Annotated in this window: 52 protein-coding genes and 1 tRNA gene (2 of these 53 only partly in view); 23 read left to right on the plus strand and 30 right to left on the minus strand. The window is 67.9% G+C overall.

What is annotated here, in order from left to right; all coding sequences use genetic code 11:
* The 4 genes from VYJ16_RS03055 to VYJ16_RS03070 form a co-directional block, all read left to right on the plus strand.
* Positions 1-78: the end of a hypothetical protein gene (locus VYJ16_RS03055; RefSeq protein ID WP_336348841.1), read on the plus strand. 222 nt of this gene lie to the left of the window's left edge; only the last 78 of its 300 coding nucleotides appear in the window; its start codon lies beyond the left edge, outside the window; it ends in the stop codon at positions 76-78.
* 87 nt (positions 79-165) lie between these two features.
* Positions 166-618 (plus strand): hypothetical protein, encoded by a 453-nt coding sequence (locus VYJ16_RS03060; protein ID WP_336348842.1) that lies wholly within the window; start codon positions 166-168, stop codon positions 616-618.
* Positions 619-705: 87 nt separating this feature from the next.
* A complete protein-coding gene (locus VYJ16_RS03065; protein ID WP_336348843.1) occupies positions 706-1,764 on the plus strand; it encodes an aldo/keto reductase in 1,059 nt (352 codons plus the stop codon).
* A 605-nt stretch (positions 1,765-2,369) separates the two neighbouring features.
* Positions 2,370-3,278 (plus strand): YceK/YidQ family lipoprotein, encoded by a 909-nt coding sequence (locus VYJ16_RS03070; protein WP_336348844.1) that lies wholly within the window; start codon positions 2,370-2,372, stop codon positions 3,276-3,278.
* A 125-nt stretch (positions 3,279-3,403) separates the two neighbouring features.
* Here the strand turns inward: VYJ16_RS03070 and VYJ16_RS03075 are convergent, their stop codons facing one another.
* The gene (locus VYJ16_RS03075) at positions 3,404-4,978 is read right to left on the minus strand and encodes a heme-binding protein (RefSeq protein WP_336348845.1); all 1,575 of its coding nucleotides are present in this window, start codon (positions 4,976-4,978) and stop codon (positions 3,404-3,406) included.
* 135 nt (positions 4,979-5,113) lie between these two features.
* Here VYJ16_RS03075 and VYJ16_RS03080 point away from each other — a divergent pair, with 135 nt between their 5' ends.
* Complete coding sequence (locus tag VYJ16_RS03080) at positions 5,114-5,638, plus strand: PadR family transcriptional regulator (protein WP_336348846.1); 525 nt, start codon at positions 5,114-5,116, stop codon at positions 5,636-5,638.
* Positions 5,639-5,728: 90 nt separating this feature from the next.
* The gene (locus VYJ16_RS03085) at positions 5,729-7,921 is read left to right on the plus strand and encodes a CARDB domain-containing protein (protein WP_336348847.1); all 2,193 of its coding nucleotides are present in this window, start codon (positions 5,729-5,731) and stop codon (positions 7,919-7,921) included.
* 42 nt (positions 7,922-7,963) lie between these two features.
* Here VYJ16_RS03085 and VYJ16_RS03090 read toward each other — a convergent pair whose 3' ends face one another.
* On the minus strand, positions 7,964-9,748 hold the full coding sequence (locus tag VYJ16_RS03090) for a site-2 protease family protein (RefSeq protein WP_336348848.1): 1,785 nt from the start codon (positions 9,746-9,748) through the stop codon (positions 7,964-7,966).
* Positions 9,749-9,933: 185 nt separating this feature from the next.
* On the opposite strand from VYJ16_RS03090, the gene VYJ16_RS03095 reads away from it, so the two are divergent.
* Complete coding sequence (locus VYJ16_RS03095; protein WP_227132140.1) at positions 9,934-10,083, plus strand: 50S ribosomal protein L40e; 150 nt, start codon at positions 9,934-9,936, stop codon at positions 10,081-10,083.
* A gap of 71 nt (positions 10,084-10,154) precedes the next feature.
* Here the strand turns inward: VYJ16_RS03095 and VYJ16_RS03100 are convergent, their stop codons facing one another.
* Positions 10,155-10,769, minus strand: a complete 615-nt coding sequence (locus VYJ16_RS03100; RefSeq protein ID WP_336348849.1) for an MBL fold metallo-hydrolase — start codon at positions 10,767-10,769, stop codon at positions 10,155-10,157.
* Positions 10,770-10,876: 107 nt separating this feature from the next.
* Between VYJ16_RS03100 and VYJ16_RS03105 the strand changes: the two genes are divergently transcribed.
* The 3 genes from VYJ16_RS03105 (at position 10,877) to VYJ16_RS03115 (ending at position 12,324) form a co-directional block, all read left to right on the plus strand.
* A complete protein-coding gene (locus VYJ16_RS03105; protein WP_227132143.1) occupies positions 10,877-11,053 on the plus strand; it encodes a DUF5786 family protein in 177 nt (58 codons plus the stop codon).
* Positions 11,050-11,634, plus strand: coding sequence for an endonuclease dU (locus VYJ16_RS03110; protein WP_336348850.1), 585 nt, complete (start codon positions 11,050-11,052; stop codon positions 11,632-11,634). Before VYJ16_RS03105 ends, VYJ16_RS03110 begins: the two co-directional genes overlap by 4 nt.
* A gap of 75 nt (positions 11,635-11,709) precedes the next feature.
* A complete protein-coding gene (locus VYJ16_RS03115) occupies positions 11,710-12,324 on the plus strand; it encodes a uracil-DNA glycosylase (RefSeq protein WP_336348851.1) in 615 nt (204 codons plus the stop codon).
* A 1-nt stretch (position 12,325) separates the two neighbouring features.
* On the opposite strand, the gene VYJ16_RS03120 is transcribed toward VYJ16_RS03115, so the two are convergent.
* The 4 genes from VYJ16_RS03120 to VYJ16_RS03135 form a co-directional block, all read right to left on the minus strand.
* Positions 12,326-13,360, minus strand: a complete 1,035-nt coding sequence (locus tag VYJ16_RS03120; protein WP_336348852.1) for a PhnE/PtxC family ABC transporter permease — start codon at positions 13,358-13,360, stop codon at positions 12,326-12,328.
* Entirely contained in the window at positions 13,357-14,112 is a 756-nt protein-coding gene (locus tag VYJ16_RS03125) for a phosphonate ABC transporter ATP-binding protein (protein ID WP_336348853.1), read from the minus strand. The genes VYJ16_RS03120 and VYJ16_RS03125 overlap by 4 nt, the downstream gene beginning before the upstream one ends.
* A gap of 60 nt (positions 14,113-14,172) precedes the next feature.
* Positions 14,173-15,147 carry a substrate-binding domain-containing protein gene (locus tag VYJ16_RS03130; RefSeq protein WP_336348854.1) on the minus strand — a complete coding sequence of 325 codons (975 nt, stop codon included), beginning with the start codon at positions 15,145-15,147 and terminating at the stop codon, positions 14,173-14,175.
* A gap of 246 nt (positions 15,148-15,393) precedes the next feature.
* Complete coding sequence (locus tag VYJ16_RS03135) at positions 15,394-17,676, minus strand: DUF4350 domain-containing protein (RefSeq protein ID WP_336348855.1); 2,283 nt, start codon at positions 17,674-17,676, stop codon at positions 15,394-15,396.
* A 246-nt stretch (positions 17,677-17,922) separates the two neighbouring features.
* Between VYJ16_RS03135 and hisH the strand changes: the two genes are divergently transcribed.
* On the plus strand, positions 17,923-18,594 hold the full coding sequence (gene hisH / locus VYJ16_RS03140; protein WP_336348856.1) for an imidazole glycerol phosphate synthase subunit HisH: 672 nt from the start codon (positions 17,923-17,925) through the stop codon (positions 18,592-18,594).
* Between the two features lie 25 nt (positions 18,595-18,619).
* On the opposite strand, the gene VYJ16_RS03145 is transcribed toward hisH, so the two are convergent.
* From VYJ16_RS03145 to VYJ16_RS03175, 7 genes are all read right to left on the minus strand, one after another.
* Positions 18,620-19,033, minus strand: coding sequence for a DUF5809 family protein (locus VYJ16_RS03145; protein ID WP_336348857.1), 414 nt, complete (start codon positions 19,031-19,033; stop codon positions 18,620-18,622).
* A gap of 24 nt (positions 19,034-19,057) precedes the next feature.
* On the minus strand, positions 19,058-19,561 hold the full coding sequence (locus VYJ16_RS03150; RefSeq protein WP_336348858.1) for a DUF5810 domain-containing protein: 504 nt from the start codon (positions 19,559-19,561) through the stop codon (positions 19,058-19,060).
* A gap of 108 nt (positions 19,562-19,669) precedes the next feature.
* The gene (rimI, locus tag VYJ16_RS03155) at positions 19,670-20,194 is read right to left on the minus strand and encodes a ribosomal protein S18-alanine N-acetyltransferase (RefSeq protein ID WP_336348859.1); all 525 of its coding nucleotides are present in this window, start codon (positions 20,192-20,194) and stop codon (positions 19,670-19,672) included.
* A 26-nt stretch (positions 20,195-20,220) separates the two neighbouring features.
* Positions 20,221-20,727, minus strand: coding sequence for an HPP family protein (locus VYJ16_RS03160; protein ID WP_336348860.1), 507 nt, complete (start codon positions 20,725-20,727; stop codon positions 20,221-20,223).
* Positions 20,728-20,918: 191 nt separating this feature from the next.
* On the minus strand, positions 20,919-21,950 hold the full coding sequence (locus VYJ16_RS03165) for a proline racemase family protein (RefSeq protein ID WP_336348861.1): 1,032 nt from the start codon (positions 21,948-21,950) through the stop codon (positions 20,919-20,921).
* A complete protein-coding gene (locus tag VYJ16_RS03170) occupies positions 21,947-22,558 on the minus strand; it encodes a TetR/AcrR family transcriptional regulator (RefSeq protein ID WP_336348862.1) in 612 nt (203 codons plus the stop codon). The genes VYJ16_RS03165 and VYJ16_RS03170 overlap by 4 nt, the downstream gene beginning before the upstream one ends.
* Before the next feature lie 126 nt (positions 22,559-22,684).
* Complete coding sequence (locus VYJ16_RS03175) at positions 22,685-24,661, minus strand: aconitate hydratase (RefSeq protein ID WP_336348863.1); 1,977 nt, start codon at positions 24,659-24,661, stop codon at positions 22,685-22,687.
* Between the two features lie 214 nt (positions 24,662-24,875).
* Here VYJ16_RS03175 and VYJ16_RS03180 point away from each other — a divergent pair, with 214 nt between their 5' ends.
* Positions 24,876-25,385 (plus strand): deoxyuridine 5'-triphosphate nucleotidohydrolase, encoded by a 510-nt coding sequence (locus VYJ16_RS03180; protein ID WP_336348864.1) that lies wholly within the window; start codon positions 24,876-24,878, stop codon positions 25,383-25,385.
* Positions 25,386-25,427: 42 nt separating this feature from the next.
* Here VYJ16_RS03180 and VYJ16_RS03185 read toward each other — a convergent pair whose 3' ends face one another.
* The 3 genes from VYJ16_RS03185 to VYJ16_RS03195 form a co-directional block, all read right to left on the minus strand.
* Positions 25,428-26,207: a hypothetical protein gene (locus VYJ16_RS03185; protein ID WP_336348865.1), complete on the minus strand. Its 780-nt coding sequence runs from the start codon at positions 26,205-26,207 to the stop codon at positions 25,428-25,430.
* A gap of 89 nt (positions 26,208-26,296) precedes the next feature.
* Positions 26,297-27,727 (minus strand): S8 family serine peptidase, encoded by a 1,431-nt coding sequence (locus VYJ16_RS03190; protein WP_336348866.1) that lies wholly within the window; start codon positions 27,725-27,727, stop codon positions 26,297-26,299.
* Positions 27,728-27,869: 142 nt separating this feature from the next.
* A complete protein-coding gene (locus tag VYJ16_RS03195) occupies positions 27,870-30,695 on the minus strand; it encodes a S8 family serine peptidase (protein ID WP_336348867.1) in 2,826 nt (941 codons plus the stop codon).
* A gap of 156 nt (positions 30,696-30,851) precedes the next feature.
* On the opposite strand from VYJ16_RS03195, the gene VYJ16_RS03200 reads away from it, so the two are divergent.
* On the plus strand, positions 30,852-32,810 hold the full coding sequence (locus tag VYJ16_RS03200; protein WP_336348868.1) for a metalloregulator ArsR/SmtB family transcription factor: 1,959 nt from the start codon (positions 30,852-30,854) through the stop codon (positions 32,808-32,810).
* Between the two features lie 47 nt (positions 32,811-32,857).
* Here VYJ16_RS03200 and VYJ16_RS03205 read toward each other — a convergent pair whose 3' ends face one another.
* The 3 genes from VYJ16_RS03205 to VYJ16_RS03215 form a co-directional block, all read right to left on the minus strand.
* Positions 32,858-33,166 (minus strand): CHY zinc finger protein, encoded by a 309-nt coding sequence (locus VYJ16_RS03205; protein ID WP_379761997.1) that lies wholly within the window; start codon positions 33,164-33,166, stop codon positions 32,858-32,860.
* A gap of 146 nt (positions 33,167-33,312) precedes the next feature.
* Positions 33,313-33,984: a helix-turn-helix domain-containing protein gene (locus VYJ16_RS03210; protein WP_336348870.1), complete on the minus strand. Its 672-nt coding sequence runs from the start codon at positions 33,982-33,984 to the stop codon at positions 33,313-33,315.
* Positions 33,985-34,431: 447 nt separating this feature from the next.
* Positions 34,432-35,460 (minus strand): hypothetical protein, encoded by a 1,029-nt coding sequence (locus tag VYJ16_RS03215; protein ID WP_336348871.1) that lies wholly within the window; start codon positions 35,458-35,460, stop codon positions 34,432-34,434.
* Between the two features lie 134 nt (positions 35,461-35,594).
* Between VYJ16_RS03215 and VYJ16_RS03220 the strand changes: the two genes are divergently transcribed.
* Positions 35,595-36,518 (plus strand): DMT family transporter, encoded by a 924-nt coding sequence (locus VYJ16_RS03220; protein ID WP_336348872.1) that lies wholly within the window; start codon positions 35,595-35,597, stop codon positions 36,516-36,518.
* A gap of 125 nt (positions 36,519-36,643) precedes the next feature.
* Here VYJ16_RS03220 and VYJ16_RS03225 read toward each other — a convergent pair whose 3' ends face one another.
* Together VYJ16_RS03225 and VYJ16_RS03230 are read right to left on the minus strand one after the other, a co-directional pair.
* Positions 36,644-37,378: an archaeal proteasome endopeptidase complex subunit alpha gene (locus tag VYJ16_RS03225; protein WP_336348873.1), complete on the minus strand. Its 735-nt coding sequence runs from the start codon at positions 37,376-37,378 to the stop codon at positions 36,644-36,646.
* A gap of 85 nt (positions 37,379-37,463) precedes the next feature.
* Entirely contained in the window at positions 37,464-37,931 is a 468-nt protein-coding gene (locus VYJ16_RS03230) for a thiol-disulfide oxidoreductase DCC family protein (protein WP_336348874.1), read from the minus strand.
* 99 nt (positions 37,932-38,030) lie between these two features.
* On the opposite strand from VYJ16_RS03230, the gene VYJ16_RS03235 reads away from it, so the two are divergent.
* Together VYJ16_RS03235 and VYJ16_RS03240 are read left to right on the plus strand one after the other, a co-directional pair.
* On the plus strand, positions 38,031-38,792 hold the full coding sequence (locus VYJ16_RS03235; RefSeq protein ID WP_379761999.1) for an ABC transporter ATP-binding protein: 762 nt from the start codon (positions 38,031-38,033) through the stop codon (positions 38,790-38,792).
* Positions 38,793-38,804: 12 nt separating this feature from the next.
* Entirely contained in the window at positions 38,805-40,427 is a 1,623-nt protein-coding gene (locus VYJ16_RS03240) for a hypothetical protein (RefSeq protein ID WP_336348876.1), read from the plus strand.
* A gap of 96 nt (positions 40,428-40,523) precedes the next feature.
* Here the strand turns inward: VYJ16_RS03240 and VYJ16_RS03245 are convergent, their stop codons facing one another.
* Positions 40,524-41,255 (minus strand): hypothetical protein, encoded by a 732-nt coding sequence (locus VYJ16_RS03245; protein ID WP_336348877.1) that lies wholly within the window; start codon positions 41,253-41,255, stop codon positions 40,524-40,526.
* 429 nt (positions 41,256-41,684) lie between these two features.
* On the opposite strand from VYJ16_RS03245, the gene VYJ16_RS03250 reads away from it, so the two are divergent.
* The 3 genes from VYJ16_RS03250 to VYJ16_RS03260 all read left to right on the plus strand — a co-directional run bounded on the left by VYJ16_RS03250 (position 41,685) and on the right by VYJ16_RS03260 (position 43,571).
* Positions 41,685-41,876, plus strand: a complete 192-nt coding sequence (locus tag VYJ16_RS03250) for a hypothetical protein (protein WP_336348878.1) — start codon at positions 41,685-41,687, stop codon at positions 41,874-41,876.
* A gap of 271 nt (positions 41,877-42,147) precedes the next feature.
* Positions 42,148-42,753, plus strand: a complete 606-nt coding sequence (locus VYJ16_RS03255; protein ID WP_336348879.1) for a hypothetical protein — start codon at positions 42,148-42,150, stop codon at positions 42,751-42,753.
* Complete coding sequence (locus VYJ16_RS03260) at positions 42,750-43,571, plus strand: hypothetical protein (RefSeq protein ID WP_336348880.1); 822 nt, start codon at positions 42,750-42,752, stop codon at positions 43,569-43,571. Before VYJ16_RS03255 ends, VYJ16_RS03260 begins: the two co-directional genes overlap by 4 nt.
* Before the next feature lie 143 nt (positions 43,572-43,714).
* Here the strand turns inward: VYJ16_RS03260 and VYJ16_RS03265 are convergent, their stop codons facing one another.
* From VYJ16_RS03265 to VYJ16_RS03275, 3 genes are all read right to left on the minus strand, one after another.
* A complete protein-coding gene (locus tag VYJ16_RS03265) occupies positions 43,715-44,425 on the minus strand; it encodes a hypothetical protein (protein ID WP_336348881.1) in 711 nt (236 codons plus the stop codon).
* 365 nt (positions 44,426-44,790) lie between these two features.
* A complete protein-coding gene (locus VYJ16_RS03270) occupies positions 44,791-48,423 on the minus strand; it encodes a S8 family serine peptidase (RefSeq protein ID WP_336348882.1) in 3,633 nt (1,210 codons plus the stop codon).
* 270 nt (positions 48,424-48,693) lie between these two features.
* Positions 48,694-49,395: an Ntn hydrolase family protein gene (locus VYJ16_RS03275; RefSeq protein WP_336348883.1), complete on the minus strand. Its 702-nt coding sequence runs from the start codon at positions 49,393-49,395 to the stop codon at positions 48,694-48,696.
* Between the two features lie 315 nt (positions 49,396-49,710).
* On the opposite strand from VYJ16_RS03275, the gene VYJ16_RS03280 reads away from it, so the two are divergent.
* Positions 49,711-50,508 (plus strand): ABC transporter ATP-binding protein, encoded by a 798-nt coding sequence (locus VYJ16_RS03280; RefSeq protein WP_336348884.1) that lies wholly within the window; start codon positions 49,711-49,713, stop codon positions 50,506-50,508.
* A 6-nt stretch (positions 50,509-50,514) separates the two neighbouring features.
* Positions 50,515-52,212, plus strand: a complete 1,698-nt coding sequence (locus tag VYJ16_RS03285) for a hypothetical protein (protein WP_336348885.1) — start codon at positions 50,515-50,517, stop codon at positions 52,210-52,212.
* 128 nt (positions 52,213-52,340) lie between these two features.
* Here the strand turns inward: VYJ16_RS03285 and VYJ16_RS03290 are convergent, their stop codons facing one another.
* The 3 genes from VYJ16_RS03290 to VYJ16_RS03300 all read right to left on the minus strand — a co-directional run bounded on the left by VYJ16_RS03290 (position 52,341) and on the right by VYJ16_RS03300 (position 55,273).
* Positions 52,341-52,859, minus strand: a complete 519-nt coding sequence (locus VYJ16_RS03290) for a hypothetical protein (RefSeq protein ID WP_336348886.1) — start codon at positions 52,857-52,859, stop codon at positions 52,341-52,343.
* A 552-nt stretch (positions 52,860-53,411) separates the two neighbouring features.
* Positions 53,412-53,484: transfer RNA gene (locus VYJ16_RS03295), tRNA-Arg, on the minus strand.
* Positions 53,485-53,827: 343 nt separating this feature from the next.
* The gene (locus VYJ16_RS03300) at positions 53,828-55,273 is read right to left on the minus strand and encodes an MATE family efflux transporter (protein ID WP_379762001.1); all 1,446 of its coding nucleotides are present in this window, start codon (positions 55,271-55,273) and stop codon (positions 53,828-53,830) included.
* A gap of 160 nt (positions 55,274-55,433) precedes the next feature.
* Here VYJ16_RS03300 and VYJ16_RS03305 point away from each other — a divergent pair, with 160 nt between their 5' ends.
* The gene (locus VYJ16_RS03305; RefSeq protein WP_336348888.1) at positions 55,434-55,697 is read left to right on the plus strand and encodes a hypothetical protein; all 264 of its coding nucleotides are present in this window, start codon (positions 55,434-55,436) and stop codon (positions 55,695-55,697) included.
* An 83-nt stretch (positions 55,698-55,780) separates the two neighbouring features.
* Here VYJ16_RS03305 and VYJ16_RS03310 read toward each other — a convergent pair whose 3' ends face one another.
* A complete protein-coding gene (locus tag VYJ16_RS03310) occupies positions 55,781-56,362 on the minus strand; it encodes a 2Fe-2S iron-sulfur cluster-binding protein (protein WP_336348889.1) in 582 nt (193 codons plus the stop codon).
* A 185-nt stretch (positions 56,363-56,547) separates the two neighbouring features.
* On the opposite strand from VYJ16_RS03310, the gene VYJ16_RS03315 reads away from it, so the two are divergent.
* A protein-coding gene (locus VYJ16_RS03315) for an ABC transporter ATP-binding protein (RefSeq protein ID WP_336348890.1) crosses the window boundary here: on the plus strand, positions 56,548-56,783 show its 5' end (the start). The gene runs 541 nt beyond the window's last position; only the first 236 of its 777 coding nucleotides appear in the window; it begins with the start codon at positions 56,548-56,550; the stop codon falls past the right edge of the window.

The following is a 56,783-nucleotide window of genomic DNA, read 5'->3' on the forward strand; positions in this document are numbered from 1 at the left end:
CTCTCGACGGACGACGCCGAACTCGCGTCCGGAACCGTCACCGGGGTCGACGACGCCATCACCCTCACCTTGGAGTGACAGCGAGCCGCCGTTGGAGTGACGGATGGCGGTCGACCGTGGCGAGGTGCCAAGGTTTAAGCAGTCGCCGCAAAACTTGCGTGCCGTATGGGGACAGGCGGCACGGGGCGAGGAGCGAGCGAGATGGATGCGACCCGTAGACGCATCGTCGCCGCGGGCGCGACGGTGGTCGCGACGGCCGGCACCGGGTGCACGTCAGTCATGGGCGTCTTCGGCGACGACGCGTACGACTCGGTGCGCGTGACCGTCGATGCCGACAGCGTCGTCTGGTCCGGAACCGTCTCCTTCCGGAGCACCGACGGGGTGCGCGTGAGCATCTCGGTCGACCGCGCCCTCGGCAGCCGTTCGTACGTCCTTCCCGACGACATCGACGCCGAAGGCTACGACGCGGTCGGCGAACCGATACGCGTCGTCGTCGTCCCGGAACGAGGCGTCTCCGAGCGCACGCCCCTGTCCGTGGTGGTCGATTGCGACGGCGACCGCTGCGGGCGGGCGCAGACGACCGACGGCGACGAACCGCTCCGCGTCGACGTCGGGTGACGACGTCCGACCCACTCGTCGGCTCGCGTTCTCGCTCGATGGCGACGAAGCACACCCGCTAAGTGCGGGGCGTCCCTAGGTCGTCGTATGCATTACCGCGAACTCGGCGCAGCGGGCGTCGACGTGTCCGAGATCGGGTTCGGCGCGTGGACGGTCGGCACCGACTGGTGGGGCGACCGCACCGACGAGGAGGCCAAGGAGATGCTCCGGTACGCGTTCGACCAGGGCATCACGTACTTCGACACGGGCGACGTGTACGGGCACGGGCACAGCGAGGAACTCGTCGGCGAGGCGCTCGCGGACGTCCGCGACGAGGTCTCGGTCGCGACGAAGATAGGGTACGACTTCTACAACAACCCGCAGGCGGGTCACGGCGAGCTCCCGAAGGAGATGCACCCCGAGTATCTCGACGACGCGCTCGAGCAGAGCCTCGACCGGCTCGGGTTCGACAAGGTGGAACTCCTCCAGTTGCACAACGCGAACGTCGAGGAGATCGACGCGGACGTCCTGGAGTGGCTCGACGAGGTCAGGGAGAGCGGTCGCGCGGACGCGGTCGGTATCGCGCTCGGGCCGAGCATCGGCTGGCTCGCGGAGGGCGAGAAGGCGATCCGCGAGGAGTTCGACTCCGTCCAGCTCGTCTGGAACGCGCTCGAACCCGAGATCGGCGACCGATTCCTGGAGGTCATCGAGGAGACCGGGAGCGAGACGAGTCTCGTGCCGCGCGTCCCGCACTCCTCTGGGTTGCTGAACGAGCAGATAACGCCCGAGAACCCGCCGGGCGAGGGCGACCATCGCGCGTACCGGCCGGACGCGTGGTTCGAGACGGGGTTCGAGAAGGTCGAGAAGCTTCGGTTCTTGGAGGGTGACGGCGAGCGGACGATGGCGCAGGGGTCGCTCCAGTACCTCCTCTATCACGACGCGGTGGCGACGGTGACGCCGACGTTCCGCACGCGCGAGGACATCGACGCGTGGGCGGCGGCGAGCGACGTCCCGCCGCTGTCGGCCGAGGAGTACGAGCGCGTTCGCGAACTCCAGGCGAACGGGTTCGAGCTGGACCGCGACGACGGCATGGACAGTCTCCGGTCGTCCGTCGGCGGTGAGGACATCGAACGCGCCGGGCTCGACAAGCACGTCGCGGGCGACTGAGGCGACACTCTCGCGAACCCAGGACGTTGGACGGACGTCGAAAAAAGAACGGGTTCGAGGGCACCGAAGCGGTCGTTCGACGCCCGTAAGCACTCCTTACGGGGCGTTTAGGCAGTCTATACTGATATGGGATACCACCGTAGCACTGAGTGCCCGTTGGCGCTCGTCCCCACATCGAGCCGCCAGGGCCTGTCCGCACACGCACACCATACGAGGGGGGAGGCCGACGCGAGTCGGTTCCGTCGTACCGGGTGCACTCGTGCAGACGTCGACAACCGCACCACCGAATCCACCGGCCGACACCCACCCACCCACCCCACCCACGTCAGGCCGGTTCCACCCACCCACCCATCTACGGTCCGAGGCCGGCCGCTTTCGCGGCCGGCTTCTATCGGATTCTTTCGGTGCGACCGACCCAATTCTCTCGATAGCGACCGCGCCGTCGAACGACCGACGACGATAGCGAGTGAGACGGTTCTGGGGCGTTCTGGAGCGTTCTGGCCCGCTATACGGTAGTTCTCTCGTGACCTTGCGGTTCCCGTCGACGGCGTCGGCAATACAACTTTGGCGCAGGACCTATGTAACCAAGGCCACTCGGTTCGGGCATGACACGAACACGGCGTTCACTGTTGAAAGTCACGGCGGCGTCCGGCGCGGTCGCGCTCGCGGGTTGTTCGAGCATCCTCGGTGGGTCCGAAGGCGCGAGCGAGACGCAATGGCTCTACCAGCCGGGGACGGTCGGCGACGTCGACCACTACCTGTCGCTGCGGTACAAGCCCTCGGCGATCGCGGAGCGCGCGGCGAACTTCGACGACGACGTCTACGACGCGATGCGGTCGTTCGGGAGTTCCGCGCGCGACCTCGTCGGGTTCGAGTTCGGGACGACCGACGCCCAGCTCGCGTTCGGGAAGAACGCCGTCCTCGCTGCGGACTTCGAGACGGACGACGTCGCGTCGACGCTCGAAGCCGAGGAGTTCAGCGGCGAGGACACGTACAAGAACTACGACGTGTACGTCGGCCCGGACGAGGACGCCGCGGTCGGCATCGGGAGCAGCGAGGTCGTCGTCGCGCGCTCGACGGGCATCTTCGGAAGCGCGGACAACGCCGAAGCGGTCCTCGAAGGCATCCTCGACGTGAACGCCGGTGACGCGGAAAGCTACACCGCCGACAGCGAGGACTTCAAGGCACTCACGGACGCGTTCGGTGACAGCGCCATCCAGTCGATGCGGACGTACGACGAGACCGAGTCCACGGACACCGACGACGGCGACTTCGCGGGCGAGGTCGCGCGCGGAATCGACTCCGTGCTCGTCGACGACGGCATCGAGACGACGTTCGTCCGCGTGTTCAACGAAGCGTCCGACATCGACGAAGGCGACATCGAGGACTGGGTGGACGCCGACGACACGTTCGACGAGTTCCAGGACGTCGAGATATCGACGAACGGCCGCGTCGTCCAGGTCACGGGCACGGAAGCAACCGGCGCGTACGACTTCTACGTCGGAAGCGCCTGAACCCGCTCGAACAGTCCCCACCCCGAAACGGCGACCTTGCGGCCGCCGTATGCTACCGCAGTCAGTCAGTTCACACCCCGAAACGGCGGCCTGGAGGCCGCCGTATGCTCCTGCGACCAGTCAGTTCACGCCAGAAAGACGTGCCGCGGGCGGTCCGCGAGGACGTCCCGGCCCCAGTCGACGGTGTCGCTGAAAGCGTCCGAGCGGAAGAACGCCATCGCGTCGCCGCGGGACTGCCAGCGCGACGCGATGAACATGTCGTTCTCGTCCTCGACGTTCGCGAGGAGGTCCGTCTTCACGTGCCCGTCCATGTCCGCGAGGACGCCGCCGACGGTCTCGAACTTGTCGACGAAGTCCTCGCGTTTCTCGGGCTTGGTCGTGTAGAACATCCCCATCGTCCCCCACGTGTCGGCGTCGGCGTCGTCGCCGGCCTGCCGGACGATACCGGGGAGGTCGGTGAGGAACCCGCTCGCGGTGTCGGCGGCCTCCTGGGCCTCCCACACGCTCGCGACGGCGTGCGGCCCGTCGGGGTTCTCGTAGACCGCGGTCTTCACGTGGCGGTCGTAGTGCTCGAAGTTCCCGCGCAGGCCATCCATCTCCTCGTAGAGTTCGTCGACGTCCGCGTCCGAGTAGAGGACGACCGCGTACACGTCCTCGCCGTGGGGCTGCCCGCCGTAGACGCCCTCCGCTTCGAGTTCGTCGCGGACGTCCGCGGGCGGCCCGCCAGCGTCGTCGCCGTGCGCGCGCTCCGCGTCGTCGCCGTGGTGGTGGCCGTCGTCGTCGCCGTGGTGGTGGTCACCCTCGCCGTGGTGATGCCCACCGTCGTCGCCGTGATGGTGGCCGTCGTCGTCACCGTGACCGTGGTCGTGGTGGCCGCCTTCGGCGTCCGCGGCGTCGCGCTCCCCCTCGGGGACGGGGATGTCCTCGCCGGCGAAGAACGCGGGGAGGTCCGCGGGCGGGAACTTCCGGCCGACGAGGAAGTCACCGAAGTCAGCGAACTGCGACGTCGACGGGTCGAACCGCATCTCGTTCAGGAGGTCCTTCACGTTCGAGAGGTCGTCCGCCCAGAGCGTGATCCCCCACTCGTGAGCGTCCATGCCGACGGACGAGCAGATCATCTGGTCGACCTTCCCCGCGTAGTCCCGGCCGATGTCCGCGTGACGCATGATGTGCTCGGCGCGCTCGTCGTACGGCGTGTCGTACCAGTTCTGCTCGGGCTGACGGCGCTTGCTCATCGGGTAGAACGACACGAACTCGCTATCGGGTATCTCCGGGTGGAGTCGGTCGTCGATGTAGTCGCCGATGGCGGCGTCCTCGTCGGTCTCGCCGGCGAGGTACTCGCGGGTCTGCTCGCCGTACCCCGACGCCTCCGTGACGGAGACGTAGCTCGTCGCGCGTTCGGTGAACGCGGCGAGCGCGGTGTCCTCGAACGACCGCTCGATGCGGTCGAGGTCCGCCATCGTCGGCCGCAAGTGCAGGAAGAGGAGGTCCGCCTTGTGACCCATCACCGAGTAGCACGCGGACTCGCCACCCTCGCTTCGAGCGGCGTGCTCGCGGTGCACGAGGAAGTCCTCGCCCGCCTCGAGCGCGCGCTCGCGCTCGTGCTCGGGCGCCTCCCGCCAGGCGTCCCAGTCCACCGTCCGGAAGTCGTGCAGTACGTACGACCCTTCCGCCGTGAGCGGCGGTTCGCGTTGCTCCATGCTCGCGCGTTCGGCGGGCGGCCAGAAGGCCGTGTCGGTCTCGGGTCGGGGACGACGGCGAGCGAACGACCGACAGCGGCAACGGACTCCGAGTATCGAAACCCTTTCACGACCGCCACGGAAGATAAGGACAAGATGCGTAAGAGCGGCCCGCCGAAGGGGCTCATCGCGTACATCGTCCTGGAACTCCTCGCGGAGAAACCACGGTACGGGTACGAGATACTCAAGGAGATAACGGACATCAGCGGCGGCCACTGGGAGCCCTCGTACGGGTCGGTGTACCCGATACTGTACAAGTTCGAGGACGAGGGATGGGCGCAGCGAATCGAGCGCGAGGACGAGCCCGACCGGAAGTACTTCGAGCTCACGGACGACGGCGTGCTCGAACTCGACCGCCGACGCGAGGAGTCCGCGAGGAAGGCCAAGGAGTTCGCGGACGTCATCCTCGGGTTCTATCACGTCTACGTCGCGTTCTCGTGCGACGACCGGTTCGAGGTGCCGGCGCTCGACGGCGAGTGGCACTTCGACGAGGACTTCTCGGCGTGGATCGTCGAGCAGATGATCCGTCACCACGACCACTACTTCGGTGACTTCGAGCGCGTGGACGCGACGCCCGACGAGTTCTACGACGCCCACGGCGTCGACCGCGACGACGAGTAGCGACCGACGAGGGTGGCGCCCCGACGGGGGAGCACGGTCCTGTCATAGTATGGCAATATTTTTTATCAGTAGGTTAGTACGTCAGGATCGATGCCCTCCAATCGACTGCAGACGCTACTTGTCATCGCGGTCGTCGGCCTGGCGGTGCTCGCACCGCTTGGCGCGGCGACCTCGATGGGCGTGGCGACGGACGGTTCGACAGCGAACGACGCGACGACGGTCGGTCCGGACGAGACGCTCGAAGACGGCGGCGAGTACCGCGTCGGCCAGACGCTCGTCTCCGATTCCTGGGACGTGGACGCCGTGGAGCTCCAGTATCGCGAGGACGACTCGTGGGCGTTCGTCGCGCAGTTGTCCGTGACCGACGGCCGCGTTCGCGTGAAGACGGACGGCCTCGACCCGGGCCGATACCGGCTCGCGGCCGACGACACCGATCGAACCGTCTCGTTCCGGCTCCGCGCGGGAACGACCGAGACGACGGTCGACGAGTCGACGACGACGGCCGAACCCACGACGAGCACGTCCGGGACGACGCTCGTCGCGGGCGGCGAGTACCAGCCTGGCCAGGTCCTCGTATCGGACTCGTGGAGCGTGAGCACGGTCGAACTCCAGTACCGGACGGACGACGCCTGGGCGTTCGTCGCGCAGTTGTCCGTGACCGACGGCACCGTCACCGTCTCTACTGACGGCGCCGACCCCGGCCGGTACCGGCTCGTCGCCGACGGCACCGCGCGAACCGTCTCGTTCCGGCTTCGCGCGCCGACGACGGCGGCGACGACGGTCGACGATTCGACGACGACCGAGACCTCGACGAACGATCCGGACGAAGCCCTCGAGGACGGCGGCACGTACTGGATGGGTCAGACGCTCGTCGACGAGCGGTGGAACGTGGACACCGCGGAACTCCAGCAGGAGCGGGACGGTTCGTGGGTGTTCGTCTCCGAGATCCCCGTCGACGACGACACCGTCCGCGTGCACACCGCCAACGCCGACCCCGGCCGGTACCGGCTCGTCGCCGATGGCACCGCGCGAACCGTCTCGTTCCGGCTTCGCGCGCAGACCCTCGACGCCTCGCTGAACGCGTCCGTCCTCCGGGACCACGGTTCGGCGGCGGCGACGACGACGAACGTCTCCATCCGGTCGAACCGAGCCGGGTACGGCCTCGCCGTCACGAGCCCGGACCTGAACGGGTCCACGCTCCGTCGCGTCCTCGAGGCGGGGAAGACGGTCGATACGGACGACGACGGCACCGCCGACGCGGTCCTCATCTACGACGTCTCCTCGAACGCGGAACTGACCGCGGACTTCCGCTGCACTGGCGCCGGGAACCACACGCTCGCGTTCACGCCGGTGGACGCGTCCGCGACGGCGAACGCGACCGTGACCGTCGAGGCGCCGGCTATCGCCGACGTCTACTTCACGGAGAAAGCGCTCCGGTCGTCGAACGATGGCGTGGTCCGCATCCCGGTCGGCATCGACCGGTGCGCTGACCGCGCGACCGTCGTGCTCGGGAGCGGGAACGAGCCGGTGTCGTTCGTCGCGACGCTCGCCGACCCCGACGACGACGGCCGCGCCGTCCTCCGCTGGAACACGAGCGCGACCCAGACCGTCGACAGCGCGCTCGCCGCCGGCAACGGGACGACGCTCGTCGACGCGACCCGACGACGACCCGACGGCGACACCGACGGTGCCGCCGTGAACGGCACGTACGCGCTGTCGCTGTACGCCGGGAACGACACCGACGACGTCGAGGTGGACGTCGCGGCCGCGATGACGGACGCGAACGCGGACGAGTCGCCCGCGGTCGACATCGCTGCCGTGGACGCACCGACCGCACTAGCCACCGGCGACGACTTCGGGGTCGCGGTCACCGTCGAGAACGCCGGCGAGAGCGCGGCGTCGACGACCGTTCGCCTGGTCCGCGACGGCGAGAACGTCTCGACGAAAGCAGTCGACGTCGCGGCCGACGCGACCGAGGTGGTGACGTTCTCCCTGCGCGCCCGCAACGACACGGGGACCGCTCGCTACCGCGTCGTCGCCGGCGACGCGAACGCCACGTTCGAGATGGACGTCCGATACCGCGATACCACAGACGCCACCACGACGCCGACCGAGACGGAGACGGTCGACCCGACTACCGCGGCGACGACCGCCGGAAACGAGACCGCTAGCGCTACCGGAACCGGGTCGTCGACGGACGCGACCGGGATGCCCGGGTTCGGGCTCGTGGCCGCACTCGTCGCGGTCATCGGCGTCACGCTCCTCGCGCGAACGCGGCGCTGACCGGCCGGAGTGCGGTCGTCGAAGAAAGGGGACGCCGGGCGGTCAGAGGAGGCTGGGGACGACGACCATCGCGAGCAGGCAGACGAGCATCGTGACGCCGACGCTCGTCGTGACGTACCGGACGTGCCGGCGTTTCGGGTCGATGGGGAGCCGCGAGATGATGGCTTCCGTGCTCGTGCGGAGGATGTGGCCGCCGTCGAGCGGGAACGCGGGGATGCAGTTGAAGAACCCGAGCTGGACGTTGATCCACCCGGTCCAGAACGCGAGGTTCGCGAGCACGAACACCGCGTCGGCGCCGAGGAAGGAGAGCGGGCCGCCGCTCGCGACGTAGAAGTTCGTGATCGAGCCCTGGAAGCCAGCGAAGTTCAACGGGAGGTTGAACGCGCCGAACGCGCTCGCGAACGGGAGGATGAGCGTCCCGATCATCGTCCCGAAGAACCACTGGACGAGCCCGGCGTCGCCGGGGCCGCCGCCGCCGAGCGCGCCGAGGTAGTTCTCCGCGGGGTACAGTTGCACGCCGAAGTCCGTGACGACGAGCCCGGTCGTCCCGAACACGGGCTGGACGCCGAGGAAGCCGCCGCCGTCCTGCGCGCCGAGTTCGACCTCGTACGTCTCGCGAGCGCCGTCGTGGTACGCGGTGATGGAGACGGTCGTCCCGGGGTCCTGGTTCTCGACGTACCGGACGAGTTCGCGCGTGTCGACGACGCGCTCGCCGTCGACCGCGGTGACGACGAGCATCTCGCCGGCGGGCGCACCACCGGCCGCGAACGGGTCGCCGTCGAGCACGCGGACGTACGCACCCGCGACGAACTCGGTGGTCGCCACCGTTCCGTTCGCGCGTTCGACGGTCGCGTTCACCGGGCCTGGTGACGCCTCGACGGCGTCGTAGAACCCGGCGGTGGTACTGACCGGCGTCCCGTTGATCGCGGTTATCGTATCCTCCGGCGCGACCGCGGCTGGACCACCACGCACTGTCTGCGTGACGAGAACGGTGCGTTCCACGCGCTCGGTGCGCTCGCCGTCGATCTCGACCTCGACGGTCTCCGCGGTGGTGTTCGCGAGCATCGCGGAGACGTCCGCGTTCGACTCGACGACGGCGCCGTCGAACGCGGTGATGCGGTCGCCTTCGCCGATGTCCGCTTGCGCAGCGGGCGACCCCGGGAACGCGCCGGCGACCGCCGCGCCCGGTGCGACCGACAGCGACGCGATGATGGGGCCGAACAGGAGCGCGTACGCGACGACGGTGACCGCGAAGTTGTTCGTGACGCCCGCGGCGAACATCCGCGTCTGCGCGCCGCGCGTCCGGTCGCGGCGCTGTTTCTCGTTCGGTTCGACGAACGCGCCCACGGGGAGGATGGCGAGGAGCGCGAGCCCCATGGACTCGATCTCGATGTCCTCGACGCGAGAGAGGAGGCCGTGTCCGCCCTCGTGGACGATGAGGCCGACCGCGAGCCCGAACACGATACCGGGCGCGGCCGACAGCGGCAGGAAGTCGTTGACGCCCGGGATGACGAGGAAGTTCTTCGGGTTACTGACCGTCTGCGTGGCGGGGTCCTGGACGACGTTGAATGCGGCGAACACGAGCGCGACGAAAGACCCGACCATGACGACGAGCGCGATGCCGACGCCGACGTTCGCCCACGCACGCCAGAACCGCTTCGGGCCGGCGAGCCAGTTCAAGAACGCCCGCCCGCGCTTCGTGTGGAGGGTGAGTATCGGACCGCTCGTCCCGACGAACGACGGGAGGAGCCCGTTCCGGTTAGCGTAGATGACCGCGAGCCAGTAGACTGCGAGCCCGAACAGCACCCACTGCAGCGTGGAGACCATCACTCGTCTCTCGGGGACGCGCGGGCAAATGGCTTTGGTTACCCTGTACTCAGGCGGTCGAACCGACCGCACGCCGGGGGTTCCGCGTTCGAGTGCACTGGAACGGTCACCGCCAGTCGTCGCGTTCAGCGTGGCTCGCGGCGGAACTCGGAAAGGTTTAACCGCGACCGGGAAGGAGGGACGGTATGGCCAGTTTCAAGGAAGCAGAAGCGCGGAACCTCGAGAAGATGATCTGCATGCGATGTAACGCCCGGAACTCCAAGGAAGCGAAGCGCTGCCGGAAGTGCGGGTACAAGAACCTGCGTCCGAAGGCGAAGGAAGCGCGCGCAGCCTGATTCGCGGCGTTCGTCCTCCAAACCGCTTCTTTCACGCGTTCGACGCTCCGTCAGCGAGTGGCGACGCTCGCTCAGGCTTCGTCGGGGTACTTCGGTTCGCGCTTCTCCGCGCGAGCGAGCGCGGTCTCGACGACGTCCCGGACGTCGCCGTGGAACTCGCTCCCGTGCCCGGCGTACATGTGCTCGACGGTCTCGGGGAACCGGTCGAGGAGGTGCCGGATGCTCTCGATGAGGCGCTCGCGGCTCTGGCCCGCGTAGTCGGTGCGCCCGAAGCTCCCGTAGTCGAACGCGCCGTCGTCGTGCACGACGACGTCACCCGAGTACAGCGTCGTCTCGGAGACGAAGGAGACGTGGTCGCTCGCGTGCCCGGGCGTGTAGACGACGTCGAAGTCCTCGTCGCCGATGGCGACGGTGTCGCCGTCCTCGAGCGCGTGCGTTCGGTGCTCGTGTTCGGCGTACGCGTACACGTCCGGGTCGAACGCGTCGACGACGGCGTCCAACTGCGCGACGTGATCGCCGTGCTGGTGCGTGAGGTAGACGACGTCGACGTCGTCGACGTGCTCGCGGACCGCGTCGACGACGCCGTCGTACGCGCCGGCGTCCACGAGCGCCGTCACGTCGCCCGTCACGAGGTAGGCGTTGCACGTGAACGTCTCCGCGTCCGCCGTCACCGTATGTACTGTCACATGAGTACGGACGGACGGTCGATTACTAAAGCCTGACGCGCCACGCCTTCGGAAACTGACGAATCGCCCGTGACGCTTTTGAGCCTGCACGATAGTGTTTCACACGTATGGGTTTTGGGAGTTACGACGAGTCCGAGCAGGGCTCGCAGGAAATCGACACAGACCTGGACGAGGACACCGTCGACGGCCGTGATACCGACCACGACGGTGAGGTCGACTTCGAGAACGGGGCATCGAACGATGAACTCCTCGATCGCTTGCAGGACATCAAAGACGAGACGTGAAGCCAGGGGCGCGCGCGGTGGGGGTCGCCGAGTCCTACACCGGCGACGCGAGCACCCTCGCGGGCGTGGTCGCGCGACGCGACAGAGCCGTCGAATCCGTTTCTTTCGGGCAGTGTACGGTCGGTGGGAGCGACGCCACCGTCGGCGTCGGTGACGTCGTCGAGTCCCTCGAGCGACCGGACGCGCGCTACGTCCTGGTCGCTGGTGTGGCGCTCGCGTGGTACAACCTCCTCGACCTCGACGCGCTCCACGAGCGACTGGACCGGCCGGTGCTCGCGGTGACGTTCGAGGCGAGCGAGAGCCTCGAACCGGCGCTCAGGGACGCGTTCGACGGGGACGCGCTCGACGCGCGACTCGACGCGTACCACGCGCTGCCGGCACGCCGCGCCGTCCGCGTCGCCCGCGACGACGCCAGTGTCGAGGGGCGCAGCGACGTCGTGTACGTTCGCGCGGTCGGTATCGGCGACGAGCACGCCGCCGAGGTCGTCCGCGCGTTCACGCACGAGAGCGGCCGGCCGGAACCGGTCCGCGTCGCCCGCGAGGTTGCGCGCGCCGGCGACGCCCTCCGTCGCGGCGACTAACCGCGTCCGCCGGCCGCGGTCGCGTCGACGACCAGGGGCGAAACCGTTAGGAGCGTGCCCCACCGCGGAGTGCACATGAGCGACGACGACGCGGTCGCGTTCGAGGGCGCGACCGTCACCGCCTGCACGCGCTGCCCGGAACTCTGTGACTCGCGGTCACGCATCGTGAACGGCGTCGGCCCCGACGACGCCGCGCTGTGTTTCGTCGGCGAAGCCCCGGGCGCGAACGAGGACGAACGCGGCGAGCCGTTCGTCGGCCGGTCGGGGGACGTCCTCGACGACGCACTCGGCGACGTCGGGCTCCTCCGCGAGGACGTCCGCATCACGAACTGCGTGCGCTGCCGGCCGCCGGACAACCGCGACCCCAGGACCGACGAACTCGCGAACTGCCGCGACCATCTCGAACGCGAACTCGACGCCGTCGACCCCGACGTCGTCGTGACCCTCGGGAAGGTCCCGAGCCAGCACCTCTTAGAGCGCGACGTCGCCATCACGAGCGAAGCCGGCGACGTCCACGACGTCCGCGTCGGCGACCGCCAGTTCCGCGTCGTCCTGAGCGTCCACCCCGCGGCGACGCTCTACGACCGCAGTCAACGCGATACGTTCACCGACGCCATCGCCGAAGCCGCGGCGCTCGCGGGCGTCGAGAGAGAAGGAAGCGGCGGGCAGTCCCGCCTCGGCGAGTTCTGAGTTACGACCGACCGAGCCAGCGATCGCCGTCGAACAACCGCTTCAGTGCAGCGAAGAACCCGTCACCGGTGTCCTCCTCCGGGCGGAGTCGCGACCGGAGCCGCGAGGAGAACAGCTCGACGCTGATGACGATGACGATGACCATGAAGATGCCAGCCGCAGCGCGACTGAACGCGAGCTGCGCGAGCTGACCCTTGATGTACTGGCCGAGGCCACCCGCGCCGACGACACCCAGCGAGATGGCGATACGGACGTTGATCTCCGTGATGTAGAGTGCCCACGCGATGAACGACGAGAACACCTGCGAGAGCATCCCGAAGCTGATGACCTGCGAGCGGTTCGCGCCCGTCGAGGAGATCGCCTCGATGGGGCCCTCCTCGACCTCCTCGAGTTCGTCCGTGAACAACCGACCCATGTTCCCGATGGTGTCGGTCGCGATGGCGAACATCGCGGACAGCGGCGTCGGCCCGAACACGGGGATGTAGAACAGCACCCAGACGATCGCGGGGATCGCGCGGATGGTGCTCATCGTCCCGCGGAACAGGAAGTTGAACGGGAACGGCGTCACGCGCTCACTCCCGAGCACGCCGAAGAACAGCGCGAGCGGGAACCCGACGACCGTCCCGGTGAGGCCGACGATGATCGTGACGACGCTCGCGCCGACGATGCTCGTCCCCTCGTTGCGTCCCATGACGGCGTCGACGAGCGACCCCGGGTTCGCGAGGCTTCCGAACAGCCCGCTCCACCCGTCGAGTTGGTTCTCGGAGGAGTACAGCGTGAAGAACCGGAAGTCCGGCGTCGCGAAGTTGAACATGTTTTCGAGGAACACCGGGAACTGCCGGACGACCGCCGCCAGCGTGAACCCGAGGTACGCCAGGCCCGCGCCGGTCGCGGCGAGCACGCCGACGACCAGGCCGAGCATGAGGAACCGGCGGATGCGCTGTGCGCGCTCGATCTCCATGAGCCGGTCCTTGATGCGCTGGGACGTGTCCGCTTGCGTCCCGCCCATCTCCACGGACGCGCTCTCTTCGCTCATTGTATCGCCTCCTGGGTGGCCGCCGAGGCCTCCTCGTCGTCCTCGTAGTAGATCTCGTCGACGACGTCCATCGTCAGGTCGTCCTTCCCGCCGTCGAAGACGACGCGGCCGTCGCGCAGCCCGATGTAGCGTTCACCGAACTCGCGCGCAAGTCCGACCTGGTGGAGGCTCGCGATGGTCGTGAGGGTGCGTTCTTTCGCCGCGTCACGCATGTACCCCATCACTTCCTCCGCGGCCTTCGGGTCGAGGCTCGCGACGGGTTCGTCCGCGAGCATGAGGTCGGGTTGCTGGACGAGTGCGCGCGCGATGCCGACGCGCTGTTTCTGCCCGCCGGACATCGAGCCCGCGCGCTGCTGGGCTTCGTCGAGCAAGCCGACGGTGTCGAGCGCTTCGAGCGCGTTCACCTTGTCGGGCGTGTCGTACCACGTGAGGAGACTCCGGACGAGGTCCTCGCGGCTGAGTGCGCCCGTCAGGGCGTTCTTGTACGCGCTCATCGACTCGACGAGGTAGTGCATCTGGAACACCATGCCGATGTCGCTGCGTCGCCCACTGAGCTTCCGGTCGCCCATGTACACGCCGCCTTCCGTCGGCTCGGTGAGGCCGTTCAGGATGCGTAGCAGGGTCGACTTCCCTGCACCCGAGGGCCCGAGGAGCACCACGAACTCGCCCTCCGGGATGGTGAACGAGGCGTCCTCGAGCGCCACGGTATCCCCGTAGCGTTTTGTCAGGTTCTCTACGTTAATCGCTGGCATTGACTAAATATTCGTGAAGAACGGTTAGTTGCTTTCGAACTCGACTCGATGAATCGCCGTTCAGGCGGAGTCCAGCAGGTCGGTGCTGAGGCCGAGCGAGTTCGCGACGTCGATGACCGGCTGGTAGGTCTCGAGGCTCGCGGGACGGACGCCCGAGAACCAGAGGTCGTCCTCGGTCTTGTCCTCGGGAGTCTCCGAGTTCGGCATGCCGTTCGCGCCGAGGTACATCGAGTCGGGCGCGTCCTTGAGCGCGTTCACGAGCGCGTTCTTGTTCTCCTCGGAGAGCTCGGGGCTCGTCACCATCGGCGCGCGCGGGATGCCGTTCTCGTTGTAGTCCTTCATGTAGTCCGCGATCGGGCGGACACCGTCGACGTAGCCGTCGTCACCCTGCGTGATGAACTTCCCGACGGCGGCGGCGTCGGCCTGGCCGTCCTGGAGCGTCTTGAACGCTTCCGCGTGCCCGGACCACGTGCCCGTGAAGTCCGCGCCGTTGTCGCTCGAGGGCGCTTCGCCGACCTTGAGGCCTTCCTCCTTCAGCATCCAGAGGGGGTAGAGCGAGCCGGACGCCGACGTCATGTCCGCGAACGCGATCGTCTTGCCCTTGAGGTCGCTGACGGACTCGATGTCGGAGTCCTCGCGGACGACGATGACGCTCGTGTACTTCCAGGAGCCGTACGCCTTCCGCTGGAGCGCGATGTTGGCCTTGTCGGCCTTGACGCCGAGGGCGGCCGCGAACGGACCGGTCTCGGCGATGTCGGCGGACCCGGAGCCGAGGCCCTGGAGGACCGCGGAGTAGTTCGACGCGTACTGGAGTTCGACGTCCGCTTTGTCGCCGAGCTCGCTGTTGAGGTGCTCTTTGACCGGGCCGTACTGCTTCATCATGTAGTTCTGGGGCTCGGTCGGGCTCATCATGAACTGGACCGTGCCGTCGTTGTACGGCTGGCTGCCGAAGCTACCGATGCAGCCCGCCATGCTCGTGAGGCCGAGGGCCCCCGCCGTGCCTGTCGCCTTGAGGAAATCGCGTCGACTTGCCATTGCGAATCAATTCATAGTTCTTGATTATGACCTTAAGTTTTCCTAATCGTTCTATGTAGAACTATGTAGAACAAAAATAAGACGGCGGCCAGTTCTCATGTTAAACCGTCCTGCGGTATCTGCGGGACGGATGGTAACCAGTTGCGGGATTCGACGGAGGATTCGAAAGTCGCCTCCGTTCCGTCGGGGAGTTCGCCCCGCCGCGGAGAGCGAGTCCGCGAGCGAACAACTCCGGCTATTGAGTCCTCAACTGTAGGACCCGAACAGGTCGAACGTGGTGTCGAAGTTCGACGTGACGGGGATGGCGTCGTCGCCGTTCAGGTTGTTCGAGTAGTCCGTGACCGCGGCGCCGAGGCGGAGGTCGGTGCCGAGCGCGCTCGCGAGGTCGTTGAGTGCGGTCGCGTCGCCGTTGGCGGCACCCATGAGGACGACGGCGCCGCCGTTCGCCGCGAACGACTGGACGGCGTCGACCTCGGCGGTCGTGAACCCGCTCGCGGGCGTGGTGACGACGAGCGCACGACCCGTGGAGAGGTCGGCGTTCGCGAGGTCGTTGCGCTGCTCGAACCCGAGGTCCTGGCCTTCGAGGTACCGCTGGTAGTACGCGGCGTCCTCGCTGGAGAGCGCGGCGTCGGACCCGAACTGGCCGTGGCCGCCGTCGACGAGGACGTTCCCCGTGGTGGCCGCGAGCGAGTCGACGAGGTTCGTGAGGAACGGGAAGTTCCCGTAGTCGCTCGTGTCGACCGCGTACCCTTCGTCGGCCTCGTAGGTCTCGTCGATGACGAGGCCGCCGACCATCGCGACGTTGTTCGCGGCGTCCACGCCGACGAGCGCGTTCGCGCCGTCCGCGTCCGTCACGGGCACGCGACTCGACGAGAGCGAGCCGTCGCTACTCGTGACGGCGGCGGCTTGCGGGAAGAACAGCTCGTCGACGCTCGCGTCCCGGATCTCACTGGAGGCGTCCGGGTTCGCGTTCGCCCAGACGCCGAGGTCGTTCGAGCGCGCGGCCTGCTCCGCCGCGAGGAACGCGTCGTGCTTCGCGAGACTGGAGCCGTACACGCGAGCGTACCCGTCCTCGATTATCTGCTCGTTGTAGAGGGTGTCCCGGGAACCGTCGCCGGTCGCGTCGTACTTGACGTACGCGAGCAGGCGACCGAACGGGTCGGTCTTGCCCTCGTTGTCGTCGTAGAATATCTCGACGGTGTCGCCGACGTCGAACGCGTCCTCGGCGTACTGCGTGCCCTCGTCGCCCCACGTCGCGAGGTAGTCGAGCGAGTCGATGCCCTCCCACTCCGGGGGGCGTTCGGCGTCCTGGTTGCTCGCTTTCTCGGCGGTGTCGATGCCGAGCACGCGGATGCTCTCGGTGGAGCCGTCGTCGAACTGGACGTCGAACGTGTCGCCGTCGCTGAGCGCGTCGATGGTGACCGTTGTCGTGTCCGGGCCGCCCGCGCTCTCGACCGTAATGCTGACCGTGGCGTCGTCGGTCGCGCCGTCGTCGTCGGTGACGGTGAGCGTCGCGTCGTAGCTCCCCGCGGTGTCGTAGGTGTGCGTGGGCGTCGCGCCGGTCGCGGTGGCGCCGTCGCCGAACGTCCAGTCGTAGCTCGCGATACTGCCGTCGGCGTCCGTCGAGCCACTGCCGTCGAAGGCGACGCTCGTCCCGGGTGCGACGGTGGTGTCGTCGGCGCTCGCGCTCGCCGTCGGCGCCTCGTTCCCGTCACCGCCGTCGCCGCCGTCACCGCCGTCACCGTCGAAGTACGGGAAGTCGGTGACGAAGACGTCCGTCGTCGGCTCGTAGGACGCCCCGGCGTTCTGCTCGTCGTCGTAGACCTGGTCGTCGTTGAACTGGAAGACTGTCCCCACGCGCTCGCAGATCTCGTCGAGTCGCTGGGTGGCGTCGTAGTCGTTGTAGTCGGACTGGTCGTGGAGGAACAGCGTCCCGCCGTCGGCGACGAACGCGGCGAGCGCGTCGAGTTCGCCGTCGGTGAGGTACTCGCCGGGCGCGGTGACGACCGCGGCGTCGGCGTCCGCGAGGTCGTTGTGGAGGTTCTGCGTTGCCTGGACGTCGAAGCCGTCGCTCTCGGCGGCGGCTTCGAACTCGCTGAACTTCTCGAGCGTCCAGTACTGGCCGTTGGATTCGTCCCAGAGGACGGTTCCGGAGCCGACCTCGGCGTTCCAGACGTCGAGGAGGAACTGGAGGTTGTCGTACTCGCCGGTGAGCGAATCGTCGTCGACGAGCGTCGAACCGAACGCGACGACGCCCTCGTCGACCGCCACGAGGGGAATCTGGCGGGAGTCCCAGTACTCGAAGGCGTCGTAGTCGTAGTCGGCGTCGTCGTTGGTCGCGGTGTCCTCGGCCCACACGGGGACGTACGCGTCGTCGGTGAGCGGGCCGCCGTCGGCGCGGTAGAACGAGCCCGACGAGTGGAATCGGAGTCGCGAGATGGTGGATGCGGATTGGTGCCCTGCCTTCGCGGACGCCGACCCTGCGAGGGCCGTCGCCGCGGTGAGTTCGATGAAGCGTCGTCGACGCATCGTCCTACGATGGATAGAGACGTTAATTAAAGTCTTCTATGTTCAATATATAGCCTTGGAAACTAACGTAAATAATCCGAAGGGAGTTGGATGCCATCGGTCGACGCCCGCGATACCAGTGGATTCCCCGAGTGCACCCCGAAGGCGCGCGGTTCGACGACCCCCTGCGCCGCCGCCTCCAGTAGCGTCACGGCAGATGGGGCCGGATGGGAAACCCGTATGCCTCGGCGGCGTCGAGAGTGACCCATGAGCCAGCAGTCCGCGAGCGCAGACCGCACGGACGCCGCCGTCGCCGACGTCGCCGTCGTCGACTACGGGCTCGGGAACCTCCGGAGCGTCACGCGCGGCCTCGAGCGCGCCGGTGCGACGGTCACCATCACGGACGACACCGACGCCATCCGGAACGCGGACGGCGTCGTCCTCCCGGGCGTCGGCGCGTTCGGCGAGGGCATGGAGAACGCCGGGCCGTTCCGCGACACGCTCCGCGAGGTCGCGGAGTCGGACACGCCCCTGTTCGGCATCTGTCTCGGGATGCAGATGCTCCTCACGTCGAGCGAGGAAGCCGAGAAAGCCGGGCAGGGCGACGCGAAAGGCCTCGACCTCATCCCCGGCACGAACGAGCGGTTCGCAGCCGACCTCACCGTGCCGCACATGGGGTGGAACGAACTCGACGTCCAGCGCGACCACCCCATCGTCGACGGGGTAGACGGCGAACACGCGTACTTCGTCCACTCCTACTACGCGGTACCCGACGACGACGACGCCGTCGTCGCCACCACCGACTACGGGCACGACTTCGCGAGCGTCGTCGCGAACGACGACGGCACCGTCTTCGGCACCCAGTTCCACCCCGAGAAGTCCGGCGAGACCGGCCTCCGCATCCTCCGGAACTTCGTCGACCTCTGCGTCGACGACTGACCAGCTCGAAAGCCTGGCGACCCCGTCAGAATCGCTCCTTGTATATCTCGCCGTACGCCTGCCGGCGGAGCGTCCCGACCGCGGCGTCGCGTTCTTTCTGGAACGTCGCCGCCACCGCTTCCCCTGCGAACGGGGCGACGTGCCACGCGACCGAGTCGACGTGCTCGCTCCCGCGCTCGACGACCTCGCCGTCGAACTCGTCGCGCCACGCCTCGTACTCGTCGCGCGAGCCGACGCGGACCTCGAGCTCCGCGGCGAACAAGACGTCGCGCGCGGTCTCGACGACGTCGCCCGTGACGCGCTCGCGGTACTCCTCGCGGTCGAACGCCATCGCCTTCGCGACCTCCTTCACGACGAGCTGCGCGGTCGGCCCGACGGACTCGTAGGCCTCGCGCGCCGCCGACTCGGTCTCGGGCGACAGCCTCCCTTCGACGTCCATACGCGAGCGTTCCGGCGTCGGGAACTACTCGCTTTCGCTTGAGGCGTCCTCGGCCGCGTCCGCGTCGCTCGCGTCCGCGCCGTCGTCCCTGCTCGCGTCCTCGCCGTCCTCGTCGAGCCCGTACATCTGCTCGGTGAGTCGCTGGGCTTCCTGCATCACGCCCGCCGCGTCCTCGGTGAGGTCGCCGCGGCCGCCGGCCGGTGCGTCGCTCGCACCACCAGCGCCGCTCATCCCGCCCGCGCCGGGGCCGCGATGCCCGCTCTGCTGGGCGAGCTCGTCCTCCAGTCGCCCGCCGTGGTCGTGGCTCGCGTGGTCGTCGTCCTCGAGTTCGGGGACGTCGACCTCGGGAACCGCCTCCGCGACCTTCGGCGCGAGCGACTCGGGGTCGTCGTCGCCCCAGTCGGGGACGTGCTCGTCCAGCCACGACTCGTGGCCGTCGCCGCGGATGACCGCGGTGAACGCGAGGTGGTTGGCGAGATGCTCCGCGTCGGTCTCGGGGTTGTCGCACACCGGACAACGGTACGCCATCGGCTTATCGCAGGCGCTACGCGGACAAAGGGGTTCGGGACTCGCGTGGCCACTCCACCGCGTCGCCGCCGCAGTCAGTCCGCGCTGTCGGTCGCGTCGCCGCCGCGGTCAGTCCGCGTCGTCGGTCGCGCCGTAGTCGCGGTCGCGACGCCCCCAGTCGTCGAGGCCGCGCACCATCACGAACGCGTCCGTGCCGTCCTCGTAGTAGCCGCCGACGCGCCGGAGCGTCTGGAACCCGAAGTCCTCGTAGAGGTGGATGGCGGCGTCGTTGCCCTCGCGGACCTCGAGTTTCACGCTCGTCGCGTCGCCCTCCGCGAGCCGCGTCAGCGCGTGCGCGAGCAACCGCCGACCGTAGCCGTGCCCGCGGCGCTCGGGGTGAACCGCGAGGTCCTTGACGTGCCCGAACGCTCGCCCGTGGTTCGGGACGACGTCGGCGACCACGTACCCGACGACGGCGTCGCCTTCCTCGGCGACGAGGAACCCGGGTTCGTCGAGGAACCGGTCGAACACCTCGTACGGCCACGGCTGCGGGAACGACGCCTTCTCGATGCGGTAGATGGCGAGGAGGTCCGCGCGCTCCGCCGGTCGGATCCGCGACCTGCCGTCGTCGGGGAGGGGAGCGGTCGTCGTCACGCCTCCCGATTGGTCGCGCTCGCGTATCAATTCTCGGGGTGCCCGCCGACGCGGTCGATGCCGGCGTCGGCGGCGAGGAGCGCGCCGACGGACGCGACGACGCCCGCGAGCTGGAGTGGCGTCGTGAGGAGGCCCAGGGAGACGATGAGCGTCGTCGCACACGCCGGGGCGTGTGAGACGCCGAGCGCGCGCATGCCGAACGTCGTCGCTGCGACCGCGAGCGCACCCGCCACGCCGAGGCGGACGGTCGCGAACGCACCCGGCGGCACCGCGGTCGTGACGACGTGCCCGCCGGCGAGCGCGTGGTACGCGAGCGCGCCCGCGGCGACGCCGACCGCGTGCCCGCCCAGCACCACCCGTCCGCTCGGTGGGTCGTCGGCGGTCGCGAGCACGTACGCCGACGGCCCGAGACTCGGGAACACGAGCGGGACGCCCGACAGGAACGCGGCCGCGGTCGACACGAGCAGGAGGACGCCAGCGCGAGCGCTCCGCGCCAGTTCCAGCGTCCGCGCACCCACGGAACCCCGCGCCATTGCGACATTCGAGCGTACCCGAGGGTTTCAGCGTGACGCTCTCGGACGACAGGTCGTCCCGGAGTCGATTCACTCCACCCGGCCGTTGCCTCGAAGTCGATTCACTCCACCCGGGTTGCCTCGAAGTCGATTCACTCCACCCGGGTTGCCTCGGAGCCGATTCACTCCACCCGGGTTGCCTCGGAGCCGATTCACTCCACGCGGAAGCCGTCCCGGAGCGGGTCGGTGGGGTCGCGGACGAACTCGCTGCGGCCGGTGACGTGCGCGCTCCCGGTGACGCGCGGCACGACCGCGTCGACGTCGCCGACGGTCGTCGTCGTGACTATCTCGCCCGTGAACGTCGTGCCGAGGATGCTCTCGACGACCAAGGGGTCGCCGACGTCGAGCGCGCCGCGGGCGTGCTGGATGGCGAGCCGACCGCTGACGCCAGTCCCGGTCGGCGACCGGTCTATCTGGCCGTCCGCGAACACGCAGACGTTCCGGGAGTCGGCGTCATCGCCGTGGGCGGGGCCGCGGAAGATGGTCCCGTAGACGTACTCCAGGTCGTCGTTCTTCGGGTGGTGGAGGTCGACCGCGTCCGCGACCGCGCGCTTGACCGCCATGCCCGCGCGCTCGATGGCGTCCGCGTCCGCCGTCGTCAACGACAGGTCGAACCGGTCGGCGTCGCAGTACGCGTAGAACGCACCACCGTACGCGACGTCGACCGTCACCTCGCCGTACCCGGGGACGTCCACCGTCTCGTCGAGCGCGTGCGCGAACGACGGCACGTTCTCGAACGAGACGGCGGCGACGCGACTGTCTGCTTCGACTTCCACGGTCGCGGTGACGAGGCCCGCGGGCGTGTCGAACCCGATGGTCTCGGTCGGCGGCGTGGCGTCGACCATCCCGGTCTCGACGAGGACGACGCCGAGCGCGACGATACCGTGCCCGCACATCGTACTGTAGCCGTCGTTGTGCGCGAACAGCACGCCGACGTCGCCGTCCGCGGAGGTTGGCTCGGTGAGGAGCGCGCCGTACATGTCGCGGTGACCGCGCGGTTCCAGCATCAGCGCGGTCCGGAGGTCGTCGTGGTTCGCGACCGCGTCCCGTCGGCGCGCGAGGATCGTGTCGCCGTCGAGGTCGGGGAACCCGTCGACGACGACGCGGAGCGGTTCGCCCGCGGCGTGCGCGTCCACCGTCTCGATCCGCACCCAGTCCTCGGGGAGCCGTGGATTCCAGTTCATCCGTCCGAGTCCCCCTCGAGCAGGCGTTCGTCGAGGTAATCGAGCAGCATCGTCTCCACGTCGCTCGTGTCCACGCCGAGACTCACGCGGCGGTTGTGCGCGCCCGTGAGCGCCGTGGCGACGAACGTCGCGACCGCGTCCGCGTCCACGTCCCGCCGGAACCGCCCGGTCTCCTTGCCCTCCTCGACGTTCGACCGGACGACGTCGTGCAGCAGGCGGTCGAACCGCCGGAGCGACGCCTGGAACGCCTCGTCGTACGGCGCCTGGCTCTCTATCTCGAGTATCGCGACGCGGAGCTCCTCGCGGCCGTCGTCGTCGTCGTGGTAGACGGTGCGGACGACCTCGCGGAGGCGCTCGCCGGGGTCGTCGCCCGCGATACTCGCGAGTTCGGACTCGAAATCGTCGTAGAGGAACTCGAGGAACGCGACGAGGAGGTCGTGCTTCGAGTCGAAGTGATAGTGCAGCGTCGACTTCGAGAGGTCCGTGCGGTCCGCGATGTCGACCATGCGGAGGTCCGCGTACCCGCGCTCGCAGAGCGCCTCGAACGTCCCGCGCATTATCTGCTCGATCGCCTCGGGACTCTCCTCGTCGGCGTACCTCTCACTCATACTGACCGACTAGTCAGTCGACGGGCTTGAAGCTTCCCGCCGCCGCGACAGTTACCGCGTCGAACAGAGACACCGCTCGGTCACCGCACTGAAAGAGAGAGGAGAGATATCGCGTTCGACGACCGCTCAGTCGTCGGCCGGGGACGCGCCGCTCGCACCGTCGCCGGCGCGCTGCTTCGTCCACGGGAGCTTCCCGCCGACCGCGAGCATGTCGCGCTCGCGCTGGGACGCGTCGAGTTTCGCCGTGAACTCCCAGTCGTCGTTCACGCTGACCGTGAACTCCTCCTGGCCGGACTCCACGCCGTCGCGGATGTCGTCGACCACGGAGAGCTCGTCGCCCTGCTCGATCTGCTCGTAGTCCTCCGCGTCGATGCGGAACGGCGCGATACCGAAGTTGAACAGGTTCGCCTTGTGGATGCGCGCGAAGCTCTGCGCGAACACCGCGTCGATACCGAGGTACATCGGGCACATCGCCGCGTGCTCGCGGCTCGACCCCTGACCGTAGTTCTCGCCCGCGACGAGGACGCCACCGTCAGCGGCTTCGGCGCGCTCGGGGAACGTCTCGTCGATCCGCGTGAGCGTGAACTTCGAGTACTCCGGGATGTTCGACCGGTACATCAGGGCGTCCGCGTTCGCGGGCGTGATGTGGTCGGTCGTGATGTTGTCCCCCATCTTCAGGAGGTTCTCACCGGAGAGCTCGGCGTCGAGCTCGTCCTTCAGCGGGACGTCCTTGATGTTCGGGCCCTTCACGAGTTCGTCGTCGACGGCCTCGTCGGGCGCGATGAGGTCCGTCTTCGAGCCGTCGTACTTGTCGGGGAGCTCGAACCCGGGGTCCTCGAGGTCGCCGAGTTCGTCGGCGAGGTCGCGCGGGTCGACGATCTCGCCCTTGATCGCCGCCGCGGTGGCGACCTCCGGCGAGCACAGGTAGACGGAGTCGTCGTCGATACCCGAGCGACCCTCGAAGTTCCGGTTGAACGTCCGCAGCGAGACGGAGTCGGACGCGGGCACGTGCCCGATGCCGATACACGCCCCGCACGTCGCCTCGGAGAAGTTCACGCCGGCCGCCATCATCTCGGCGACCCAGCCGTCGCGCGCGAGCATCTCGCTCGCCTGCTTGCTGCCGGGTGCGACGATCATCTCGGTCTTCATGTCGACCTCGCGGCCCTCCAGCATCTTCGCGGCCGGGAGGATGTCGCTGTACGCACCGTTCGTACAGGACCCGATCATGACCTGGCTGACGTCGACGCCCTCGACCTCGCGGACGGGGACGATGTTGTCCGGCATCGACGGCTCCGCGATGAGCGGCTCGATGTCGGAGAGGTCGACGACGATCTCGTCGTCGTACTCGGCGTCCTCGTCGGGACCGATCTCGACGTAGTCCTCCTCGCGGTCCTGGCGCGCGAGGTAGTCCTTGGTCGCCTCGTCGGTCGGGAAGATCGAGGACGTCGCACCGAGCTCGGTGCCCATGTTCGTGATGGTGGTGCGCTCCGGTACGGAGAGCGTCTCCACGCCGGGGCCGGTGTACTCGAGGACCTTCCCGACGCCGCCCTTGACGGTGAGGCGTCGGAGCATCTCGAGGATGACGTCCTTCGCGGTCGCCCACGCGGGCAGCTCGCCTTCGAGCCGCACGTTCACGACCTCGGGCATCTCGATGTAGTACGGCGCGCCACCCATGGCGACCGTCACGTCGATACCGCCCGCGCCGATCGCGAGTTCGCCGAGCCCACCGGGCGTGGGCGTGTGCGAGTCCGACCCGAGCATCGTCTTGCCGGGCGCGGCGAAGTTCTCCTTGTGGACGTTGTGACAGATGCCGTTACCGGGGCGCGAGAAGTGCGCACCGTAGGTGCCTGCCGCGGACCGAAGGAAGCGGTGGTCGTCCGTGTTCTTGAAGTCGAACTGGTACGTCTGGTGGTCGCAGTACTGCGCCGCGATCTCCGTCTGAACCTCGTCCAGTCCCATCGCCTCGAACTGGAGCCAGACCATCGTCCCCGTCGTGTCCTGCGTGAGGACCTGGTCGATCTCGATCCCGATCTCCTCGCCGGTCTCGAGCTCTCCCTCGACGAGGTGGTCGTCGAGGATTTTCTCGGTAAGTGTCTGTCCCATAGCGTTCAAACGTCCGCGACGACCGACCTTAAAACCCGCGAGTTAGTTGGGGGAAAACCATGAGGAACCGGCGTCGCCGGCCCCTGATTCGTGCGAATCTTGCCAGCGAACTGGACGAGCGTTCACGCCCCCGCATCGGGCGCCCCAGGAGCGACGGCCGGGGTCGTGACCGCGACTCGGAAGCTACATTCCCCTCGACGGAGACCGCCCGGACATGTACAGAGACGGGTCGTTCGTGGCATCGCACGTGGAGCCGACGCGAGAGGACCAGCACCAGCCGAACGGCGTCGACCTCACCTTGGAGGCGGTGTTCGAGCAGCGCGAACCGGGCCGCATCGGTCGCGAAGGGAAGGAGATCGGCGAGCGGCAGGCGCGCGAGCCCGAGACGGTCGGTGAGAGCGCGGGCGAGACCGACGTCGAGGCGAGCGACGACGCGGGCACGTACTACCTCGAGGAGGGGTCGTACGTCGTCCGGTACGGCGAGACCATCTCCATCCCGGAGGGGCACGTCGGGTTCGTGTACCCGCGGTCGTCGCTCATGCGGAACTCCTGCATGCTGAACACCGCGGTGTGGGACGCCGGCTACACCGGGAAAGGCGAGGGGCTCCTGCAGGTCCATCACGACGTCGAACTCGTCGAGGGCGCGCGTATCGCGCAGCTCGTGCTCGCGGAAGCGGAGCACGACGGCGAGTACGACGGCACCTACCAGGGCGAGAACCTCTGACTCACGAGGACGAGAACCGCTAAGGGACGGCCGCGAAGGCGGTCAGGGGCAGACGGGTTCGTCGTCTTCGGTCTCGGGGATCGTGATCTGGCCGACGTCGTCGTAGTCCGTGTAGTTCATCTCGAGGTCGACGGTCGTGGTGCGGCCCTGTTGGACGAACGTGACGTGCATCGTCGTGCGGAGGAGGTTGCGGTCGTCCTGCGAGACGTACTGGGTGACCGTCGCGTTCCGCACCGTGACCTCGCTGAGGTCGACCGAGGAGTCGTTCGCGACGACGCGCTTGAGCGCGTTCACGTTCGGCCGTATCTCGACGACGTACGCGGTCTCGCCGCGAACGGTCTGGTTCTCCAGAAGGGCCGCACTGGTACCGGTCGCGTTCAGGAGTTCGCCCTGGGACTCGACGGAGAGCCCCTGGTTCCAGACGCCGGACACGGACGTCGAGTTCCATCCGGACTCGGTGCTGCTGTCGCGCCAGCAGCGCGTGTCGTCGACGACGTACACGTCGGTGAACTCCTTCGAGCGCGTGGTGTTCGTCAGGACGGACTCGGTGACGTCCATGTAGAGGCGTTCGCTCGTGTGGTTCACGGTCCCGTCGGCGGTCATGTTCACCTCGTTCTGGCCGAACGCGACGACCTGCGTCATCGTGAAGTTGTACGCGGACACCGACTGCATCTCGGAGACGGCGTCGGTGGCGATGGCCTCGGCCTGCCCGTCGTCGGCGGCGTCGTCACCGAGGAACGGGAGGTTCGTGGCCCCGCACCCGGCGAGGGAGACGGCGAGGACGAGCGCGAGAGCGACGCGAGCGTGCGTGGAGCCGGACATCAGTTGCCCGAGCCTAGCATGGGGGTGGTTACGACCTTTTTGGTCCGCGGCCGGCGTCGGCCGCGGGGTCGAACGCCGTGGTCGACCGCTCAGGGGTCGGTGAGCGTGACGTCGTCGAACCCAGCGAGGGTGCCGTCGGCGGCGCGGGAGGCGGCGGCGTCCGCGTCGACGAACCCGGCGCCGGCGTTCGCCGGCGTGTACCCGTCGCTCGCTTCGTACGCGGTCGCTTCGATCGTGTTCAGGACGTCCATCGGAGCGGGGTCGCCGTGTCCGTTCTGGCGGTAGGCGTCGACGACGAGCGCGGCGATGCCGGCGGTGACGGGACAACTCATGCTCGTGCCGCTGATCGTCGCGTAGTAGACGGACTGCGAGGACGCGGTCGCCTTGAGCGCGTCGGCGGGCGACATCGTGGAGTTCACCTGGTTCCCGGGGGCGGCGACGCCGTTCCGGTAGACGCCGACCGAGCCGGTCGCGGTCGAATCGTCCGCGTAGTGCGATTCGAGGTTCGCGAGCGCGGTCTCGCGGTCGTAGTTCGCGTCGGTCGACGCGGCGCGGCCGCGCGACGAGAAGTCCGTCACGGTCTTCCCGTCGGTGGTCGCGGCGACGGAGAGGACGTGCGGCGCCTTCGCGTAGTCGTTGAGCGTGTCGGTACTCGGTCCTGAGTTCCCGGCGGAGATGACGGGGAGGAGTCCCGAGTCGAACGCGGTCCACGTCGCGGTCTCGAGCGTCCCGTCGGGGTTGTAGTCGGCGGCGCTCGCGGACCCGTAGGAGTTCGAGACGACGTCGACGCTCCCGGCGTGGTTCGCGAGGAGGTGGTCGTACGCTGCCGCGGCCTTCAGGATACTGATGGCCGCACCCGAGGAGTAGACGGTGAGGTCGACGCCGGGCGCCATCCCGGAGTCCTCGCCGTTTGCCGTGCCGTCGCCGGCGATGGTCCCCGAGCAGTGCGTGCCGTGGCCGACGTCGTCGGAGTCGAGCGGGCCGACGTCAGTCCAGAGCGTCGGCGACCCGAGCGGATTCCCCGCCCACTGGTAGTTGTGGACGGCGGCGTCTAGGTCTGGGTGGTCGCCGTCGAGGCCGGAGTCGACGACGGCGACGTGCGCGCTCGACCCGTCGTACCCCAGGTCGCTGCGGACGACGTCGACGTCGGTGACGTCGCGCGCGTCGGCGTTGTGGTAGTCGAGTTCGCGGTTCGCCTCGACGAACCTGACTGACTCCCAGTCGGCGACGGTCGCTATCTGCGAGCCCGTCAGGACGGTGTACGCGACGGGGAGGACGTCGAACGCGAGGTAGCCGTCGGCGAGGGCGAGCGCGTCGAGGTGGTCGATGGCGCTCGAGTCGTCGAAGACGACGAGCGCCTCCTGGAGCGCGTCGCTGTCGCGGTCGAGCGCGTCGTCGATCGGGCCGCCGTCGGCGGCAGCTGCTGCGCCGGAGAGGCCGGCGAGCGCGGCGGTGCCGGCGAGGCCGGCGGTCGTCTGGAGTACGGTGCGTCTGTCGAATCGCGCGGTCTCTCGTGTCATCGGAGTTGAATCGCGAGTGCTGGGTTCGGTCGCGGTCGAAGGGGTTGGTCAGCGTCGCCGCGTCGAGCGGTCGTACGTCGTTACGTGCTCGCGTCGAGCGGTCGTACGTCGTTACGTGCTCGCGTCGAGCGGTCGTACGTCGTTACGTGCTCGCGCCGAGGACGACGTTCGTGTCGCTCGTCCCGGAGACGGCGACCCAGCCGGTCGCGTCGTCGGGCTTCACCTCGGCCGGGCCGAACGTGTACGCGTTCGAGGTCAGGCCGCCCTCGGGGGCTTCGGCGAAGTACGTCACGGTCGTGTCGCTGTCGGCGGCCGCGGTCGGCTCGAAGTAGACGTACTGGACGTCGCCGGCGTCCTCGACGTGCGAGACGTCGTCGCTGTACTCGGTGAGGACGTCCCACGCGGCGGGGACGACGTCGCGGAACTCGCTGTCCGCGCTCGGGTTCACCGAGAGGTCGACCTGGTTCGTCTGCCCGCCCGTGAACGCTGACCCGTCGTCCGTGCGCGTCCCGGAGACGAAGAACCCGGCCTCGGCGTCGACGGAGAGCGAGCAGTGCGCCTGCACGTCGTAGCCGTTCACCGCGCCGGGGACGTTCACGAGCTTCGCGACGACGTAGAGCGTCCGGTCGTCGCTGTCACGCGGGATGGAGACGGTCGTACTCGCCGACCCCTGGAGGCCCTGCGCTCGCGCGAGGACGTTCGGCTCGCCGTACTCGGCGGGCTCCTCGGCGTCGTACACGAACACGTCGACGTGCGGCGCCTCCTCGGCCATGCCCTTGTTCCCGCCGCTGTAGTAGTCGAACGACAGGTCGACCGAGACGGTGCCGGGACCGGCCTGGACGTAGCCGGCGACCGCTCGCGAGTCCTCGGGCAGGTTCAGGCCGAGCGTCGCGTCCACGGTCGCGTCCGCGACGTCGCGCGTCACCGCGTCGACCGCCGCGTCCGGGTTCACGCGCCCGTACCCCTCGTAGGGGTCGCGGCCGCCGAAGTCGTACGTCGGCGCGTGCGCCCGATGCTTCCCGGCGGCCGTGAACGGCGTCTCGCTCGCGGTCGCCAACAGCACCTGCTTCAGCCGGTAGACGTCCTCGAGGTCGGCGTCGTCGGGATGCGGGAGCGCGATGCTCGCCGGCGCGTCCTCCTCCATCGCCTGCGAGACGAGGCCGGCGACGCCCGTCGTGAACGGCGTCGCCATCGACGTCCCAGCCTTCCCCGTGTATCCAGCGATCGGGTCCTGTTCGTCCTCGGGCGTGTCCGGCGCGCCCGTGAGCGCGGCGTCGACGACGTCGTCGAGCTTGCCGCCGGGCGCGGAGACGTCGGGCTTCATGTACACCGCGTCGTCGTCCTCGTCGAGTGCGCCGATACCGCCGGAGGAGTACGCGGCGAGCCCGTCGAGCGGCCCGGTCGCGCACACCGAGATGCACTCCTCGGCGATGGCCGGCGAGCCGTTCCCGTTCGCGGGCGTCGCCGCGTTCCCCGCCGCCGCGCACGTCAGGACGCCCGCCTGGGCGATGTCCTTGATGCCGCCGGGGATGGTGTCGAGGACGCCGCCGACGCTCCCGAGCGGGAGGCCGCCGACGTACCCCCAGGACATGTTCACCGCTCGCACGTTGAAGAGGTCCGAGAAGGCCTCGGCGTGCTTCGCGAGCTGGCCGGTGGGCCCGGAGAGCCCCTGGAGGCCGACGAGGCTCTGGTCGGGCGCGACGCCCGTGTGGAGCCCGGTCGGCGTGCCCGTGCGGTCGCCGTTCGTCTCCGCGGGGTCCTCGAACGCGCCGACGCCGACCGCTTCGACCGTCGCGGTGGACGCGAGTTCGCCCTCGGCGGCGCGGACGATGACGGTGTACGTCCCCGTCTCGGTCACGGGCGTCTCGGCGACCGCGTGGTCGTTGACCGCGGAGTCGCTCGTCGCGCTCGTCGCGTCGAGTTCGCGGCCGTCGGGCCCCTCGATGAGGACCTCGATGGCGGTCCCGTAGACGGCGCCGAAGACGCCGGTGTCGGCGTCGGCGTCGACCTCGTACTGGCGGGTGTCGCCGAGCGCGAGCACCTCGCCGGGCTCCTCGTACGTCGCGGTCTCGGGGTCGACGCTGCTCGCGCGACCCGTCCCGGTCATGATGGACGCGCAGTGCGTGCCGTGCCCGTTCGGGTCCCGTGGCTGGTTGTAGCTCCCGTACCGCGGGCCGGGGTCGTACCAGCCGACGGTCTTCGGGGCGGCCGCGCCGGAGCCGGCGTCCTCGAAGACGACGCTCGGGTCGGCAGCCTCGAACGACCCCGACTGCTCGTAGTACGTCGCGGTGATCTCGTACTCGCAGGTGACGTTCAGCCACGTCTCGACGACGAACCGGTACTCGCCGCCGCCCTCGACGTAGCGATCTATCTCCTCGGGCTGGCTGCCCTTCGTGGAGGCAGCGACGCGCTCCCAGTCGCCGTCGACGCGCCGGTCGAGGTAGAGTTCGAGGTCCTCGCCGTTGCCCTGGACGTCCTCGGGCGTCCACGTCATCGTGACGTCGATGCCCTCGGCCTGGTCGCTGGTCGTGAAGACGTGCTCGTTCGTGCTCGGGTTCGCGAACGTGCCCGGACCCATGGTTCCGGAGAACGCTTCGCCGGCGTCGAGGTCGGTGCGTTCGCGTTCGCTCGTCGGGATGACGACGTCGCCGTCGCGGACGACGGCGCGGACGCCGTTCCACGGGCCGAGGTCGGGGTGGCGAGCCTCGACGCCGGAGTCGGTGAGCGCGACGGTGCGGTCGGGGCGGCCGCGGTACCCGCGGTCCCATACCTTCGCGGCTTCGCGCGTTCGCCAGTTGCTGTACGTCGTGTCGACGTCGCTCGCCGCGGCGCTGGTCGCAGCATCGGTCGCGGCGCTCGCGGAACCGGACGCGACCGCTGCGGCCGCCAGCGCGGCCGTACTCGTGAGGAACGTTCGTCGTGTCGTCCCGGAGCTCTCGTCTCCGAGTCCCGTGTCATCGTTGCGCATGACGTACCCTGGAGACTCGACGGGATGGAAAAGGAGATTCACACAAACCCGTCCAAATATGAGAGACACTCACTAGCACGAACCGATGGCGGCCACCATCGCGAACGGTAATAATTGCAAACTTACTTGGCCAGCGGCGGCTAGCCATGCGTCAACGTGACATCGGTCGCTCGCACCAGAGACGCCGCAACGACGGCGCTCGCGCTCCTCGCCGTCGCACTCGTCCTCCTTGCGCCTCCCGTAGCGACCGCCACCGACGCCACCACCGTTCCCGACAACACCACCGACGACGGCCTCACCGGCAACACCACCGACACCGTCGACAATACGACCGATACCGTCGACAATACGACCGATACCGTCGACAATACGACCGATACCGTCGACAACACCACCGACGGCACCATCGACAACACCACCGACGACACTGTCGACAACACCACAGACAGCACCACCAACCCCGACAATACGACCGATACCGTCGACGACACCACCGACACCGTCGACAACACCACCGACGCCATCGACAATACGACTGACGGCACCGTCGACAACACCACCGACACCATCGACAATACGACTGACGGCACCGTCGACAACACCACCGACACCATCGACAATACGACCGACGGGACGCTCAACGACACCACCGGGAACGCGACGAGTGACGACCTCGCCGGCAACACCACCGTCGGCAACGCCACCGGCGACGGCTTGACGAACGAGACCACCGCCACGGTAGGGGACGCGTCCGACTCGGTCGCGAACAGCACGACGGGCGCCACCGGGAACGCGACGGACGCGAACGCGAACACCACCAGCAGCATCACGGACACGACCGAGAGCGTCACGGACACGACCGGGAGCGTCGCGAACACCAGTAGTTCCCTCGCGAACGAGACGATAGCAGGCGTGACCGCGACCGTGGAGACAGCAGGGATGCGGTCGCTTGCCGGGACGGTCACGGACCTGTCGACCGCGACGGTCGAGGGCGTCCTCGAGGTCTCGACGATGTCGAGCACCGGCCTGCTGTCGGGCGTCGTCGCCGGAACGACGACGAGTACGACCGGACTCCTCGACGGCGCCCTGGAGGCGACCGACGGGGCGACCGACGCGCTCGACGGAAGCGACGGCGGTGCCGGCGCCGGCGGCGCTGGTGGCAGTGACGGCGGCAGCGGCGCCGGTGACGGCGACGCCGCGAGGTCCGAGACGGCAGGCGGCGGCGAGCAGGCCGCGCTCGCGGACACCAACGACCGCGGTGCGCTCGGCGACACCAGCGGTGACGGCGCCGACGACGGCCCCGGCGCAGGCGTCGGCGGTGGCACGGGCGCGACCGACGAGACCGACCCGGGACTCGTGGGCATCGACGGCCCAGCCGCGACCGCGTGGTACGGCGCGCTCCCCGGCGGCACCGCGACCGCGTTCGCGCTCGCGACCCTCCTCGCGACCGCCGGCATCGGGACCGCGACGACCGCCAGCGCCAGCGCGCTCGGCGCGACCTCGCCCACGCCACTCCGGGCGCTCGCGAGCACCGCGCGCCGCGAACTCGAGGACCGACTACACCGCATCCCCGGCGTTCCCGTCTACAAGTACAGCCGGTACGACGACAGCGACCCGCTCGAGCACGACGTCCGCGACAACGCATACGAGATCATCGACGACGACCCCGGCATTCATCTGTCCGCTGTCGCCGACGCGACCGACGCGTCGCTGTCCACCGTCCGCCACCACCTCCGCGTCCTCGAGGACGAACGACTCGTGCACAGTCGGAAGGTCGACGGCCACCGCCGGTACTATCCAGTCGGGAGCGAGCACGAACCGCTCCGGGACGCACTGAAGGACCCGACGCGCGCCGCGCTCGTCCGCGCCCTCCACGACGACGGCCCCGCCCCCAACGGCGACCTGGCGGACGCACTCGACCGGGACCCCAGCACCGTCACGCACCACCTCCAGAAGCTCGCGGACGCCGGCGTCGTCGAGCGGACGCGCGACGGCCGCCGCGTCGTGAACGCGCTCACCGCCGACGCCGCCACCGCCCTTCCACCGCGTCAAGGCGACGACGACAGCGAACCCGCGACCCGCGACGTCGACGCACCGACACCCGCGGACGACTGACGGGGACGTCGAGGCGCGCAACGCCGCACGAAGAGAGCAGCCTCGAGCTACACGTCGAAGTAGCGGTCGGCGTGCGCCCCGCACCCGGGGTTGAACGCGTGCCCGCACGCCGGGCACTCGTGCCCGCAGTCCAAGTACGTCGCTATCGAGAGGACGGTTTCGCACGCGCCACAGAGGACCGCTGGCGCGTCGAAGCGCTCGCGCGGCCAGCGGGTCGCGTCGTGGTCCGCGACCGCGTCGTGGCACGCGTGACACGGATAGAACTGCTCGCAGCACGCGAACCGTATCGCGACGACGTCACGGTCCGTGTCGTAGTGCGCGCACCGCGTCGCCTCGTCTACGGCGACACCGAACACCGCGACGCCGCCGACGACGCAGCGTCCGTCGGCGACGCAGCCGCCATCGCCGTCGCTGTCGCCGCCCGCGCGGTCAGTGGTCACGGCGTCCGTCGACGGGACGCCAGCGTCCTCGGTCATGACTCTCGACTCCGAGCGCCGTCAGCCTACGTGTTGCTGTTCTCCTCCTCGGCGAGCGTCTCCTCCGTCACCGTCTCGCGGATGAGCGTCTCCATCCCGCGGCGCAGGCGCTCGGACGCCGCCTGCCCGGAGATGTTCATCTGCTGGCCGAGCTCCTGGAGGGTCGTCTCCCGCGGGATGTCGAAGTAACCGACCTGGACGGCGCGCGTCAACAGGTCTCGCTGCGGGTCCGTGAGCGCGATCTCGTCCCCGGACCCGGAGAACGGCTTGCTGTATATCGAGTCGACGTCCACCGTCAGGTCGACTGCGGCGCACGCCTCCCGGAACTCGTTGAACGCGTCCCGGGTCGGGAACAGCATCTTCACCGTCCAGCCGTCGCCGTCCGTCTCCCCCTTCAGGAAGACGCCGTCGGAGTCGATCGCCGCCTCGTAGATGTCGACGTCCGGCTGGTCGAGGTCGTAGTGCACGCGGTAGAGGCGTTCGTCGCCGTTCTCCGCGATCAACCGCGAGTCGGTGATCGTCTCGTCGACGCCGAGTCCCGTTTCGAACGACTCGAAGTCGCCTTCCGACGCCCAGAAGACACTCCGGAGCGGTATCGAGGATGAGGAGTCCACGTGCTGGACCGCCACCTGCATCCCCGGCGCGTGCTCGAGTGCTGTCGACAGGACCTGGGAGTCGAGATGGAACTGTACGAACATCCTATGCTTGGGCAGGTGTCGAGATGTACATCGTATATTCCCCCGTATCAATCAAGGTCTTCAAATCCATTCACGTTTCTAATCCAGCACTTTATATCGGTACTGCCTGCATATGCAGGTTCGAGCGGGTTTCTCGGCCGTCGGTGGTGAATGCAAGTGCTGCCGGAACCTGACGGTCTCGTTCGGCCCCTCGACGGGGCGAATCGCCAGACTCCGGTTCGAGGCTTCGAGACTGCGTCTCGCGGCCACTCCGGTACTTTCCATCAGCCCTCGATGCAGACCATCTCCATCCACTTTCTAGACAGGTTTCTCTGTAGAGGGGTCTCGGTCGAGTGCGCGCGAGCACCGTCGTTCCCCACGGGGGTTTCGACGGGGTTCACCGGGCGAGCGGCCGGCATTCGGACGACGTTCCCTCCGCGGCGAGCACCCGGTCGTCGCGACCAGGGGTCATTCGAGGACGGCGTCGAACGACTCGACGCGCCGCTCGCCGTCGCGATACCGCTCCAGATAGTACCGGACGCCGGGCTGATGGGCTGCGCCGACCACGAGGTGGACGTCGCCGAACTCCCGGCACTGCGCCGACGCGTCGTCGTCCGCAGCACCCGGATCGCCCGGCTGCATCCCCTCGGCGTCACCCGTCTCCCCGGTCGTCGTTCCGTCGGCGTGGGCGACCGCGTAGTCGGCCATCCGCGCGTTCCGGGCGTGCGTGACGAGTTCGAGCTCGGGGTCGTGGCGCCGCAGCCACTCGCGTTCGAGCGGTTGCGGGAGGAACGCGCACTCGTAGTACCGCTGGAGGCGCCAGAGCGCGCTGGGGTCCTCGGCGGCGCGTTCGCGCAGTCGGAACGACGCGAAGTCCGAGCCGGTCGCGTGGTCGGCGTGACTCCGGAAGAACTCGCTGGCGACGCTCCCGACCGCGCGCTCGAACCGCCGCCCGAACCGGTCGCCGCTCGCGTCCACGAGCGAGAACGCCGCCTCCCGGAACTCCGAGGCGAGGTCCCCGACGTCTTCGGCGAGCGAATCGAACGGGTCGCCGTCGACGTGCGATTCGATGCCGCGCCGCTGGCACTCGCGGAGCGCCCACCGATAGTCGTCCATCCCACACACGCCCGGGACGTCCCGGAAGTACATCCCGCGGATGCCCTGCTCGCAGTACACGGTCGCGCCGGCGTCGAGGAACCCCCGGACGTGCTCGCGGAGGAACTCGCGCTCCGCGTCCGTGTCCGCGTGCGTGATACCGTGGACGTGCACGGACCGCTCGCCGACGCGAACCGTCGCGCCCGGCACCCGAGCACCGGCCTCGACGACCTCGTCGACGCCGTCGAGCTCCCGGCCGCGGAGCCGGCGCCACGCGTCCTTCGCCGCGAAGTACGCCTCGTGCTCGGCCGCGGCGTCCACCACGTCGGCGAGCGCGGAGAGCGACCCCGCCGCCCGGATGGCGGCGAGTCGCTCCCGACCCGCTCGCGACAGCTCGGTCATGCAGTCGTGCTAGTACGTGGCACCCCGATAAGTGGCTAGCGGCCGCGCGTCCCCCGCGTCCAGCCGACGCCATCGCACGTGCCACGTTCCCCGCTTCCCCGCCGGTTATGGCGCTCCCGCGCACACCACCACGCGTGGCGCTCTCCGCACCGCTCGACGTCGTCGCACTCTCGCTCCTTCCAGCAGTCCTCTGGGGGTTCACGCCCGTCATCGAGAAGCGCGCGCTCTCCGACGGCGGCACGCCCCTGCAGGCGTCGCTCGTCGTCGTGCTCGCGGACTCCACCATCTACCTCGCCGCCATCGCCCTCCTCGAACCATCGCCGTTCCGCGGCATCTCCGTCGAGACGCTCGCCGTGTTCGCGCTCGCCGGCGCCACCGGCACCGCCCTGGGCCGCATCGCCATCTTCGCCGGGAACCAGCGCGTCGGCGCCAGCATCTCCAGCGCCGTCCTCTCCGCACGCCCACTGTTCGCCACCGCGCTCGCCGTCGGCTTCATCGGCGAACCCCTTTCCGCCCCGACCGCCGTCGGTATCGCCGTCCTCGTCCTCGGCCTCGGCGTCCTCGCCGTCGCGAAAGGCGGTGACATCGAAGGGTGGCAGCCCCAGGACCTCCTCGTGCCGCTCGCCGCCGCGGCCGCGTTCGCCGTCGGGAACGTCGCGCGCCGCTACGGCCTCCAGCTCGGCGACGCCAGCGCACTCGAAGCCGTCGCCATCAACGAGCTAGCCGCGCTCGTCGCGCTCGCCGCGTTCCTCGCCGCCACCGGCCGCCGCGACGTCCTCCAGAAACCACCGCGCACCTACGTCGTGTTCGCCGCCAGCGGCACCATCACCGCCGTCGCCCTCCTCAGCATGTTCACCGCGCTCGCCCACCCCCAAGGGCGAGTCGCCGTCGTCGACCCCCTCGTCGCCACCGCACCCCTCTTCACCATCGCCTTCTCCGCCATCTGGCTCCGTGACCTCGAACGCGTCACGAAAGGCGTGCTCGCCGGCGTCCTCCTCGTGGTACTGGGCGCCGGACTCGTCACTGGCGGCCCCACAGTACTCGACGCAGTCAGCTGAATCGCCGTCGACCCGGACCGTCCCCCAAACCCGACGACGTCGGAGGAGTGAATGCCGAGAACGAGGAAGAGCGCCGCGCCGTGGCCCGCGAACGCTTCCGGGTGCTGCCCGACTGCGGCCGGCGACTACTCGTCGTCGACCGACACGTCGAGTTCCGAGAGGTGGGCGTCGACGGTCTCCGTCGAGAGCAACTCCACTGACGCCGTCGACGCGTCGACAACAGACACGTCGAAGACGCCCGGGCGAACCGTCTCTGTCAACGGTGCGAGCGTCTCCAGCGCCAAGTCGACGCCCTCGTCCAGACTCATCGACTCCTCGTGGCGCTGTGCGAGCGACTCGCGAGCGGCCTCCGCACCGTTCCCGATACCCGTCGCCGTCCACTCGTACGTCGTCCCCGACGGGTCGATACTGAACAGTCGCGACTCCCCGTCGCGAACGCCGCCCACGAGTAGCGCCGCACCGAACGGCCGATAGCCGCCCGTCTGCGTGCGCTCCTGGATGTACTCGCTCAGGAGGTCGGTCAGCTCCGCGACCGAGATCGGTCGGTCGAACTCGAACCGGTTCTCCTGCGCATCCCGACGGCAGACGTCGATGAGGTGTCGCCCGTCCGCGACGTGGCCTGCACTCGCGACAGCGATGTGGTCGTCGACGTAGTGCGTCTTCTCGATGCTCTCCAGGACCACCAGCGGCGAACGAACCCGGCGGGACGCAGCGAGCACGATGCCGCTCTCCGTCCGCAGCCCGACGCTCGTCGTCCCACGTTTGACCGCCTGTCGGGCGTACTCGACCTGATAGAGGCGGCCGTCCGGCGAGAAGATAGTGCTCCCCCGGTCGTACGCCTGATGTCGGTTATCCTCCATGTAGCCGCCGTTTACAATACCCACTACAATAAATATTGATAAGTACTACTGTGGTTCGAACCCGCGGCCGTGGACGGATGGACGGTCACTCGACCGACCGCTGACCGTCCGCAGGGCCGTCCGACAGGAACGCGTTCGAGACGTCGGCATCCGGCATCATGCAGCGGTCCTTCCGACCGAACCACTCGTAGCGGCGAGCAGCGACGAAGTCGTAGACGGCGTCGCTGACCGCGGACGGAACGAACCGAAGCGGCCACGCGTACCGATACGGTGCGTCCAGATTCGCCGCGACGCGCAGCGCCGCCTCTGACTTCGTGTACGCCGCACCGTCCTCGATGAGCACGAATGTCTCCCGCTGACCCGGGTCGAGGTCGTACTCCGAGAGCAACGCCTGCCCGACCGACGATTGGAGCGACGCGAACCTGAAGCGGCCGTCGGCGTCGCGCGGCAACACGAACTGCACGAACCGATTACACAGATTACAGACACCGTCGAACAGGACGACGGGATGGCCGGCAGCGATAGCCTCGCGCGCTTCCTTGACGTCCGTCACGATACCCGATCCTTCGGCGCGCGCGCCCTAATCCATTTCGGACCGAAGTGGGTTTTAAACAAGTCCGCAACTTTGATGAATTGACACGGGCTACGGGACATCGTGTCTCGACGTTTCGCCATCGAAGCCACCCAACTACGGAAGACGTTTGGCGACGAAGTCGCGGTCGACGGCGTCGACCTCCAGGTCCCGAGCGGCCACATATACGGCTTCCTCGGCCCGAACGGCGCCGGGAAGACCACGACGATGCGGATGCTGGTCGGTCTCACCACGCCGACCGCGGGAACGGCCTCGATAGCCGGCGCCGCCATCGAGGACCGCGACGCCGTACGCGCGAACGTCGGCTACCTCCCGGAGCGCCCGCCGCTGTACGACGAACTGACCGCGGTCGAGCAACTGACGTACTACGCCGACCTGCGCGGCGTCCCCGACGCCGAGGTCGACGACCGGGTCGAATCGTGGCTCGACCGGTTCGACCTCCTCGAGGACGCCGACAGACGCATCCAGGACTACTCCACGGGAATGCGCCAGAAGGTCGGACTCGTGCAGGCGCTCCTCCACGACCCACCCGTCCTGTTCCTCGACGAACCGACGAGCGGTCTCGACCCGAACGCCGCCCGGACCATGCGCGAAGTCCTCACCGAACTCGCCGACGGCGGCACGACCATCTTCCTCTCGACGCACATACTCCCCGTCGTGGAGGAACTCGCCGACACCGTAGGGGTGCTCGACGACGGGACGCTCGTCTCTGAAGCGACGCCTGGCGAGTTGACTAGCCGCGCGGAAGCCGGAACCGACTGGTCGCTCGAAGACGCGTTCATCGACATCACCACCGACCGCGAGGGCGAGGTCACCCCGTAATCACGGCCACCAATGAAGACATCTCTCTCAAAGAGCCTCCGAATCGCCGGCATCGAGTCCGTGCGGCAGTTACGGCAGTTGCGCGAACGCCCGGCCCTCGCTGCGATGAACGTCCTGCCAGTCCTCCTACTCATCCCGACCGTCGTCGGACAGGCGCCGATTCCCGTGTACGAGGACCTGATGACGTCCGATGCCGCGTACAGCCTCGGGGAGCGCCTCGCCGCCGGTGAGTCGACGGCCGTCCTCGAGACCATCCGGACCGTCTCCGTCGGGTTCTTCCTGTTCCTGGGGTACCTCGTCGCACTCCCTGAACTCACCGAGGGCGGCGTCGTCAACGAACTCGAGGGGCTCCTCGTCACGGTCGCCCCCGGCGAGATAGCGCTGGGAGAGATGGTCACGTACGTCGGGTTCACCATCAGGCTCGGCGGCGCTATCGTCGTCGCCGCCGCGCTCGCGTTCGGTGCCGGCGTCGGGTCGGCCGCGGCGGCGGCGTTCGTGCTCCTCGCCGGCGCCGCCGCCATCCTCACCGCCGTCGGAATCAGCTACCCGGCGATGCTCGGCGTCCAGCTCGCGTTCAGGCGCGTTCGGTGGCTGAGGGAGAACAAGGCACTGGTCGCCGGCCCCATCGTCGTCGTCGGGTTCCTCGCGACCAGAGTACTCGCCGACCCGCTCGCGGTCGTGCATGGCACGCCGCTGGCGTGGTACGCCGACCTCGCGCTCCTGGGTACGGCCGCGGAGACGTCTCTCGTCCAAGCCGGAGTGGTGCTCGCCGCCGGGCCGCTGGTCTTCGTCTGCGGTGCACTCGCCGCCGGGCGAGTTGGCGCGAGCCTCTGGTACGCCGACGACCGCTCGACGACGTCGACGGACGCGAGCTCGGACTCGCCCGGGTTCCTCCCGCGACTCGCACGGAAGGTGGCGACCAGGGAGGCGGCCGCCGTCGCCAGGGTGACCTGGTGGCGGGTCCGCCGTCGCCCGCGAGTGCTGCTGTTCGGCGGGCTCCTGCTGTCGCTCACCATCAGCGCGGGCGCCGCGGCCGTGAACGCGTACCCGACCATGCTCCCCTACGCCGTGGCGACGTACGGTGCGGCGACGTTCGGCGTCGGAACGACGCTCAACCCCCTCGGGAACGAGGGCCCGATGCTGCCGGCGACGCTCACGACGCCGGAAGGCGGCGCCACGCTACTGAACGGACACGCCCTGGCCGCGTCTATCCCCGGGACGATCGTCGTCGGCGTGGCGACGCTCGCCGCGGGCGTCACCACCACGCTCCCGCTGTCGTCGGTGCTCGCCGTGACAGTCCTCGGCGTCGTCCTCGGAGCGACCGGTCCGTTCATCTCCCTCGCCATCGGCGTTTCGTTCCCCCAGTTCGAGGGCATCTCGATACACAGCAGTCGCGGAATGTACCCGCCGCGCCTGCAGTCCGTCATGCTCTACCTCGTGGTCGTCCTTTGCCTCGGCGTCCCCGCGCTCGTCGGCGTGTACGGGCCCGAGACGGTAGCGACCGTCGTCCCCGTGCCGCCGGCGGCGGCAGCGATGCTCGGCGTGGCTGGCAGCGTCGTCGCGAGCGTCACGCTCGCGTCGGTCGCGTACCGGTTCGCGCTCGGGCGAGTCACCGGATTCGAACTCGCGTCCTGAGAGCGGCCGGCCGGCACGTTCGAGCGACGGCGGTGGCCGTCCGGTAATCGAACGACGGAGACGAAGAAGCGGGCGTCGCTCGAGGACGCTGTCGGCTTAGCTCTGTGCTTCGATGAGTTCGTCGACCGAGGCGCTGACGGTGGTCTCTTCGGTCTCCTCGAGGCTCGCCTCGGCGAGGGAGTCCCGGGAGAGGTTGGCGTCGCCGCCGGCGGCGACGGCCGTCCCGACCGCGAACCCGAACGCTGCGGCGGCGAAGACGCCGACACAGAGGTTCGAGTCGGTGTCGACGCGGATGGAGTCGCCGTCCGTCTCGGTGGGGATCATCTGGTTGGCGTCCTGCTCGCCCTCGTCGAGGGTCGGCGGCACGACGACCAGACGGTACTGGACGTCCGCCGCGTCGTCGACGTCCTGCTCGACAGAGAACGCGTCCTCGTCGAGTTCGCCGCCCTGGTAGGGGGCGACGGCGACGCCGAAGGAGTCATCGTCCACGGCGAGGTCGTCGACGACCGTCCGTTCGTGGTACGTGAGGTCGGCCGTAGCAGCGTCGTCGGCCGTCTGCGGGGCGTCCTCGGCGTCGGTGTACGCTTCGAGTTCGTCCTCCATCAGTTGACGGAAGGCGGCGCCGTCACCGGTCCGAACGGACCGGTCGAACTCCTCGATGACCTCGGAATCGGCACTCCCGTGGAGGAGGACGAGGCTACCCTCGATGGGCCCCATCGAGACGTCCTGGACGTCGTCGTCCGCCACGCGGATGACGGGCGGTGCGACGCGGCGGTGTCCGTTAGCAGTCACTTCACCTTGGTCGAAGCTGTCAAATTGCTCTGACATACAACCGAGAACATATTTACGGGATACGCTAATAAATTTATTGCAAGAAAAGTTATATGGACGGATAGTTTTCGAATTTTGAGAGCGGGCCGGTAGCAATAGAAAATCGATAGGTCCACCCCTGCTGGCAGATTCGTCGGATCGTCGATTCCGTCATCTCGACGCACGCATCGTTCTATAATTTAGATAAGAAAATATCTAGCTCGATTGGACAGACATATTTTATCCAGAGAATACTGACCCATGATAAACAATATCAAGAGTCGTTTGAATTCGTTCTCTTGGGTTGAGGCGTCCACACTCACCGGTCGGCCGAGACCGGGTCGCTCGCGAGGCCGACCCCGCGTCAACACCCCGCCGCCGCCGAAGATTTTTCAACAAGTGTAACCTTCAAAAAGATTTAAGGACCTGCTGCCGTTACTGATGGTTATGGGTCTGAAGGACCAACTCCCTGGCGGGCGCGTCCAGATAGTCGCCCTCTGGGTGCTCGCGGTCGTCTTCGTCGTACTGGCCATCGCGAACGTCCCCGTACTCGGGATCGACCCGGTCTCCCTGGCGGTCCTCGCCACCGTCTTCGCCGCCCTCACCACCACATACAACTGGAACGCCCAAGCGGCCTGACGACCTCGTCCTGCCGCAACGATGACGTGTAGCCGAACAATCACACCCAGGGACCGAACGGTCAGCAAGGTCGCAGGGTCGCGCCCCGGTCTCCACTCGACGGCATTCCCGGGCCGGCCGATACCATCGACCGGCTCGACGACGACCAGTCCTCACCTAACGCGACGCGCCAGTCGATTCCGGCAGGCGTGTTTTCCCATCTCCGATTACGTGAAACTTGCGCGCATATCAGTAAATTTAATGAGCCTATCAGCAAAACGCAATCTGAAACATGAGTCCACTGACTGTGCCGATAATCTTCGTCCTCCTCGCGTGGATAGCTGTAACCATCTTGAACTCGACGGAGCGCTCTCGCTCTCTCCTCCGCCGCATCGTCGGTGACTTCGCACCGATAATCCCCGGATGGAGCTTCTTCGCTCCGACCCCGGGCCAGGTCGACTACCACCTCTTCTACAGGGACAAACGGGTAGACGGCTCGAAGACGGCGTGGCAGCGCGTCCCGCGGTTCGGCATGGAACGCAAGTGGACTCACCTGTTCTGGAACACCGACATCTACCGTGACAAGGCCCTCTTCGACGTCGTCGAGCACTTCACGAGCACCGTCGCCGACGAACACGAACCCGTCGAAGCCGACGAGACGACCGACGGGTCGTCGGCCGTCGCCGACGAGGAGAACGCCCAACAGCTCGAACTAGAGCCCGTCGACCTCGGCGACAAGCAAGGCTCCATACTGTACATGTCGCTGCTCAACTGCGTCTCGCTCCAAGACCACTCCCGTATGAGCGACGCAACCCAGTTCGCCATCATGGCCAACTCGCGCGAGCAAACCCAGTACGAACCGATCTACATCTCGCAGTTCCACAAGCTCGAACAATGATAGACGGCATCATCGACACCAACCTCGCCTTCCGTGCCATGTCCGCGTTCGTCGCGCTCTGGGCGTGCCTGTCGGGACTCGAACAGCTCTCCAGCGCGGGCACCCTCGAGGACGACGGACTGCTCAGTTGGCGCGTCTTCAAGCTCTACTTCCAGAACAACACGGGGTCGAGGTTCGTGGAACCGTTCGTCGAACCGACCGGGTTCAAAGCCGTGCTCGTCACCCGCATCGTCTTCGGCGTCCTCCTGGCCGGCGCTGCCGCCCTGGACGCCCTGCATCCCGCGCTCTTCGGCGTGCTGTTCCTGACCGACGTCGTCATCCTCTACCGTATCCTCGTCGGTCTCAGCGGCGCCTACCACATGGTGATGGTGATGAATATCGGGCTGTTCCTGGGGACGCTGTTCCCCGAAGGGAGCGTCGTGCGGGTCGCGGCGATACTGTTCATGGCAGTCCAGGGAATCCTCGCGTACGCGATCGCGGGCTACCTCAAGCTCATCTCGTCCGACTGGCGGTCCGGTACCGGCCTCCAGGGCGTGTTCGCTACCTACACGTTCGGGGAGAATCGAGTGTACGACCTCCTCACGTCATACCCGAACGTCAGCCTGTTCGCTTCCTGGTCTGTCATCATCTTCGAGTGTCTCTACCCGCTGGTGCTCGTCGTCGACCCGTCGACGACGACACTGTTCTTCGGAACGGCTATCGTCTTCCATCTGATGAACGGGCTACTCATGGGGCTGAACGGGTTCATCCTCATCTTCCCGGCCTCGTACTTCCCGGTGTATCTGACGAACCTCTACGTCCACCAGTGGTTCCTGTAGCGGGGTCGCCGACCGTCGCGGCCGCTCGCACGCACACGACGGGCGTGCACGCCGAGGACGGCGTCGTGACCGTCGTTCGGTGAGGACCGAATCGCGTCAAAAAAGGCGTTGTCGGCTGGTCACGTCGACCACCTCGTCCGCGTTCAGCTCTGTGCGTCGATGAGTTCGTCGACCGAGGCGTCCGCGTCGACGTCTTCGGCGTTCGAGGCCTCGACCAGCCCTTCGGACATACTGTTGACGCGCGAGGTGACCGCGTACCCGGCACCTGCCGAGACGACGAACGCGCCGGCGGCCAGCAGCGTCCCACAGACCTCGGACTCGCCGGCGAGGCGGACGGAACTGCCGTCCGCGTACTCCGGGATGGTATCCATCGCGTCCTGCTCGCCCTCGTCGAGGGTCGGCGGCACGACGATGAGTCGGTATTCGACGTCGGCGTCGCTGTCGACGACGTCCTCCTCGATCTTGAACCCGGACTCGTCGAGGTCCCCGCCGTTGAAGCTGGTGACGGCGACGCCGCAGGTGTCGCCCGCAGCGAGGGTCAGGTCGTCGGTGACGGTACGTCCACAGTAGGACAGCTCCGCGGTCGCCTGCACGTCGTCGCCGTGGCTGTCGGCGTCGGCGGAGAGTTCGGACTCCAGCCAGCTCTGGAACGCCTCGACGTCGGTACCCGAGTCGAACAGGTCGATAGCGGGAGAGTCGGATTTCCCGTAGAGGACCACGAGACTGCCGTCGAGTCCCTCGATGGACGCGTCCGCGACGTCCTGCTGGGTGAGCTCGATAACTGGCGGTGCAACTCGGCGGGTCGAACCGTTGATAGCGGTCCCTTGCTCCAGGACCTCAGTATGCTTTTGCATACGTATTCACCAGCATTGTCATGTGGCTATATAAAATTAATTCATACTACAGTCAGAAACATCGAAGTCAATGGGTCCGCTCACCCAGTTGTCGGGACGCTATCCTGCGATAGTAACCGGAGAATCGAGATGTAAGCAGTTAGTATCGAACTATACGATACGAGAGATGCGCACGTTACAATTCTATTATATTGTACCCGTTCTGAGTTTTGGTTCCCGTTATCGAGGGGCGTGAGTTGTTCGGGTTTCGACCACACGGAAGCGGTCCGCGCCGACGGGACCAGCCGACGCAAGGGGCGTATCAGTTCGCGGCACAGACGACGACTGCCACGGGCGTCGGGCGGATGCTACGCCGCCCTCTGCCGTCAGTCGCGCTTCCGGAGACCGAGCGCCACGGCGGCGACCACCGCGAGCACCGCAACGAGCCCCGAGAACCCCGGCGATCCATCGCTCGCAGCGGTCGTCTTCGTCGTCCTCGTCGGCGCACTCGTCGAGGGCGTCTCCGTCGCCGTCGCGGTCGTGGGTGCGGCCGTCGTCGAAGACGTGGTCGTCGCCTCCGTAGTCGTAGGTACCGTGATGCCTTCCTCGGATTTGTAGGCGCCCTCCCCGGGACCGGCGGGCCCGTCACCGATGACCGTCGCGTTCTCCGACGTGACCATCATGAGGTTCCCCGACTCGTCGACCGCGAGCACGCGAACGTCGAGCCTATCACCCTCGCTGAACGAGGACGTGTCGGCAGTCACCTCGTACGTCTGCGGGCCGACCTTCGAGACCGCGTCCGGCGCGACCGACCCCTCCACGAACGCGCTCAGTAGCGCCTCGTAGTCGTCGTTCTCGAGCGCCCGCTGGACGACCTCCTTCGGTTCGTCACCGGAGACGGTCGCCACGTCGAACTTCCCGATGGCGCCCAACACGGTGACGTTGCTGTCCTCCTTGACTTTCAGGCGGACGGTGGCCTCACCGCGTGGAACGGTATTGTAGACGGTCAGGTTCTCGAGCCAGTACACGTCGAGACGCGGCGGCTGAGTGTCGGTCCCGGGCTCGTAAGTCCCGTGGTAGACCGACTGCGTCATCGTCGACCGGTTCTGGGACGGGTTCCGGCCGATAGTGTACAGCGTGACCGATTCGCCCTCGGCCACTGGAAGCGGTGCCTTCACGACCGCACCCGGACCCTGCGAGTCGAACACTCGCGCGCTATCGTTCCCGATGTCGACGACGAACGTGTTCGGCTCCGGCCCGAAGTCCCGGAGGACTTCGTGACTCAGGTCCTTCTTCTGGGCGGCCTTCGTCGTGAACCGGCCGTCCTGGAGCCGCCACTTGAGGAGCCGACCCGTCGTCGGGTGGACGTTGACCGTGACGATTCGAGAGCTATCGGCGCGAGGCACCTGCGGGTTCGCCCAGCCACCCCACTGGCGCTCCTCGCCGCCACCGTACGCGCCGAACCCGTAGGCGGCCGTCTGCGGCGTCACATGCACGGTCTGTCGGACGCGGTCACCGATTCGGAGCGGGATACCGAGGCTCCCGCCCTCTCGCCACGTCACCGTCTGCACGTAGGGAATGACGCTGTAGGAACTCCCACGGCCGTTCCGGTAGTACGTCACGTCGATCTCCGCCAGTCGACCGGGTTCGGCCGTGAACGTCTCCGGACCGTCGACGCCGACCGTCGCGTAGTGCAGGAGGTAGACGTCCGGTGCGTCGAAGTTCTCGGAGCTCCGACTCACCGACGACCGCGGGACGAGCGTCGCCGCGACGCTGGCGTTGAACTCGGGTGACTGACTGAACCGCACGCTCTGCTGGCGCGCGCGCACCGACCGGAGTTCGAACAGCGTCGACTTGCCGTCCCCGGCGAACCGGCGCTGGATCACGCCCTCCGAGTACAGCGCCATCTGGTTGCCGGCGGTCTCTTCGAGCGCGCCGGCGTCTATCTCGTACCGGACGGTGTCGCTCTCGTTCAGGACGACCGTCCCGTCGCCGTCGACGTCGACGGTCTTCGCCACCATCACCATCTCGCCCGTCCGCTCGTCGCTGCCGATGCTCCCGACGGTGACGTCGTTCCCGAACGTCCGGTACGTCATCGTCGAGTCGTTCAGCGACGTGAGTCGCGACCGCTCGTACTCGGGGACGTTCGAGGTGACCAGCAGCGGGTCGGACGCGACGTCCTGTGCGTCACCACCAGCGGTCTTGTTCACGCGGAGCGTGTGCGAGCGAGCGTACCCGAAGCTCGTCGACAGCGAGTCGCCGCGTTCCGGAGTGACGGTCAGGCGGCCGGCGTACACGCCGCCGTCGCTCCCGGTTTCGACCGTGAGGCGGACCGCCGCGCTGTCGCCGGCGGGAACGGTCACCGTCGAGCGATTGAGTTCGACCGCGCCGGCTCGGTCGTCGGCTATCTCGACCGCGGTGGCGTCGAGCGACACGGTGCGAGCGTCGTCACCGGTGTTCTCGATGGTGACGACGCGAGAGAGCGTCGTCCCGGACTCGCGAGCGCCGAAGCTGATAGTTCCCGGGGAGACGTAGAGGGTCGTGTTCGCGGCGTGACTCGCGTCGACGCTCCCGCCGCCATGCTCGTAGACGTTGCGTCCCTCGAGCGGGTCCGCGGTCGACACCAGGAGCGACTCGACGTCGCTCGGCTGGAGGTCGGCACGCTCCGAGAGCAGGGCCGCGGCGTGGCCGCCGACCAGGGCGGCGCTGACCGACGTCCCGGTCTTCGTGGTGTAGTCTGATTCGACTTCGTCGGCGCCGATTCGGTCATCGGACGCCGCGCCGCGGACGTAGAACCCAGGTGCGACAACGTCTGGCGCCAGGTGCGCCGAGGCGGTCGGGCCGCGCTCCGAGAACGCCGCGACGTCCCCCTGCGGGGTCGTAGTGCCGACCGTGAGTACGCCCGGGGCGGCGCCGATGCCGTGGGACGCCGACCAGAACTCTCGGACGCCACTGTCCGGCGAGGTCTTCGGGACCGGCTTCCCGCCGACTGGCGCAACGACGAGCGACCCGCGCTCGACCGCGGCGTCGACGGCTGGCTCGACGAGCGTCCGGACCTGGCGGCGGTCCGCGTCGACGTCGACGCCGACGTAGATGACGTCCGCGCCGTTCTTCGAGGCGAACTCGATGGCCGAGAGGACGTCGGATAGCTTGCCGCCGCCGGCCGTGTTCGCGACCTTCAAGTCCATGTACTTCGCGTCGCTGGCCACGCCGGCGTGACGGCCGTCGCTTGCGTCGCCGCTCCCGAGCATGACGCCGGCTACGTGCGTGCCGTGGCCGCTGACGTCGGTCGCCTCGCCCCCGGTCTCGGTGTAGTCCTTCTCGAGGACTTCCGCACCGTCGTCGAGGTCGGGGTGCGTCTCGTCGACGCCGGTGTCGATGACCGCGACGACGGGCTCGTCGCCCGCGGCCGCGGCGTCGCCGTCGTCGGTCGACTGCGTCGTCCGGGCGTCGCTCGCCGGTCCCGTGTCCAGCGAGACGTACTCGACGACCGGCGACGTTCGAAGGTTCCGGAACGCTTCGCCGTCGTCGGACGCCGGCACGGACGCGACGATGGCGTCGCTGTCCTCGAGGCGGTGGTGGAATCGAAGCCCCATCTGGGCGGCCCACGCGCGGTGCTGACCGCTGTCGAAGTCGGCGTCGAGGCTGACGACCACGCGCGTCGATTCCGCGTCGTCGTAGCCGTTCCGGAAGAGGTAGTCGACGTCGAACAGCGCGGGCGAGAACCGCTCGAGGTCGACGCCAGCCGGGAGCACGTAGGTGCCGTCGGCCGTCTCAACCCGCCGCAGGGCCGCGTCGTCGGTGGTTCGATACCCAGTCTCGCCGTTGGACTGGACGGCGGTGACGGTCTGGCCACTGAGGAGCGTGAGTTGCTCACCGTCGCCGGCCGGCGAGGCGTGTTCCGGGAGCGTCGACCGTTCAGCGGCCGGGAACGCGGCCCCGGCCGTCGACCCGTCGACGTCGTGGGTCGTGAGTGCGACTTCTGCCGGTCCGGTGGCGCCGTCGGTCGGACTGGCCACACCGACACCGACACCGACGGCGCTGAAGACTACGAGGAGCGTTACGATTCCCGCCGCAAACTGCGCTCGACGTCCAGGTGCCATTATCGATGACTCCGCCTTTTTGTCCTGCATTGATAAATATTTTGTATCTGTATAGAATACATTAGAATCTATCCTCGGGCTGCAGTATAGAAACGGATTCGACGGTCCCTACACCGAGGAACGAGCCGTTGTGGCGCTGTCTCCACCACCAGAACTGTATCGTCTGCCGACAGGTCCGTCGGCGTTTCAGGGAGCGTTCTCGAACGCGTCGTAGCCGGTGACGTCCACGCCGTCGTTCGTGATGGTCGCCACGTGGAGGCCGTTGCCGGACGCCGTGTCGCGCTCGACCGCCGACCGGACCGTCTCCACAGCGAGGTCCGTCGCCGCAGACATCGAGAGGCCCTCCTCGTACTGGTCCTCCAGGACGCCGTACGCGAGTTCCATCCCCGACCCCGTCGCGATGAAGTCGTCAGTGAGCAGCCCGCCAGCGCCGTCGACCGACGCCAGTCGCGGGCCGTCCTCGTCGATACCGGCGACGAGCGGGTGAATGCGGCGACCGCCGACCTCGCGAATCATCTTCGCGACGAACCGCTGGAGGGCCGCGATGTCCAGGGGGTCCCCGCGGCGGAGTTCGAAGTACTTCGTCTCCGCCTGCATGAGTTTCGTGAACGACTGCGCGTCGCCGACGGACCCGACGAGCGTCATCGCCGCCCGCGGATGCACCTGCAGAACCTTCTGGACGTTCTTGTTCGCGACGAACTCGCCGCCGAGCGACGCTCGCTTGTCCGTCGCCAGGACGACTCCGTCGGCGGCGCTGACCCCGATCGCGGTCGTCCCCGTCTTGACGGTGCGCGACGACTCGCTCGTCTCCGAGCGGTCGGAGCGAGAGAGCACGCCCCCGTCTCGCGAATCGAGGAGTCGTCGAACTCCGTGCCGGCTACGTTCCATAATCATGCAGACCGTTCGGGTATTGAAAAATTTGTCGATACATCAGATATCTGTCCGACGGCGCGACCCCACGCCGCCGGCGCGCCCGCGCCGAGCTGGCGAAGTCGCCCAATCGAGGACTGGCAACCGGGTCGACCACGTCGCATCCAGCGTCGGTCGTCCCGGAAGTAACGGAAGTAACCGATAGTTTTAGAGGGAGCCATTCGTTTTATTCGATACGATGTTCATCCGGGAAAATCGACCGTCGCCGCCGCGACCCGACAACGCACCCACGGAACCGGTGCCCGAGGACGCCCCCGAGGTGGCTGCGTCGGGATGACCGACCTCGCGATAGAGACCGACGGCCTCACGAAGCAGTTCGACGACGAACTCGCCGTCGAGGACCTCACCCTACAGGTACCCGAAGGGAGTATCTACGGATTCCTCGGCCCGAACGGCGCCGGGAAGACCACGACGATGCGACTCCTGACGTCCCTGACGGCACCCACGTCGGGGACCGCGACCGTCGCCGACGTCCCGGTCGCCGACCGACCCGCCCTCGCACCGAAGATAGGGTACCTGCCGACTGACCCCCCGGTGTTCGAGGAACTCACCGGCCGCGAGCAGTTGCACCACGTCGCCCGCCTCCACGGACTCGACGACGAGACGCGTACCGAACGCGTACGCGACCACCTCGAACGGTTCGACCTCCAGTCCGCGGCCGACCGTCGCGTCGCCTCCTACTCGACGGGCATGCGGAAGAAACTGGGTCTCATCGGGGCCGTCCTCCACGACCCCGACGTCGTGCTGTTCGACGAACCGACGAGCGGCCTGGACCCCCGTGCCGCGCGGACGGTTCGGGACACCGTCGCGGAGATGACGACTCGCGACGTCACCGTCTTCCTCTCGACGCACATCCTCGACGTCGTCGAGGAACTCGCCGACAGCGTGGGCGTCATCGACGACGGCGTGCTCGTCGCGGAAGGCTCCCCCGAAGAGCTGAAAGCCCGAAAAGAGGACGGCGCACACGGCGACCTCGAGGACGTGTTCCTGCAGGTAACCGGTGACGCGGACGAGCGGACCGCCCGGAGCGACCGCGAAGTGGCGACCGCCGGCTCCGAGGACGTGAGGTGACCCACCGTGAGTGACGCCTCGAAGGACGGGTCGGTCGGCGACCTCCAGCACCTCTCGCTCTCGCGGAGCCGCGAACTCGCCGTCACCGACGTCCGCCGGGAGTTCAGGCGCGTCACCGACCAGGACTTCCTCGTCCTGTTCGGACTGGTGGCGCTCGCCGGCCTCGTCACGGGCGCGTGGGTGACCTACGACGTCGGAACGTCAGTCGGCACCTCGTACGCGAACGGCGAGGGATCGTGGCTCTCGACGACCGGCCTCGTTTACGGCTGGAGCGCACTCTGGCTGGCGATGGCCGCCGTCGCGACGATAGAAGCCGTCGGGTCCAACGGCGATCTGGCGAACGACGGGTACTACCTCACCATCCGCCCCACCGTCGACCTGGTCGCCGCACGACTGCTGTCGACGGCGACGAAGTCGACGCTGTTCGTCGCCGTCCCCGTCGCCGGCACCACCGCCGGCATCTGCCTCGGCCTCGGCACGCCGCTCCCGGTCGTCGGGAGCGCGCTGGCGAGCGTCGCCATTCTCGCCTCCGCCATCCCCGCGGGCTACGCCCTGGGTCTCGCAGCGAAAGGCGCCATCCGACGGTCCCCGGTCCTATCGAGCCTGAAACCACTGCTCGCCCTCGTCGCCGCCGGCGGGTACGTCGTCCTCATCGTCACCGGGGAGATAACCGCCGTCGTCGACGAACTCGGACCGCTCCTGGAGGCCCCACCCCTCGGGTCGCTCAGTGACCTCGCGCTGCTCACGACGACCGGCGCGGACGCGTCCGTCACCGCTGCAGTGACCGCGCTCGTCGCCGCCAGCGCCGTCGGCGCCGTCGGCGCCGTCCTGGCGGTGCCCGCCGCCCGGTTCGCTTGGGAGGCGAGCGGGACTCCCGAAGACGACGACGAAACCACCGACGTCGAGACAGCAGCGTCCGAGGACCGCCTGGACGCCGCCTTCGCGACCGCCGGTTTCGCGCCCGAATCCCGAACGGTCGCAATCACGCGACTCCGACGCGTCTACCGCGAGCCGTTCCAGTTGCTCTTCGCTGTCGTCCCGCTGATTGCCGCGATACCGCTCGCCGCTCGCATCGTCCGCACCGGAGACGTCCCCTGGTACGCCGCCTGGTTCGTCGTCTGGTACGGGGCGTGGGCCGCGGGCGCCGTCCTCCCGCTGAACCCCATCGGCGACCTCGGACAGATGCTCCCGACCGTGCTGACCGCCCGCGCCGACGGCGCGAAGATAGTACGCGGGACCGTCCTCGCCGCCGCGGCACCGGTAGCGCCCGCGACCGCCGCCGTGGCTGCCGTCGTCGGCATCGCTGCAGGCCTCCCCGCTCACGAGGTGGTCGCCGTAGCAGGCGCTGGCGTGGGCGCGGTCGTCGCCGCCGCAGTCCTCGCAGCCGGTATCGGCGCCGTCTTCCCCCGGTTCGAGTCGCTGACTGTCTCCGACCACAGACGGATGGTCCCACCGAGCAAGGTCGCGTACGGCGTGTTCTCTATCGCGCTCACGCTCGCGGTAGCCGGCGTCGCCGTCGGCGTCAGCGAGCCGGCTCGGACCCTCGGGTCCGTGCTCGCCGGTCGGTATCTACCGTTCGGCGTCGACCCCAGCGCCGAGACGCTGGCGACCGTCGGATGGGTGCTCGCCGCGACGGTCGCAGTAGCGGTGCCGGTAGCGTACCGGTGGGCCGTCCACCGCATCGACGACTATCAGGTCGCGTGACATCCGGACGGCGACCGAGAAGCAATCGATAGGTCCGCGCACGCACCGTGACCGCCTCCAGTTCTATTCGAGTACCGCGTCGCGGTCGATGCGAGACCCGTCTGACGGCCCCGCCACCGGCGGCCGAATCACTCGAGAACCGTCTCGGGCGTCCTATCGCCGAGTTCCAGCGCGGCGAGGACGACGAACCCACCGACGAAGATGGTGTTCTTGAGGATGTACGCGGCGAACGAGTCGAACAGCCACGGGACCCCGAAGAGGAACGGGTCCTGGAAGTAGAAGTCTCTCGCGACGACGAGCGAAAGGAACGTGACGAACTGGTGACTGAGGAACAGCGGGATAGCCAGTCGAAGGCGTCTGAAGACGAACAGGAGACCCAACAGCGCCTCGTAGAGACCGATGCTGAGCATCGCGAGGCCGACGCTGACGCCAATCTCCGGCAGTCCGAGAGCGGTGACGAAGTGCGCGACCTCGCCTTTCACTGGCGTGGTCATCCCGGTGAGGAACGCCTGTATCTTCAGCATCCCGTAGTAGAAGAAGACGAACGCGTAGGTTGCGAACGCTATCTGAGTCCCGTAGGGGACGAAGATCCGGTCGACCACGTAGTCGGTTCCGTCGCTATACAACTCCACGGTGCGTGAAACCATTTCAATCACAGGTACCTGTAGATTAGATGCAAATCTTATAAATTTACTCACCCCTTTATTTATTTGATTACGATATCACAGTCGGTATAGCCTCAACCGCGCGAACGCGCCGACGCGACCCGCGGCAGCGCCGCCAGAGACGGCCCCAACGACGTCGACCCACCGTCACACCACTCGCGACACCCGTCCCCGCCTCCAGCTCGAACACCGCAATTGCCGATCGACGGGGCGCAACCACCTCGCTACACTCGTCGTCTTGCGTCGCGAGAAGCAGACCCGACGGGAGTCCCGCGAGCGAGCGGCACGCGGAGCGAGCGAAGCGAGTCCCGCGAATACGAACGGCGAAGCCGTGAGCAGGGAGCGAGTGGAACTACGTCGGGGTAGCGAGATGTTCCGCAGGAACATCGAACGGACCCGACGGGATTTGAACCCGAAGCCAGACGTGCTCGCTCACTCCGTTCGCTGCGCGTCTGGCAGGCATTCAATTCCCTCGTTTGTCGTTTCTGGCGACCCAGACTCCTCGCTGCGCTCGTCGTGTTGCGTCGCCAGAAACGGACCCGACGGGATTTGAACCCGCGACATCGTGGTCCGGAACCACGCACTCTGTCCACTGAGCTACGGGCCCTCGAATGTGCATTACCCACCTGGTGCTATAACGGTTGTGAAGCGGTGTGCGGTCTGGCTGTCGGATCGGTTGGTGGCAGGCGATAGACGAGTGGACCCGACGGGACTCCCATGAGCGAGCACTAGCGAGCGAAGGGGAGTATGTCAGAGTTTGCTCTGACAGGATTTGAACCACGGTCACTCCACTCGCTCCGCTCGTTTCGCTCCCTGATTCAAATCCCGCGACATCGTGGTCCGGAACCACGCACTCTGTCCACTGTGCTACGGGCCCTCGCTATTGGGTTTCGTGGTGGATTGTGGAACGGTTGCGTTCGTGGCGGGTGCTTCCAGTGGTGGTGCGTCTGTTATTGGTCGCCGCCGTCGGTGGTTGCGGTGGGGGTGTCGTCGATGACGGTGGATTTCCAGGTGCCGCGGGTGAAGTAGGCGGCGGCGGCGATGGCGCCGAGGATGTTCCCCATGGCCATCCCGATCCAGATGCCTTCGGGGCCCATGTCGAGCGCTTGGATGACGAGTGGGCCGAGGCTGATGTCGAGGAGTGGGATGGTGAGTGGGCCGAGGGTGATGACGCCGAGGGCGAGGTAGGCGACGGTGGGGACGCGGCCGAGCCAGAGCGCGACGATACTGAAGCCCATCGCCGTTTTGGTGTCGCCGGCGCCGCGGAACGCGCCGAGGAGGACTTGGAGGACGCCGATGAACGCGAATTCGACGCTCCTGATGCGGAGGTAGTTGGAGCCGAGAGCGACGGTTTCGGCGGCTTTGTCGGTGCCGGTGGCCATGAAGACGCCGACGATGGGTTCGGGGAAGACGGCGGCGACGATGGCGGCGACGACCATGACGCCGGCGCTTGCTTTGGCGGCGATCCAGACGGCGCGTTCGGCGCGGTCGGCTTGGTCGGCGCCGAGGTTCTGGCCGACCATGGTGTTCGTCGCTCTGCCGAGGCCCATGGCGGGGAGGAAGATGACGGAGACGAGGCGGTTCCCGAGGCCGTACGCGGCGACGACGGCGGGCGCGAACGTGACGACCATCGCGGTGAGGGTGAGCATCGCGGCGGCGCTCGCGGATTGTTCGAGCGCGCTGGGGACGCCGATGCGGACGATCTCGGTGACGTGCTCGAGTTCGAGGCGGAGGTCGCTGATTGCGACGTCGGGGCCCTTGTGCGTGAAGAAGAGGATGTAGATGCCGAGGACGCTGGCGGCGCCCCGGGAGATGATGGTGGCGAGGGCGGCGCCGCGGATGCCGAGCTGGGGGATGGCGGCGGCTTGCCAGCCGAAGATGAGGATGGGGTCGAGGACGACGTTGAGGGCGACGGAGAGGAACATGACGCGCATCGGCGTCTGGGTGTCGCCGTACCCGCGCATGAGTGCGGAGAACACGAAGAACCCGAAGAGGAACGGGAGGCCGAGGAAGAACACCTCCATGTAGGCGGCGGCGAGCGGGATGACCTGGGCGGTGGTGTCGGCTTGGCTGGGGAGGAGCGCGAGGAGGTCGCCCGTGAAGAGGTAGCCGAGTGCGGAGAGTGCGAGCGCCAGCAGCGTGACGAACCCGAGCGTCTGGCCGGCGACGGTGCCGGCGGAGCCTTCGCTGTCGGCGCCCGTGTACTGGGCGACGAGGATGGCGCCGGCGGCGGTGAATCCGCCGGCGACGCTGATGAGGAGGAAGATGATGGGGAACCCGATGCTCATCGCGCCGACGGCGTCGGCGCTGAACCGCCCGAGCCAGAACGTGTCGGCGACGTTGTACGCGACCTGGAGGAGCTGGATGGTGACGATGGGCCACGCCAACCGGATCATCGGTCGGACGAGCCCGCCCTCCGTGATGGTGTCGTCGCTGGAGGAGCTCACTACGTTTCGAAACGAAAGTGGAACGCTTGAACCTGTTGATACGACCGTGCGGCGACGAAAGGAACGGTCGAGCAGAAGGCATTAGGGCACCGACGACGCACCGCGACCTATGTCAGCTTTCGGAGCGTATCGGGTCGGTGGCGAGGCCGGCGCCCTTGCGGGGTACCTCCTGTTGAGCGTCGTGTCGTACCTGTTCCCGTTCGCCGCGCCGTTCACCGCAGTGGTCCTCTGGTATCGCGCCAGGACGTGGGACGGGTCGGCGAACGGACGGAAGCTCCTGCTAGTGCTCGCCGTCGCGATGACCGCGCTCGCGGCACTCGTCGTGACCGGACTGCCCGTCGACGCCGAGTTCACCGAAGTGACGGGACTGTAGCGGCCCTCGACGGAGAGCCCAACAGAGAGCGGAGAGTGATCGGCGAGAAGAATCGGGAGCGGCGAGTGCGTCCGTCGCGTGCGTCAGGGCGTTTCGTTCGTTTCGAGCGTGAAGGAGTCGCGCGGGTAGGCGACGCAGGTGAGGACGTAGCCGTCCTCGAGTTCGGGGTCGTCGAGCATCTCCTGGTTGTCGTGCTCGACGAAGTCCCGCGAGTCGCCGCCGTCGATGTGGCCGGCGCAGGAGACGCACTGGCCCTGTCGGCAGGCGTAGGGAAGGTCCCAGCCCTCGTCCTCGCCGGCCTCCAGGAGCGTCTCGTTGTTCGCGACCTCGATGGTCTCGCCTTCCTTCGTGTACTCGATGTCGAAGTACTCGATCTCGTCCTCGGGGATGTCGCCGGGACTCGAGGTGTCCTCTTCGGCCTCGCCTTCTGCGAGTTCCCCGCCGGCTTCGCCGCCGCCACCGATGGCGGCGACGCCGCCACCGCCGATGGAGCGGTTCATCGGCTCCGGGAAGTCCGTCTCGGGCACGGTCTCGGCGCGGTGTTCGAGGACCTCCTGGGAGATGTCCTCGTTCGCGGTCCAGCCGGTCCCGCGAGCGTAGTGCAGGACGACGGCGATGACCGTGAGGGCCACCCCGATTCCGAGGCCCACAGTGCTGACTGCCATGTGTAGGCGGATTAGAAGACCTGGTTTAATTCACTTGTGATTGTTCTCGCCGTCGTGGACCGACCCTCGGGTGGTTCGGTGCGTCCAGGGACTCTGGCGGAGCGGCGCGAGCGAGCATCGATGGCGAACTGTGCGAGTGACTTGGACGGGAGGTTCAAGGCGTCGTGGTGGCTAGCGCTCTGGTAGTGACCGACCTCGCCATCGACGCGGACGGCCTCGGGAAGCGCTACGGGGAGACGGTTGCGGTCAGGGACGTCTCGCTTTCGGTGGCGCGCGGGACCGTCTACGGGTTCCTGGGGCCGAACGGCGCGGGGAAGACGACGACGATGCGGATGTTGACGACGTTGACGACGCCGACGTCGGGGTCGGCGACGGTTGCGGGCGAGCCAGTCACGGACCGCGCGGCGGTGACCGAGCACCT

It is taken from the genome of Halorubellus litoreus (assembly GCF_037081675.1).
In the GTDB taxonomy this organism is placed as follows: domain Archaea; phylum Halobacteriota; class Halobacteria; order Halobacteriales; family Natrialbaceae; genus Halorubellus; species Halorubellus litoreus.

Coding starts and splice junctions, on each gene's coding strand:
- VYJ16_RS03060 (WP_336348842.1), top strand. CDS start 166: ATGGGGACAGGCGGCACGGGGCGAGGAGCGAGCGAGATGGATGCGACC.
- VYJ16_RS03065 (WP_336348843.1), top strand. CDS start 706: ATGCATTACCGCGAACTCGGCGCAGCGGGCGTCGACGTGTCCGAGATC.
- VYJ16_RS03070 (WP_336348844.1), top strand. CDS start 2,370: ATGACACGAACACGGCGTTCACTGTTGAAAGTCACGGCGGCGTCCGGC.
- VYJ16_RS03075 (WP_336348845.1), bottom strand. CDS start 4,978: ATGGAGCAACGCGAACCGCCGCTCACGGCGGAAGGGTCGTACGTACTG.
- VYJ16_RS03080 (WP_336348846.1), top strand. CDS start 5,114: ATGCGTAAGAGCGGCCCGCCGAAGGGGCTCATCGCGTACATCGTCCTG.
- VYJ16_RS03085 (WP_336348847.1), top strand. CDS start 5,729: ATGCCCTCCAATCGACTGCAGACGCTACTTGTCATCGCGGTCGTCGGC.
- VYJ16_RS03090 (WP_336348848.1), bottom strand. CDS start 9,748: ATGGTCTCCACGCTGCAGTGGGTGCTGTTCGGGCTCGCAGTCTACTGG.
- VYJ16_RS03095 (WP_227132140.1), top strand. CDS start 9,934: ATGGCCAGTTTCAAGGAAGCAGAAGCGCGGAACCTCGAGAAGATGATC.
- VYJ16_RS03105 (WP_227132143.1), top strand. CDS start 10,877: ATGGGTTTTGGGAGTTACGACGAGTCCGAGCAGGGCTCGCAGGAAATC.
- VYJ16_RS03115 (WP_336348851.1), top strand. CDS start 11,710: ATGAGCGACGACGACGCGGTCGCGTTCGAGGGCGCGACCGTCACCGCC.
- VYJ16_RS03120 (WP_336348852.1), bottom strand. CDS start 13,360: ATGAGCGAAGAGAGCGCGTCCGTGGAGATGGGCGGGACGCAAGCGGAC.
- VYJ16_RS03125 (WP_336348853.1), bottom strand. CDS start 14,112: ATGCCAGCGATTAACGTAGAGAACCTGACAAAACGCTACGGGGATACC.
- VYJ16_RS03130 (WP_336348854.1), bottom strand. CDS start 15,147: ATGGCAAGTCGACGCGATTTCCTCAAGGCGACAGGCACGGCGGGGGCC.
- VYJ16_RS03135 (WP_336348855.1), bottom strand. CDS start 17,676: ATGCGTCGACGACGCTTCATCGAACTCACCGCGGCGACGGCCCTCGCA.
- hisH (WP_336348856.1), top strand. CDS start 17,923: ATGAGCCAGCAGTCCGCGAGCGCAGACCGCACGGACGCCGCCGTCGCC.
- VYJ16_RS03145 (WP_336348857.1), bottom strand. CDS start 19,033: ATGGACGTCGAAGGGAGGCTGTCGCCCGAGACCGAGTCGGCGGCGCGC.
- VYJ16_RS03150 (WP_336348858.1), bottom strand. CDS start 19,561: ATGGCGTACCGTTGTCCGGTGTGCGACAACCCCGAGACCGACGCGGAG.
- VYJ16_RS03160 (WP_336348860.1), bottom strand. CDS start 20,727: ATGGCGCGGGGTTCCGTGGGTGCGCGGACGCTGGAACTGGCGCGGAGC.
- VYJ16_RS03165 (WP_336348861.1), bottom strand. CDS start 21,950: ATGAACTGGAATCCACGGCTCCCCGAGGACTGGGTGCGGATCGAGACG.
- VYJ16_RS03170 (WP_336348862.1), bottom strand. CDS start 22,558: ATGAGTGAGAGGTACGCCGACGAGGAGAGTCCCGAGGCGATCGAGCAG.
- VYJ16_RS03175 (WP_336348863.1), bottom strand. CDS start 24,661: ATGGGACAGACACTTACCGAGAAAATCCTCGACGACCACCTCGTCGAG.
- VYJ16_RS03180 (WP_336348864.1), top strand. CDS start 24,876: ATGTACAGAGACGGGTCGTTCGTGGCATCGCACGTGGAGCCGACGCGA.
- VYJ16_RS03185 (WP_336348865.1), bottom strand. CDS start 26,207: ATGTCCGGCTCCACGCACGCTCGCGTCGCTCTCGCGCTCGTCCTCGCC.
- VYJ16_RS03190 (WP_336348866.1), bottom strand. CDS start 27,727: ATGACACGAGAGACCGCGCGATTCGACAGACGCACCGTACTCCAGACG.
- VYJ16_RS03195 (WP_336348867.1), bottom strand. CDS start 30,695: ATGCGCAACGATGACACGGGACTCGGAGACGAGAGCTCCGGGACGACA.
- VYJ16_RS03210 (WP_336348870.1), bottom strand. CDS start 33,984: ATGTTCGTACAGTTCCATCTCGACTCCCAGGTCCTGTCGACAGCACTC.
- VYJ16_RS03215 (WP_336348871.1), bottom strand. CDS start 35,460: ATGACCGAGCTGTCGCGAGCGGGTCGGGAGCGACTCGCCGCCATCCGG.
- VYJ16_RS03225 (WP_336348873.1), bottom strand. CDS start 37,378: ATGGAGGATAACCGACATCAGGCGTACGACCGGGGGAGCACTATCTTC.
- VYJ16_RS03240 (WP_336348876.1), top strand. CDS start 38,805: ATGAAGACATCTCTCTCAAAGAGCCTCCGAATCGCCGGCATCGAGTCC.
- VYJ16_RS03245 (WP_336348877.1), bottom strand. CDS start 41,255: ATGTCAGAGCAATTTGACAGCTTCGACCAAGGTGAAGTGACTGCTAAC.
- VYJ16_RS03250 (WP_336348878.1), top strand. CDS start 41,685: ATGGGTCTGAAGGACCAACTCCCTGGCGGGCGCGTCCAGATAGTCGCC.
- VYJ16_RS03255 (WP_336348879.1), top strand. CDS start 42,148: ATGAGTCCACTGACTGTGCCGATAATCTTCGTCCTCCTCGCGTGGATA.
- VYJ16_RS03260 (WP_336348880.1), top strand. CDS start 42,750: ATGATAGACGGCATCATCGACACCAACCTCGCCTTCCGTGCCATGTCC.
- VYJ16_RS03265 (WP_336348881.1), bottom strand. CDS start 44,425: ATGCAAAAGCATACTGAGGTCCTGGAGCAAGGGACCGCTATCAACGGT.
- VYJ16_RS03275 (WP_336348883.1), bottom strand. CDS start 49,395: ATGGAACGTAGCCGGCACGGAGTTCGACGACTCCTCGATTCGCGAGAC.
- VYJ16_RS03280 (WP_336348884.1), top strand. CDS start 49,711: ATGACCGACCTCGCGATAGAGACCGACGGCCTCACGAAGCAGTTCGAC.
- VYJ16_RS03290 (WP_336348886.1), bottom strand. CDS start 52,859: ATGGTTTCACGCACCGTGGAGTTGTATAGCGACGGAACCGACTACGTG.
- VYJ16_RS03300 (WP_379762001.1), bottom strand. CDS start 55,273: ATGATCCGGTTGGCGTGGCCCATCGTCACCATCCAGCTCCTCCAGGTC.
- VYJ16_RS03305 (WP_336348888.1), top strand. CDS start 55,434: ATGTCAGCTTTCGGAGCGTATCGGGTCGGTGGCGAGGCCGGCGCCCTT.
- VYJ16_RS03310 (WP_336348889.1), bottom strand. CDS start 56,362: ATGGCAGTCAGCACTGTGGGCCTCGGAATCGGGGTGGCCCTCACGGTC.